The organism is Maricaulis sp. (assembly GCF_034670125.1).
Taxonomy (GTDB): domain Bacteria; phylum Pseudomonadota; class Alphaproteobacteria; order Caulobacterales; family Maricaulaceae; genus Maricaulis.
The window spans coordinates 1-41615 of sequence record NZ_JAXMOC010000012.1 but is presented as its reverse complement, the minus strand read 5'-3'; the positions used below and the strand labels follow the sequence as shown (position 1 = coordinate 41615).

At 62.1% G+C, this 41615-nt stretch carries 33 protein-coding genes and 4 tRNA genes; 32 read left to right on the top strand and 5 right to left on the bottom strand.

Annotated elements, in window-relative coordinates; translation table 11 throughout:
- Positions 1-478: 478 nt before the first annotated feature.
- Positions 479-1702 (top strand): peptidoglycan-binding domain-containing protein, encoded by a 1224-nt coding sequence (locus VOI18_RS15020; RefSeq protein WP_323763225.1) that lies wholly within the window; start codon positions 479-481, stop codon positions 1700-1702.
- 106 nt (positions 1703-1808) lie between these two features.
- Positions 1809-2243, top strand: a complete 435-nt coding sequence (locus VOI18_RS15015; protein WP_323763224.1) for a thioredoxin domain-containing protein — start codon at positions 1809-1811, stop codon at positions 2241-2243.
- 113 nt (positions 2244-2356) lie between these two features.
- On the opposite strand, the gene VOI18_RS15010 is transcribed toward VOI18_RS15015, so the two are convergent.
- A tRNA-Thr gene (locus VOI18_RS15010) sits at positions 2357-2432 on the bottom strand.
- Between the two features lie 85 nt (positions 2433-2517).
- A complete protein-coding gene (locus tag VOI18_RS15005; RefSeq protein WP_323763223.1) occupies positions 2518-2952 on the bottom strand; it encodes a DUF1761 domain-containing protein in 435 nt (144 codons plus the stop codon).
- 119 nt (positions 2953-3071) lie between these two features.
- On the opposite strand from VOI18_RS15005, the gene metG reads away from it, so the two are divergent.
- Genes metG through VOI18_RS14990 form a run of 3 tightly spaced genes read left to right on the top strand, consistent with a single transcriptional unit; the run spans position 3072 to position 6057 of the window.
- Positions 3072-4793: a methionine--tRNA ligase gene (gene metG / locus VOI18_RS15000; protein WP_323763222.1), complete on the top strand. Its 1722-nt coding sequence runs from the start codon at positions 3072-3074 to the stop codon at positions 4791-4793.
- A 15-nt stretch (positions 4794-4808) separates the two neighbouring features.
- Positions 4809-5765 carry a peptidylprolyl isomerase gene (locus tag VOI18_RS14995; protein WP_323763221.1) on the top strand — a complete coding sequence of 319 codons (957 nt, stop codon included), beginning with the start codon at positions 4809-4811 and terminating at the stop codon, positions 5763-5765.
- On the top strand, positions 5758-6057 hold the full coding sequence (locus VOI18_RS14990; protein ID WP_323763220.1) for a hypothetical protein: 300 nt from the start codon (positions 5758-5760) through the stop codon (positions 6055-6057). Before VOI18_RS14995 ends, VOI18_RS14990 begins: the two co-directional genes overlap by 8 nt.
- A gap of 20 nt (positions 6058-6077) precedes the next feature.
- Here the strand turns inward: VOI18_RS14990 and VOI18_RS14985 are convergent, their stop codons facing one another.
- Both VOI18_RS14985 and VOI18_RS14980 read right to left on the bottom strand, forming a co-directional pair.
- Positions 6078-6803, bottom strand: coding sequence for an ABC transporter permease (locus VOI18_RS14985; protein WP_323763219.1), 726 nt, complete (start codon positions 6801-6803; stop codon positions 6078-6080).
- Positions 6800-7729 carry an ABC transporter ATP-binding protein gene (locus VOI18_RS14980; RefSeq protein ID WP_323763218.1) on the bottom strand — a complete coding sequence of 310 codons (930 nt, stop codon included), beginning with the start codon at positions 7727-7729 and terminating at the stop codon, positions 6800-6802. Before VOI18_RS14980 ends, VOI18_RS14985 begins: the two co-directional genes overlap by 4 nt.
- A 167-nt stretch (positions 7730-7896) precedes the next feature.
- On the opposite strand from VOI18_RS14980, the gene VOI18_RS14975 reads away from it, so the two are divergent.
- The 5 genes from VOI18_RS14975 to VOI18_RS14955 all read left to right on the top strand — a co-directional run bounded on the left by VOI18_RS14975 (position 7897) and on the right by VOI18_RS14955 (position 12694).
- Positions 7897-9258, top strand: coding sequence for an amidohydrolase (locus VOI18_RS14975; protein WP_323763217.1), 1362 nt, complete (start codon positions 7897-7899; stop codon positions 9256-9258).
- A 4-nt stretch (positions 9259-9262) separates the two neighbouring features.
- Positions 9263-9661 (top strand): RidA family protein, encoded by a 399-nt coding sequence (locus VOI18_RS14970; protein WP_323763216.1) that lies wholly within the window; start codon positions 9263-9265, stop codon positions 9659-9661.
- Positions 9662-9694: 33 nt separating this feature from the next.
- Positions 9695-10300, top strand: a complete 606-nt coding sequence (locus tag VOI18_RS14965; protein WP_323763215.1) for a glutathione S-transferase family protein — start codon at positions 9695-9697, stop codon at positions 10298-10300.
- A 60-nt stretch (positions 10301-10360) separates the two neighbouring features.
- Complete coding sequence (locus VOI18_RS14960) at positions 10361-11542, top strand: DUF819 domain-containing protein (protein WP_323763214.1); 1182 nt, start codon at positions 10361-10363, stop codon at positions 11540-11542.
- 147 nt (positions 11543-11689) lie between these two features.
- Positions 11690-12694: a GIN domain-containing protein gene (locus VOI18_RS14955; RefSeq protein ID WP_323763213.1), complete on the top strand. Its 1005-nt coding sequence runs from the start codon at positions 11690-11692 to the stop codon at positions 12692-12694.
- Positions 12695-12746: 52 nt separating this feature from the next.
- On the opposite strand, the gene rlmB is transcribed toward VOI18_RS14955, so the two are convergent.
- Positions 12747-13562, bottom strand: coding sequence for a 23S rRNA (guanosine(2251)-2'-O)-methyltransferase RlmB (rlmB, locus tag VOI18_RS14950; protein ID WP_323763212.1), 816 nt, complete (start codon positions 13560-13562; stop codon positions 12747-12749).
- A gap of 129 nt (positions 13563-13691) precedes the next feature.
- Between rlmB and VOI18_RS14945 the strand changes: the two genes are divergently transcribed.
- The 22 genes from VOI18_RS14945 to VOI18_RS14840 all read left to right on the top strand — a co-directional run.
- A tRNA-Tyr gene (locus VOI18_RS14945) sits at positions 13692-13777 on the top strand.
- 319 nt (positions 13778-14096) lie between these two features.
- Positions 14097-15152: a GGDEF domain-containing protein gene (locus VOI18_RS14940; RefSeq protein WP_323763211.1), complete on the top strand. Its 1056-nt coding sequence runs from the start codon at positions 14097-14099 to the stop codon at positions 15150-15152.
- 111 nt (positions 15153-15263) lie between these two features.
- Positions 15264-15337, top strand: a tRNA-Gly gene (locus VOI18_RS14935).
- 243 nt (positions 15338-15580) lie between these two features.
- Entirely contained in the window at positions 15581-16771 is a 1191-nt protein-coding gene (gene tuf / locus VOI18_RS14930; RefSeq protein WP_323763210.1) for an elongation factor Tu, read from the top strand.
- A 232-nt stretch (positions 16772-17003) separates the two neighbouring features.
- Positions 17004-17768, top strand: a complete 765-nt coding sequence (locus VOI18_RS14925) for a 2OG-Fe(II) oxygenase (RefSeq protein WP_323763209.1) — start codon at positions 17004-17006, stop codon at positions 17766-17768.
- Complete coding sequence (locus VOI18_RS14920) at positions 17765-19906, top strand: sulfotransferase (RefSeq protein ID WP_323763208.1); 2142 nt, start codon at positions 17765-17767, stop codon at positions 19904-19906. The genes VOI18_RS14925 and VOI18_RS14920 overlap by 4 nt, the downstream gene beginning before the upstream one ends.
- Positions 19903-21693: a tetratricopeptide repeat protein gene (locus VOI18_RS14915; protein ID WP_323763207.1), complete on the top strand. Its 1791-nt coding sequence runs from the start codon at positions 19903-19905 to the stop codon at positions 21691-21693. The genes VOI18_RS14920 and VOI18_RS14915 overlap by 4 nt, the downstream gene beginning before the upstream one ends.
- A gap of 281 nt (positions 21694-21974) precedes the next feature.
- Positions 21975-24830 carry a TonB-dependent receptor domain-containing protein gene (locus tag VOI18_RS14910; protein ID WP_323763206.1) on the top strand — a complete coding sequence of 952 codons (2856 nt, stop codon included), beginning with the start codon at positions 21975-21977 and terminating at the stop codon, positions 24828-24830.
- A 178-nt stretch (positions 24831-25008) separates the two neighbouring features.
- Positions 25009-26004 carry a class I SAM-dependent methyltransferase gene (locus tag VOI18_RS14905; RefSeq protein WP_323763205.1) on the top strand — a complete coding sequence of 332 codons (996 nt, stop codon included), beginning with the start codon at positions 25009-25011 and terminating at the stop codon, positions 26002-26004.
- Positions 26005-26136: 132 nt separating this feature from the next.
- Positions 26137-26212 (top strand) — tRNA-Trp (locus VOI18_RS14900).
- Positions 26213-26293: 81 nt separating this feature from the next.
- Entirely contained in the window at positions 26294-26551 is a 258-nt protein-coding gene (gene secE / locus VOI18_RS14895; protein ID WP_323763204.1) for a preprotein translocase subunit SecE, read from the top strand.
- 11 nt (positions 26552-26562) lie between these two features.
- A complete protein-coding gene (gene nusG, locus VOI18_RS14890) occupies positions 26563-27096 on the top strand; it encodes a transcription termination/antitermination protein NusG (protein WP_011643745.1) in 534 nt (177 codons plus the stop codon).
- Positions 27097-27196: 100 nt separating this feature from the next.
- Positions 27197-27625 carry a 50S ribosomal protein L11 gene (gene rplK, locus VOI18_RS14885; RefSeq protein ID WP_323763203.1) on the top strand — a complete coding sequence of 143 codons (429 nt, stop codon included), beginning with the start codon at positions 27197-27199 and terminating at the stop codon, positions 27623-27625.
- Positions 27626-27629: 4 nt separating this feature from the next.
- Positions 27630-28328 carry a 50S ribosomal protein L1 gene (rplA, locus tag VOI18_RS14880; RefSeq protein ID WP_323763202.1) on the top strand — a complete coding sequence of 233 codons (699 nt, stop codon included), beginning with the start codon at positions 27630-27632 and terminating at the stop codon, positions 28326-28328.
- A 302-nt stretch (positions 28329-28630) separates the two neighbouring features.
- On the top strand, positions 28631-29146 hold the full coding sequence (gene rplJ, locus VOI18_RS14875) for a 50S ribosomal protein L10 (RefSeq protein ID WP_323763201.1): 516 nt from the start codon (positions 28631-28633) through the stop codon (positions 29144-29146).
- Between the two features lie 57 nt (positions 29147-29203).
- Positions 29204-29575: a 50S ribosomal protein L7/L12 gene (rplL, locus tag VOI18_RS14870; RefSeq protein ID WP_011643741.1), complete on the top strand. Its 372-nt coding sequence runs from the start codon at positions 29204-29206 to the stop codon at positions 29573-29575.
- Between the two features lie 210 nt (positions 29576-29785).
- Entirely contained in the window at positions 29786-33859 is a 4074-nt protein-coding gene (rpoB, locus tag VOI18_RS14865; RefSeq protein WP_323763200.1) for a DNA-directed RNA polymerase subunit beta, read from the top strand.
- 66 nt (positions 33860-33925) lie between these two features.
- Entirely contained in the window at positions 33926-38143 is a 4218-nt protein-coding gene (rpoC, locus tag VOI18_RS14860; protein ID WP_323763199.1) for a DNA-directed RNA polymerase subunit beta', read from the top strand.
- A 328-nt stretch (positions 38144-38471) separates the two neighbouring features.
- Complete coding sequence (rpsL, locus tag VOI18_RS14855; RefSeq protein WP_011643738.1) at positions 38472-38843, top strand: 30S ribosomal protein S12; 372 nt, start codon at positions 38472-38474, stop codon at positions 38841-38843.
- Positions 38844-38854: 11 nt separating this feature from the next.
- Positions 38855-39325 carry a 30S ribosomal protein S7 gene (gene rpsG, locus VOI18_RS14850; protein ID WP_011643737.1) on the top strand — a complete coding sequence of 157 codons (471 nt, stop codon included), beginning with the start codon at positions 38855-38857 and terminating at the stop codon, positions 39323-39325.
- Positions 39326-39364: 39 nt separating this feature from the next.
- Positions 39365-41440, top strand: a complete 2076-nt coding sequence (gene fusA, locus VOI18_RS14845) for an elongation factor G (RefSeq protein ID WP_323763198.1) — start codon at positions 39365-39367, stop codon at positions 41438-41440.
- Between the two features lie 53 nt (positions 41441-41493).
- Positions 41494-41615, top strand: a 122-nt coding sequence (locus VOI18_RS14840; protein ID WP_323763226.1) for a GTP-binding protein, incomplete at its 3' end; no start/stop codon positions are given.

The following is a 41615-nucleotide window of genomic DNA, read 5'->3' as shown; positions in this document are numbered from 1 at the left end:
ATCCCGAACACGACCGTTAAGACCCCGAGCGCCGATGGTACTGCATCTTAAGGTGTGGGAGAGTAGGTCGCTGCCCGGTCTGCACGACAGATCCAACAGGAAATCCCTCCACTCAGTTCAAATACAAGAACGCCCCCGTGACACTCACGGGGGCGTTCTTGCGTCCGGTCCCAGAAATGACAACCGCCAATCCGCAGCCCAAGACCAAGACATGCTTGCGGCCGGGCGACGTAAGTTGCGCAGGGCGGGTAAGGGCCATTTGAGGTTGCGGTGTGACAGTGTCCGGAAGTTGTGGTGCCACCAGAAGATACCCTTGAGGGGGAAATTCCGGTCCTTTTTTTGGGGTCGGGTGTTTTTTGTGGCTTCTCGCGACGATCTTAAATGTTAACAGTGTGTAGCTTTGTTCACTGGGGGAATTATGAAAAAGTTATTGTTGTCTGGAGCCGCGGCGTCGTGCGCGATGCTGGTGCTGGCTCCCATGTCTTTCGCTCAGTCGGACGCACAATTGCGCTCCGAGCTGCTTCGCGCTCAAGAGCGTATCCTGGAACTGGAAGGGCGCCTTGCGTCTGATCTGCCGCCGGCAAGCGCTGATGGACAGTGTTTTGCCCGCGTGCTGGTCGCCCCGCCGCCGTCTACCTACACCGAGACCATCGAGATCTCTGCCGCGCGGACCGAGACGATCATCATCCCGGCCGTCACCGAGACGGTGTCTGCTGAGGTCGTGGCCAGCCCGGAACGTATCGAGCGGCGGATCATCCCGGCCGTTTATGACACGGTCACCGAGCAGGTGATGGTGGCGCCAGAGCGTGTCGAGCGGACATTGATCCCGGCGACATACCGGACCATTACCGAGACCATCACGATCGAAGAGTCGCGGGTCGAGCCGGTTGTCATCCCGGCTCAGTACGAAACCTATACCGAGCAGGTCCTGGTTCGTGACGCGTATACGACCTGGCAGCCTTCCGAGCCGCTGTTTGCGTCTGCGAACACCGGGGACCCGGACGCCGAGACCTTCGCGCGCCGCAACTTCTCTGCGCGCGACCTGCGCGAACTGCCGACCGGTGAAATCCTCTGCCGGGTTGAAGTGCCCGCTGAATATCAGACCGTGACGCGGACGCGCCTGGTTGCGCCGGAACGCATTGTCTACCGGACCGCAACGGGCGGAACATCGGAAAGCCCGGTGACGCTGCCGGCCCGGACTGAGACGATTACCCGTCAGGAACTGATCACGCCCGAGCAGATCAATGAGCGTGTCATCCCGGCCGAGTACGAGACCGTTACGCGCGTCGTGCTGGTCCAGCCGGAGACGATCGAAGAGATCACCATCCCGGCTGTCTACGAATCGCGCATGGTCGAGCGTATCGTGACCCCGGCCCGCGAAGAGACGACGGTCATTCCGGCCGTTACCGAGACCTATACGCGGACGTCCTACAGCGGCGACGGCAACCTCGCCTGGCGTGAAGTTCTCTGTGAGATCAACACCACGCCGGACGCCATTCGCCAGATCCAGATCGGCCTGCGCGACGCGGGTTATAATCCGGGTCCTGTGGACGGGATTTTCGACGCGCTGACCTATGACGCCATGGTCCGCTACCAGGAAGCCAATGGCCTGGTGAGCGGTCAGTTGACGCGGGCATTCGTTGAGCATCTCGATGTTCCGTGGGCGCCCCTGACCGTCAATTTCTATCCGACGATTGAATAGGCATTTTATGCTTTGGAGGCGGAGGGCAAGCTTGCTTGCCCTCCGTTTTCTTGTTTGTGGAACTGTCGCGTTGACCGGCCTTGGTGCCTCGGCATCGGCGGGACCTGTGTCTGCTGCTGAGCCGCATCCACCGTTGATCGCCGTCTATTTCCGGGCTGACTGGTGCGGCAATTGCCGAGTCCTCGAGCCGGTCTACCACTCGGCACAGGGCCTGTTGCAGGCGTCTTCGGTCGAGGTGGAATTTCTCACGCTCGATCTGACCGCGAGCGCTGACGCCTATGATGCGGCGATGTTTTCGATGCTCGATCATCGAATGGGCGATATCTACAACCGCTATCTCGGCATCACCGGGATCGTGTTCATCGCCGCCAGTGATTCCGGCGAGCTCCTCGATTGTATTACCCGCCGGGATTCGGCGACGGTCATGCTGGCGCGCTTCGAGCGGGCGCTTGAACGGGTTCAGGCGGAGCAGTCCGGTGTCCGACACGATCCGGTCGGCGCTTCGTGCCCACCCGCCCTGAGGGCGCTTCCCGGGGAATAAGTCCGCCACACAGGTCGTTGCCCGCTCACGGGGTCGGGCGCGCCGCTCTGTGGTGCCGCGTCACCGTCGGCGAGCCGGGCCCGTCCGCACAAACTGCAGGAACCTGAAATACCTGGTGCCGGCTGAGGGACTCGAACCCCCGACCCCCTGATTACAAATCAGGTGCTCTACCAGCTGAGCTAAGCCGGCATCCAGAAACGGTCTGATACGCGGGCGGGCGCGTCGCGACAAGTGTTTGCTGCAACACGGCCCGCCTTGGTGACAGGTGGCGCGGTCAGTTCTTGGCGGCGACGCCGTCGAGAACGGTCAGGAGGGCGGCCATGACCACGAAACCGGTCAGCGTGTGGGCGCCGTCGAGCACCAGCAGCATGACCGGCTGCAGGGCGTAGATGATGTCATAGCTCATCGTGGTGACGACAAATCCCGCCCACAGGAAGACGGCCCATTTGATCGCGCTCATCATGCCGTCAGCCTTCAGCGCCTTCAGGGTGAAGCCGAGAAAGCCAGCGAAGATGACCGACAACAGGAATCCCAATCCCATTGTTATGCCCATTGAGCCTTCCATCCGGGCTTCATCGGCCGGGCCGAAACCCCACAAGCCCATCCACAGGTCCGCGAACAGCACGCCGTAGAACAGCGCCCCCACCATCCAGAATGCGGCCCCGGCGACCAGTGTCGCGATTATGTTCAATCCGAAAATTCGCGGCATTTCCTGTTTCCTCCCCAAGGCAGGGCTTGTATGTCTCGCCCTGCGAGGCGGTGCCTGTGACACTCGCCTTTCACGCGAACACATTACTCCGAAATCCGCGCAAGAGAAGAATTTCGATTATGGCCCGTATACTGATCACCAGCGCTCTGCCCTACATCAATGGCGTCAAGCATTTGGGGAATCTGGCCGGGTCGATGCTGCCAGCCGATGTCTATGCGCGTTTCCAGCGTTTGCGCGGCCATGACGTGCTCTATGTCTGTGCGACGGACGAGCATGGCACACCGGCTGAACTGGCGGCGGATGCTGCCGGCATGGATGTGCGCGCCTATTGCGACGAGCAGCACGATATCCAGAAGCGCTCGGGCGAAGGTTTCTCGTTGAGCTATGATTATTTCGGACGCACTTCGAATGCCCCAAATATCCGTCTGACCCAGCATTTCGCCGCGGTGCTCGAGGAAAAGGGGCTGATTGCCGAGCGCGTCGAGGAACAGGTCTACTCGATCGATGATGATCGTTTCCTGCCGGATCGATATGTCGAGGGGACGTGCCCGCATTGCGGCTTCGAGCGCGCGCGCGGTGACCAGTGCGACAGTTGCGGGCGCCTGCTCGAGCCGACCGATCTCAAGGAACCCTATTCCAAGATCTCCGGTTCGAAGAACCTCGAGGTCCGCGAGACCAAACACCTGCACCTGGTGCAGACGCAGATGGAAACGAAGATCCGTGATTGGGTTGATGCCTCGACCGAATGGCCCAGCCTCGCCAAGTCGATTGCCTATAAATGGCTGGACGAAGGCTTGCGTGACCGCTCGATCACGCGCGACCTGAAATGGGGTGTGCCGGTTGCGCAGGGCGGGACTGCGAGGCCCGGTTTCGAGGGCAAGGTCTTTTATGTCTGGTTCGATGCGCCGATCGGATACATCGCCGCGACCGCCGAGTGGGCCGAGGCGCGCGGAGGCGACTGGGAAAGCTGGTGGCGGACCGACAAGGGCGCGGATGACGTCACCTATGTCCAGTTCATGGGCAAGGACAATGTCGCCTTCCACACGGTTTCCTTTCCGGCGACCATCCTGGGGTCTCAAGAGCCGTGGAAGACGGTCGACAAGCTGAAAGCCTTCAACTGGCTGACCTGGTATGGCGGCAAGTTCTCGACCTCGGAACAGCGCGGCGTATTCATGGACCAGGCGCTGGACATCCTGCCGGGTGATTACTGGCGCTGGTATCTGACAGCCAATGCGCCGGAAGGTTCGGACGCGGCCTTCACCTGGGAGCATTTCCAGGGGCTGATCAATTCGGACCTGGCCAATGTGCTGGGCAATTTCGTCAACCGGATCACCAAATACACGGTCTCCAAGTTTGATGCGGCGCTGCCGTCCGCCGGGACACCGGGCGAGGACGAAGCCTGGATGGCCGCCGAGCTGGACCAGCGCCTTCCGGCGCTGGTCGCCCACATGGAGGCGATGGAGTTCCGCAAGGCGGCCGCCGAAGTGCGGGCCATCTGGGCTGCCGGCAACGAATATCTCACCAAGGCCGAGCCGTGGGTGAAGTACAAGTCGGACGTCGATGCCGCCGCAGTCGGCGTGCGCACCGGCCTCAATCTGGTCGCCCTGTTCGGCATCCTCGCCCAACCTTTCATTCCGGACGCTGCGGCCAAGATTCTTGACACACTGGGTGTGCCCGATGACAAGCGCAGCTGGGAGTTTGGCGACAAGCCGGGGGCCTCGCTGCTCGACGCCCTGCCGCACGGCATGGCGATCACGCCGCCACCGGTCCTGTTCGCCAAGATCGACGATGCGCAGGTCGCTGAATGGGCCGAGCGGTTTGGCGGGGCGCCGAGCGAGTAGGCAGGAGACAGGGGCATGCGGGCAGCAGCGATCGGTATGATCATCGGGTCAGGTTGGGTTATGGCGGCCTGCGACCCGGTCACGCCAGAACAGCGCGTGGGCATTGCTGACTATTTCGACGAGGCCGCGATATCGCCGGTGTCCGCCGTGGAGCCTGATTTCACCGGCATTCCCGATTGGCGCGCCGTCGCCGCAGAGGATCTTCTGTTGATCGAACTGGCTGATGGTTTGGTCGCCATCGAGCTGGCCGACTGGATCGCGCCCAACCATGCGGACCGCATGCGACAGGCGGCCCGCGACGGCTTCTTCGACGGCCGCAGCTTCTATCGTGTCATCGACGGGTTCGTGGCCCAGGGCGGTCGCGGCGAAGACGCGGACTCGATCGATTTGCCGCAGTATCCGACGCTGGCCGGCGAATTCACGGTCGCAGCCGCTGCGGTGACATTCACGCCAATGATGGATGACGATCTCTATGCCCCGCAGGTCGGTCATGTGGACGGCTTTCCCGCCGCCACGAACGCGACGCTCGACGAAGTCTGGCCGATCCATTGCCCCGGCACCGTCGCCATGGCCCGCGACAATGACCCTGATAGCGGCGATGTGGAATTCTACATCGTGATCGGACACGGGCCCCGCCATCTCGACCGGATCATGTCTGTCTTCGGACGGGTGATTGACGGCATGGAACATGTGCAGGCCCTGCACCGGGGTGACCCGTCGGTCGATTCCGGTGTGATCGCCGACGCGGGAGCTCGTGACATCATTGTGTCAGCAAGGATCGCTTCGGACCTTCCCGTGCCCGACAGACCGGCCTATGAGGTCATGCGCACGGATGGGCAGGCCTTTCACGACGCCAAGGACAGCCGCCGCAACCGCACGCATGACTTCTTTTTTGAAACGCCGCCGCCGGTGATCGAGGCTTGCCACATGCCCGGTCCTGTGCGGATCGCTCAGCCGCAACTGGATGACTGAATTGCCGACCCGCTTTGCCCCTGCCGACATCGTGAAAATCGCGATGGATTGTGATGATCTGGACGCGCTCACCGCGCCGCTCGAGTTCGCCTCGACAGCCGATGACCCGTGGATGGTCAATGCGGGCATCTTGGCGATCGGTCATGCTGCGCGGCGGTTCAAGGCCTACCCGGCGGCCTTGAAGGACACGTTGTGGGCCCGCATTCATGACTTTCCACAAGCCGAACAGCTGCGTCCCGCCTGTTTGGCCGCGCAGGACGATATCCGTCACTTCAAGGCCAAGCCGGTTTGACCGAGGCCAAGGCTGTCTGATCAGCCCCAGTCGCGGCGGCTGAGCCAGGCGATGGCGATCGCGAAGACAAGGACACCGCCAAGGCCTCCCATCAGGACGGCCAGATCCCCCCGACCGCTCTCCGACGCCAATACGTTGACGGGCATCAGCCACGGGAAATAGAGGCCCTTGTCGGCGCTGGTGGCTGCGACCGCAACGAAAGTCCCTCCGATGCCGATGGAGACCGGCGCGGCGAAGCTGCGAAAGCGCATGGCCATGGTCCACTGGATGGCCATCACCAACAGGCCGGCGATGAACATCTTGCCGTACAGCTTGAAGGCCATCGACGGGTCAAACCCGCCCTCCATGACGACCTCGTCGCCAAGCTGCAGGCCGAGCATGGCACTGGCATAGCCGGCTGCTGCGACAGCAACCGAGACCAAGGCCATCAGGCCGAGGCTGACCAGGGCCTTGGCCAGAAAGACCTGCCAGCGCGGCACCGGCAAGGCCAGTGTGTGGGACCAGGTGCCCGGGCCGTGTTCAAGTTGGGCGATCAGGGCGGTGACTCCAATGACGCTCATGGGCAGGAGAAAAAAGGCCCAGATCGCCGAGCCCGCCATGGTGTGCATGGTCCAGCTGTCAGGGGCATTGCCGCTGGCCACAACCAGCACGCCGAGGGCGAACACCATGACCGGGGGTGTCGCCGCCACCAACAGCACGAGTGAGCGGCGCATCTTGGTCGCCTCGGCGATCAGGACATTGATCATGGCTGCGCCTCCGCGTGGCCTGTGAGCGTCATGAAGGTGGTTTCGAGGTCGGCTCGGTCGAGTGTCAGTTCACTGATCTGGCATCCGGCATCGTGCAGCGCGGCATTGAGCGCTGCCGCCCGCTCGGGTGTGACCCGCTCCGGATCTGTCAGGGTGAAACGGTTGGTGTCGCGGATGATGCCGCTGAAGCCGGCCGCCTGCATCACCCGGTGAGCATCGTCGGCGGGAGTGGCGGTGACCAGCAGGCGCGGCGCCTGTTGTTCCGAGAGCGCGTCCAGCGTGCCATCAAAGATCACGCGGCCTTGCTGGAGAAGGCCGACATGGCTGGCCAGCTGCTCGACCTCGGACAAGAGGTGGCTGGACATGAATATGGTTGCGCCGGTGCGCTCGGGCAGGGCGCGGATCAGGGCCCGCATGTCACGAATGCCGGCGGGATCCAGCCCGTTGGTGGGCTCGTCCAGGATTAGCAGGCGCGGCTCGGCCAGAAGGGCCCGGGCCAGTCCCATCCTTTGCTTCATGCCGAGCGAGTAGTGTCCGACCCGTCGATCGGCGGCATCGCGCATGTCGACCAGCTCGAGGGCCCGGTCGACCAATGTGGGCGCGGCATCAAGCATTCGCCGGGTGATGTCCAGGTTTTCCCGGCCAGTCAGGTTGGGAAACAGGGCCGGGGTCTCGATGACAGCTCCGACACTGGCGAGCGCCTTGCGGCGGTGGCGGGACAGGTCGTGCCCATCGATCAAAACCCGGCCGGCCTGGGGTGTCAGCAGCCCCATGGCGCAGCGGATGGCTGTCGTCTTGCCCGCTCCGTTGGGGCCGAGAAAGCCATAGATGGCGCCGGCCGGAATCGCGAGGTCGACCGCGGCCAGAGCGGTCAGCTTGCCGTATTGCAGGGTCACACCCTGGAGGGAGAGGACGGTATCGGTCATGCCGGGCAGTAGGCGTTCCATGGCGAGGCAGTGGCAAGGCTGCGGTGCGGTCAGGCTTGCGGGATTGTGGATATCGCTGTCCCTCTCGGGTTGGTATCGCGGGTATCCATTGACCTTTGCGCGCGAGCTGGTTCGAATGGCACCAACTCAATGAGGGGAACTCCACCATGAAACGCCATTTGCTGACGGCCGTTGCCGCCCTTGCGCTCACCCTGTCTGCCCAGCCGGGCGCCCTGGCGCTCCAGGACGCGGCGGGTGATGATGCCCTGCGCACGGCGATTGTTGCCGATTACCAGTCGCATCTGGAAGATCTCTACCAGCATTTTCACGCCAATCCGGAACTGTCCTTCCGCGAGGTCGAAACCGCCGCCCGCTTGGCCGGTGAGTTGCGGGCGCTGGGCTTTGACGTCACGGAGGGCGTTGGCCAGACCGGCATCGTCGCAGTGATGGAAAATGGCGACGGTCCGACCCTCATGCTGCGGGCTGACATGGACGGCCTTCCGGTCCCGGAACAGACCGGGCTGGATTATGCGTCTACCATCACAGGCACGGATATCCGTGGCGTCGAAAGCCCGGTCATGCACGCTTGCGCGCACGATACCCACATGACGGCGCTGGTCGGCGCGGCGCGCCAGCTGGTCGAGCGGACCGATGAGTGGTCGGGCACGCTGGTGCTGATCGGTCAGCCGGCCGAGGAACTGGGCGAGGGAGCCGTGGCGATGATCGAGGACGGCCTGTTCGAACGATTCCCGCTACCCGATTTCAATGTCTCCTTCCATACATTCTCGGCGATCCCGACGGGCACCATCACCTATGTGCCGGGCTTTGCGATGGCCAATGTCGATTCGGTGGACATTTACGTCCAGGGACGTGGCGGGCACGGCGCCTATCCGCATACCACCAAGGACCCGATCTATCTGGCATCCCAGATTGTCGTGTCGCTGCAATCACTGGTCTCGCGGGAGGTTTCGCCGCTGGAGCCTGCCGTGGTTACCGTTGGCGCGTTCAATGCCGGCACCAAGCACAACATCATCTCCGACGGTGCGCACCTGCAATTGACGGTCCGCTCCTATACGGACGAGGTGCGCGAGCAGCTCCTGTCCGGCATCCAGCGTATCGCGGCGTCGCAGGCCGCGTCCTACGGCCTGACGCCGGAGGAATATCCGCGGGTCGAGATCGAAGAAACCTATACGCCGGCCCTGTTCAACAATCCCGATCTGGCCGCCCGGGCGGTCGAGACCATGCGGGCGCGCTTCGGCGCGGACGCGGTGGTCGAGGCGTCACCGGTCATGGGCGGCGAGGATTTCTCGCGCTATCACCGCACCGAGCACAACATTCCGACCTTCATGTTCTGGGTCGGTGGCACGACCCAGGCAACGCTGGACGATTATACAGCGCGTGGCCTGGTTCCGCCGTCCAACCATTCGCCCTTCTTCGCGCCGGACGATCCGCAGGGTTCGATCACCCAGGCGACTGAAGCGATGGCAGCGGTCGCACTCGACATCCTCGCGCCCAACGGCGCCGAGTAGGGCTGTGGCCACCGGCACACAACGCAGCTTCACCGGCGCCAGCTGGGAGAAGCAGGTCGGGTATTGCCGCGCCATCCGGCGCGGCAATCTGGTTTGGGTCACCGGCACGGTTTCGCTTGACGAGGACGGGCAGCCCTTTGCTGTCGGCGACCCGGAGGCCCAGGCCCGCCGTTGCCTCGACATTATTGCCAAGGCCCTGGACGGGGTCGGGGCCTCGATGAGTGACGTGATGCGGACGCGGATGTTCGTCACCGATATCGATCATTGGGAGGCGTTTGGCCGGGCCCATGGTGACGTGTTCCGTGCCCACCCGCCAGCAACCACGATGGTCGAGATATCGCGTTTCATCGGTCCCGAATTCCTGATCGAGATCGAGGCCGACGCCTGCGTGGAAGCTGGATGACACTCGCATTGCCTGACCGGAGGTAGGACAGACATGACCGATCTGACGCTTTATCACTGCCCGAAGACGCGCGGCTTTCATGCCTTGTGGATGCTGGAGGAGATCGGCGAACCGTTCGAGGTCCGTATCGTCAACATTCGTGACGAGATCCAGTCCGAGGCCTATGGCGCGGTCAATCCGATGCGCAAGGTTCCTGCGCTGGAGGTTGGCGGAGAGCTGATCACCGAAAGCGCGGCGATCTGCGCCTGGCTGGCCGATCGCTACCCGGAAAAGGGGCTGGCGCCCGCCTGTGATGCGCCCGGTCGCGGTGCCTATCTGCGCTGGCTGTTCTTCGCCGGATCAGTGATTGAGCCGGCTTTCATAGACAAGGCCATGTCGCGCGAAACGCCGCGCCAGATGGCGGGTTGGGGCGACCTGGTATCGGTCAAGGCAACCCTTGCCGAGGCCCTGGACGACCGCGAATTCCTGGTCGGTGACCGGTTCACGGCTGCCGATCTGATGGTCGGATCGACCCTGAACTTCATGATGAATTTCAACCTGCTCGAGCGGATCGAGCCGTTTGCCGGCTATGTCGGCCAGCTGGTCGAACGCCCGGCCTACAAGCGCGCCATGGCGCGTGAGGCCGCCTTTGCGGGGTGACGGGTTTGCGCGCCGGACAGCGCGCGGGTAGGTTTCTCCCCAAGATTTGAGGGGAATGCCATGTCATTGATTCCGGCTGATAATGCCGTTGCATCTGTTGCTGCGCTTTTTGGTGTGGCGGCAGCCGGTTTCCTGATGGAAAAGACCCGGATCGGTGCCCTGCTGACGGGAGCGGTCTGGGCGATCCTGTTCGCCATCCTGGCGTCGAATATCGGGCTGATACCGCAAGACTCCGAGGGCTATTCCTTTGTCTTCCGGTATTTCGTGCCGATCCTCATTCCGCTCTTCCTGATGAAGGCCGACCTCCGAAAGATATTCTTCGAGACGGGTCGCATGTTTGGAGCCTTCATGCTGGCGGCGGCCGGGACGGTGATTGGTGCTGTCGTGGCGTTCTCGCTGATCTCCCTGCCTGATTACGAGACCGGCGTGCGGACAGCCGACATGGTGTCCCGCGAATCGGGTGCCGTCGGTGCCTTTATCGCCACCTATATCGGCGGCTCGGTAAACTACGCCGCCCTGATCGACATTACCGGGCTCGCCCAGGCAGACCCGGACTTTGTGTCGAGCGCCACCGCGGTCGACAATCTTTTCTCCGGACTGTTCCTCGCCCTGCTGGCGGTTTTGCCGGGTGTCAGCTGGATCGCGTCGCGCTTTGTGAAACGCGATCATTCGCAAGGTGACGTCGCCGCTGAAGAGACGGGCAAGGTGACCGCAGCGACCTTGGCCTATTCGGTCACATTCGCGCTCGTCGTGGTAGCGCTTGGCGATCTGATCACGGCGGCGCTCGCCAATCAGTTCGGTCCGGGCGCCGACAATTGGCGTTATGCGATCATCACCGTGCTGGCCCTGATTCCAGCCACGGCCTTTCCTCAGGTAATGGCCCGCCTGCATGGTGGTTATGAGGTGGGTGTGGCGCTCAGCTTCGTCTTCTTTGCGGCGATCGCTGCCGGAGCCGATGTGGTCGGCCTGGTACAGACCGCACCGGTTCTCATCGCGATCATCGGCATCCTGTTGCTCGTGCACGGGGTTGTTGTTTTCGGCATCGGTTCGCTGCTGCGGTTTTCGCTGCCCGAACTGATCACGGCCTCAAACGCAGCGATCCTGGGCGCGACGACCGCACCGGCCCTGGCGGCCGCGAAAGGGTGGAAAGACCTCGTCACGCCCGGCGTGCTGGTTGGCGTTGTGGGCTATGCCCTGGGTACGATGGTTGCGACGGTGGTGTTCCAGATCTGGCCAGGTTGACGGGACGCCTGACAGGCCGCTGACTTACAGACCTGTCACAATCCGGACAGTGCCCGGCATGTCGGTCGCCGCTATCATGGGAACATGATTGCATCCGATCAGGCGTCGACCTGCATCAAGGGATGACCACACCAGGAGGGACGCCCCATGACCAAACCGATCTTGCTTGCCACCGGCGCCGCGATTGCCGGCATCGCACTGTTCTCGATTTCCGCAGGCGCCAGCCTGCAGGCCGGTCCGTCCGGCAGCTATGATGCCGACCGCCTGGAGATTGAGAATTTCGTCGGCCGGATCGAAATCCGGACCGGGACCTCCGACACGATCACCGTCGCCATGACCAATACCGGCGGTCATGTCGATGACCCGGCGATTTCGCAATCCGGTTCAACGGTGCGGATCGATGGCGGGCTGCGGCTGCGCAACACCAATTGCCGCACGCGCAACAACACCATGTCGATCGGTCTCAACCGGGGCAACCGTCACAGCATTGACGAATATCCCAGCCTGGTGATCACCGCGCCGGCCTCGCTGGCGCTTGAGCTGGACGACAGCGCCTATATGGGCACGGCAGGCGACCTGGGCAGCGCCGACCTTTCGATGAACAGCTGTGGGCGGCTTGATGTCGGTGACATTGCCGGCGAGGCGCGCGTGGCGATCAATGGGTCCGGCGATATTACCACCGGCTCGATCGGCGAGGCGGCGCAGATCAGTATCAATGGCTCTGGCGATATCGAAACCGGTCCGATCGCTCGCTCGGTGAGTGTCTCCATCAATGGCTCTGGCGACGTGCTGACCCATGATGTCGGCGGTGACGCAGACGTCTCCATCAATGGGTCCGGTGATGTTGAATTTGGCGGCGTGGCCGGGCTCGCGGTCCGCATTTCAGGTTCCGGAGATGTCGAGGCCGCCAGCCTGAACGGCGCGTTCTCGGCGCGGATCAACGGATCGGGCGACATCGCTGTTCACGGGGGCCGCGCCCAACCGTTCGAGGCCTATATCGGCGGCTCGGGCGATATCTCATTTGGCGGCACTGCCGTTGACCTGGTCGTGCGCGAGAATGGTGGCGGAGATGTCTCGATCTCGGAGATCGAAGGCAATGTGAACTGGACCCGCAACGGCCGGACGGTCCTGCGGGTCGGCGACGCCCACTAGCGCGGGCCGGCCGTAACCATCAAACGCCCGGTCGCCCGTCGGACGGGCAGGCTCAAACGGATGGCGTCCCGTCTTTGGCGGGGCGCCATTTTGCTGCCTCATAGAGAGCGATGGCGGCGGCGTTTGAAACATTCAGGCTTTCCACCGTGTCGGTCATCGGGATCCGGACGAGCTGGTCGCAGCACTCGGCCACGCGCTGGCGCAAGCCCTTGTCCTCCGATCCCATCACCAGAACCAGGCCGGGGCCCCAGCCCTTGCCGTCGGGGGCGGCGAGGGCGGTTGCCAGATCAAGCTCGGCCTCTCCGGCCAGCCCCAATACATGCCGGCCGGCCTTGCGAAACTCCAGCAGCGTGTCGGCGATATTGGTCACCCGCACATGGGCGACGCGTTCCGCCGCGCCGACGGCGCTCTTGCAGACCGTGCCGAACAGTGGCGGGGCCTTGCGGTCCTGCATGATGACGGCGCGAATCCCGAACGCTGCCGCCGAGCGCAGCACAGCGCCGACATTGTGAGGGTCGGTGATCTGGTCGAGCACCAGAAGGGCGCCATGGGTCGGATCGATCACGCCATTGACGGATTCGGACGGCAGCGCGCGGGACCGGGCGGCGAAGCCCTGGTGCACGGCACCCTCCGGCAGGGCGTTGTCGATGACCTTGGGTTCGACCTGCTGGTGGTCGGTGCCGTCCGGCAGGTCGCGCGCAGCATTGCGGGTGACCTTCAGTTCGAGAATTTCGCGGCGCTTGTTGGCCACTGCTGCGAGCACCGCGTGGCGGCCCCATATCCAACCCGAATCGCCAGTGCCAGCAGGCTTGGAGCGGCGGCTGTAATCAGGGCGTTTGGAGGTGTTGCGCATGGGAGTCTTCGTCACTATAGTCCGCGCTCCTGTTTTGGGGCGGTCGCTTGATTTGCCGAGGCATAACATGCCTCTCCGCAAGCTGAGACTGTTTCTTGCAGGATACCGAAAGGCCGGTTAAGTCGCGGCCTGAAGGCACCCTGTGGAGGGGTGGTCGAGTGGTTAAAGGCACCAGACTGTAAATCTGGCCGCGAGAGCGTACGTTGGTTCGAATCCAACCCCCTCCACCATTTCCTTGATCTCGCTGCAATTTGCTTCGCAATTGCCACTGATGGGGCGGGCTGACGTCCGGCGCGCCGTCCCGCGGGCGGGCCCTTCCGGTTCGACTTTGGTTCGTCCCGCCGTACCAAATTCATGCCTTGATCGCTCAGAGCATTGGGCTGATCGTGTCGATCCGCCGCGCCTTCAGACGCTTTAAACAATTTTGCGCTAGGCTTTCCGTTCGAGTTTGGAGGGGTTCCCGTCATGCTGCGACGGTACTGGCCGGCAGATAGCACCGATCAGCACATGGACATCGCGTCACGTCGATCATTATCGGCGTTTTGCGTGTTGCCCGGAATCGCAGGTGTGGTGCTCACCCTGGTCAGCCTGAAATTTCTGGACGACGAGCCCGGCCTGTTGGTGACGGGAATGATCGCGTCGTTGATCTGTCTTGTGGCACCGATCTGGGTCAATGCCGGCAATGATTATCAGAACCGGGCCCGTCTGCTCGGAGCGCTCTTGCTGGCCATGCTGGCCGGCATGGCAGTCATGGGCAAGGCTCTGATATCGCCCGCCAATATCATGATGCTGCCAGGCATCATGACGTTTACGCTGGCGGTTGGGTGGCGGACCGGTCTTGCTTTTATGCTGGCGGCGCTGTCGATCTATGTGGGGTGTGTCGTCCAATCACCCGAACCCGTCGGCTATTCGGTCACGAGCAGTAATATGACCTTGCTCACGGCGTTGGGCGGGGCGGCCGTTTTCATTTTCATCGGGGCGACGATTTTTCGACGCGAAATGGTCAACGCGGCCTTGCGCCTTGAGACTGCCAAGAAGGCGGCCGAGGTTTCAATGGCGCATTTCCGCGAACGGGCCGCGACGGATGCCCTGACCGGTGCCGCCAATCGTGCGGCCATTGACCAAATCCTGGCCGCGGAAAGCGACCGCAATCGGGAAACCGGGAAACCGTTCGCTGTGGTGGTCTTCGATCTCGATCATTTCAAGCGGGTCAATGACACGTTCGGCCACCTCGCCGGCGACCGGGTCTTAATCGAAACCGTGCGGGTGGTGAAGCAGGCGTTGCGGACGTCAGACACACTCGGCCGTATCGGCGGTGAAGAGTTTGTCGTTATCCTGCCCGACGTGTCGGGTCAGCAGGCGCGGCTGATGGCGGAACGCATGCGCAAGATGATCGCGGCGATTTCCATTCAAGTGGAAGGGCGCGGATCGGTCTCGCCGACAGCCAGTTTCGGCGTGACCGAGAGCGATGTGAACGCGAGCGCGACAGACCTTCTCGCGCGCGCAGACGAGTACCTTTACCGCGCCAAGCGCGGTGGCCGGAATCGTGTCGAACCGGAACTTTGGTCATCTGACGAGAGAGTGTCGGCCAGCCGTGTCGGTTGATCAGCCCGCCTGTTGGTGCCGCCGGATAGCCCGCTTGCAGGCTTCGGTGTATCCGCCCCCTCGACGCGCCGAAACGAATTCGCTAAACACATCGTCCGTCCCTTGGGACATGCGGGTATAGCACAATGGTAGTGCAGCAGCCTTCCAAGCTGAGGATGCCGGTTCGATCCCGACTACCCGCTCCAAAATTCCCTGGTTCCAACATTCCCTCATTGAAATCGTGAACGGGCGGCATTGGCGCCGACCGCCGACCGTCAAGGGCTCTGCCACCCAAAACAGCAATCCGCGCTTCGGACTTGCCTTCTTTGGCGAGCGACGCTATCCCGCGCCGGTCTCACGGGTATGGTCTGTCCGTATCCAATGAAATCAACACATCCAAGTCTATAGCCCATCTTCACGATCAAGATCGGCGTTCAAGAGGTAAGATCATGGCGAAGGAAAAGTTTGAGCGCACCAAGCCGCATGCGAACATCGGCACGATTGGTCACGTTGACCACGGCAAGACGACGCTGACGGCTGCGATCACGATGGTACTGGCGGAAGCGTCCGGCGGTACCGCGAAGGGTTATGACGAGATTGACTCGGCGCCTGAAGAAAAGGCACGGGGCATCACCATCTCGACGGCCCACGTTGAGTATGAGACGGCGAACCGTCACTACGCGCACGTTGATTGCCCGGGCCACGCTGACTATGTGAAGAACATGATCACGGGTGCGGCGCAGATGGACGGCGCGATCCTGGTTGTGAACGCCGCTGACGGCCCGATGCCGCAGACGCGCGAGCACATCCTTCTGGCGCGCCAGGTTGGCGTTCCGGCACTGGTGGTCTTCCTCAACAAGGTTGACCAGGTTGACGACGAAGAGCTGCTCGAGCTGGTCGAGATGGAAGTTCGCGAACTTCTGTCCTCCTACGAGTTCCCGGGCGACGATCTGCCGATCGTGGCCGGTTCGGCCCTGGCGGCTGTTGAAGGCCGTGACGACAATATCGGCAAGGACAAGATCCTTGAGCTGATGGCGGCTGTGGATGAATACATCCCGACGCCTGAGCGTCCGATCGACCAGCCTTTCCTGATGCCGATCGAGGACGTGTTCTCGATCTCGGGTCGCGGCACGGTTGTGACCGGGCGTATCGAGCGCGGTGTCGTCAAGGTTGGCGAAGAGATCGAAATCGTCGGTGTCCGTGACACCTCGAAGACGACCTGCACCGGCGTTGAAATGTTCCGCAAGCTGCTCGATCAGGGCCAGGCTGGCGACAATGTCGGCGTTCTGCTTCGCGGCGTGGACCGTGAAGGTGTCGAGCGTGGCCAGGTTCTGGCCAAGCCGGGCTCCATCACGCCGCACCACAAGTTCGTGGCAGAAGCCTACATCCTGACCAAGGAAGAGGGTGGCCGTCACACGCCATTCTTCACCAACTACCGTCCGCAGTTCTACTTCCGCACCACCGACGTTACCGGTGTTGTGACGCTGAACGAAGGTACGGAAATGGTGATGCCGGGCGACAACATTGAAATGAATGTCGAGCTGATCGTGCCGATCGCCATGGAAGAGAAGCTCCGCTTCGCAATCCGTGAAGGTGGCCGCACGGTTGGGGCAGGTGTTGTTTCGAAGATTATTGAATAGTCTTTGAGGCAAACCGGCCGGCCCAACCGTCAATGAAAACTTGCGGCGCCGGCGTCGTCTCGAAAATCATCGAGTAGACTACCCATACCGACACATGAATGCGGCGCGCTCCACCCGGGGCGCGCCGTTTTCTTTGGCGCCGGCCCGGGCGCGGCGCTGACCGCTCATCTGGACAGGGTGGGGTGGTCTGGATAGGTGTTTTCGGTCTGTTTCTAGCCGCTGGTGCCTGCTTATGTCCGAAACCCTCAACCTTCGACTCAATCCGGCTCTTGACCCGGAGTACTGGGCGGGCCTTTACGCACAAGACCAGCTGGTCCGGATTCCGGACGTGTTCGAGCCTGAACTGGCCGCGCAGATCAGTGCCATTCTGCGCGATACGCTCAATTGGCGTCTGGTCTTCCCCGAGCCGACCCCGGACGGTGCCGGCGAGATCGTGGTTCAGCTGACGCAACTCGATGTCCAGAGGATGGGGCGCGAAGCGGTCGGGGCCCAGATCGGCGCTGTCATGCAGCGCGCCCAGAAGAATTACGGCTATCTCTACGACTCCTACCCGATGATCCAGGCCTACACCTCCCATTGGGATCCGGGGCATCCCATCCATCGCATCACCGAATTTCTGAACTCGCCCGAATTCCTGGCCTTCGGCCGCCAGGTCACCGGGGCCCCGGTGGTCACCAAGGCGGACGCCCAGGCGACCCGTTATGCACGCGGACATTTTCTCACCCGGCATGTTGATGAAGGGCATGACCAGGAGCGGGTGGCCGCCTACACGCTGGGTTTCACCCGCAACTGGCAGACCGATTGGGGCGGATTGCTGATGTTGGTGGAAGAGGGGCTGGACGTGTCGCGCGCCTTCCTGCCGCGCTTCAACATGCTGTCGATTTTTGATGGCCGGCGCATGCATGCGGTCAGCCCGGTGGCACCGTTTGCGGGCGATGGCCGATACCAGATCACCGGTTGGTTCCGGAATGACGCGCCGGCAGGAGCGACCGGATGACCCTTGACCCACGTCTGGCCCAGGCGCGCGACCTGCGCCTGCAGGACGCATTCGACCAGGCCCGCGCGCTGTGCCACGCGGTGCTGGAAGCCCGGCCGGATGATGCCGAGGCCATGGGCCTGTTGGGGATATGTGACATCGAATGCGGCAATGTCGCGGGCGGCCGGGCCTGGCTTGACCGGGCAGAGGCTGCTGACGCCGACAATGCCTCGGTCCACCTTTACCGGTCAATCCAGCTGGAAGCCGAGGGCAATGCCGCTGCAGCGCTGGATGCGGCACGCCGCGCAAGCGAGTGCGATACTGGTCGTTTCGATATCTGGGGCCGCCTTGGCGACCTCGCCGGGATTGGCGGCAATCTGCCGTTTGCCGCGTCCTGTTTCGACAAGGCGCTGAAGGCCGAGGACCGGCATCCGGCCCGGGCCAGCGTGGCGATGCGCCTGGCCGGACTTGAAATGCAACTGGGTCGGACGGAGGCGGCCGAAGCCGCCCTCGGGATCGCGCAAGCGGCGTTGGGAGGGTCGATGCCTCCGGAAGGCTATCCGATCAAGGCGGCGATAGCGCGAAACCGCGCCGATTGGGCGCTGCTTCGTGACGTGGCCCAGGCCTGGCTGGATGTTGTTCCCAATGACAATGACGCGCGCGGGGCGCTGGCCCAGGCGCTCTCCCAACTGGGATATTACCGGCGCGCGATCGAGATTTTCCGGCCCGTGGTGGCCGAGCGGGGGCGTGACGCGGGATCGCTGGCAGCGCTGGGGCGCCTGTATCTTGGTGCGCGAGACACCGAAACAGCCAGACAGACCTTCGACGCCGCTCTGGAGATCGATCCGAATTCGGCGGACGCCCTGTTCGGCCTGGCGAGGATCGGGAATTTCGCGGGCCGAGTGGAGGAGGTGGAGACCTATTGCCGCCGGATCCTGGCGACCCATCCAGATCATCTGGATGCCTGCGCCTTCCTCGCAGAGACGACCGGCGGACGGGTCGAGGACGGCGAACTGGCCGTACTTGAATCCGCCCGCGATGCCACCGACCTGCCGGCCGACCGGCAGTCGGTATCGCTGTTTGCCCTGGGCGACACCTATCACCGGCGCAAACGCCGGGCCGAGGCTTTTGCGACCTGGCAGCGCGCCAATGAGGTCAAATGGCTTCAGCATAATGGCAAGCTGGAATCGGGTTACGATCGCGATGCCCAGCACCTGCGGGTTGACCGCCTGATTGACCAGTTTGACGGACACGAAGCGGCCGGGCGGGCCGTATCCGGTCCGGTTCCGGTTTTCATTGTCGGCATGCCGCGGTCCGGGACAACCCTTCTGGAGGCGGCGGTGTCCGCCCATGCCGATGTCGAACCGTCGGGTGAATTGCCGGCCCTGCCCTATATTTTCGAGCAGTTTGAACGCTGGGCGGCCATCAATCAGTGGAAGGGCGGACCCATCCCGGATGGCACGCTGGCCGAGTGGCGGGAGATCTATTTCCGGCAACTCCGTGAATACGGGCTCGATGGTGCGAAGTGGGTGACTGACAAGCAGCCGAGCAATTTCCAGGCGGTCGGCCTTGTCCGTCAGCTGTTCCCGCAATCACCGGTGATCCATATCCGGCGTCGGCCGCTGGAAACGGCGTTTTCCATCTTCCGGCGCAATTTCACGCGGCAATGGCCTTTCGCCCACTCGCTCGATGATATCCGACACTATTATGCCGAACAGGCGCGGCTGTGCGATCACTGGTACCAGGCCTATCCGCAAACGGTCACGCCGGTGCAGTACGAAACCCTCGTCGTGGAGTTCGAGGCGACCTTGCGGGCCCTGCTCGAGCGCATGGGGCTGTCCTGGGATGAAAATTGCCTCGAATTCTACAAGCTGGAGCGCCAGATCATGACGTTCAGCGCCATGCAGGTCCGCCGCCCGCCCTCTGCAGACCATCTCGACTCGACGACGCCCTATCTGGAGTGGCTCGGCGATTTTGACGCGAAGATCGCGGCTTGTGGTGTTGACCCCAAGACCGGTGAATGGGTGGGCGCCGGTGATCATGGATCCGGCGCGGCAGCCGAGACGGGCCGTGGTCCTCGCGAGACGCGGACGGTTACGACGGAACCCCGGGGGGTCTGGCAACGCTTGTTTGGCAGCCGAGGCAAGGCCGGATCATGATGGCGACCCTGCAGCGCGCCGCCGGCCTGCTGCAGGCCGGACGCTTTGACGAGGCGCTGGCGCTTCTCGACCAGGTCCTGCCCGAGACGACAGACCAGCCCGACGCATTGATGCTTCGTGCCATGGCTCGCAGCCGCAATGGTGATGACGCGGGTGCTGTCGGTGATTTCGAAGCGGCGACCCGCCATCACTCCCAGCCGCAGGCCGTACAGAACAATCTCGGCAATCACCATCAGCGTGCCGGCCGACTGGATGCAGCGGTCACAGCGTACCGCGAGGCCCTGCGGATCGCGCCCGACTTCGCCGATGCCCGTCTGAACCTGGCGTTGACCCTGTCGCAGGGCGAGGATCTTGCGGCTGCACGGTCAGCCATCCAGGACGTTCTGGACCGCGATGCCGGCCACACGCTTGTGCTCAACGCGCTCGGCAATCTCGAGCGACGGGCCGGAAATCCGGCCGCCGCGGAGCGGGCTTTCGATGCGGCCCTCAACGCGGACCCGCAAGCGGTGTTGCCGCGTATCAATCGCGGGGCCTTGCGGCGCGAGACAGGGGAGCTGGAGGCGTCCTGCGCCGATTTGCGGCGGGCGTTGGAGCTCGCCCCGGACCTCGCCGAAGCCCACGCGCAACTGGGCCACAGCCTGCGCACCTGTCTCGATATTGCCGGTGCTGAACGCGCCTATCGTCAGGCGCTGGCGCTGGCGCCCGATGATCCGGGCTATCACACGGACCTCGCGGGGCTCCTGACCGAAGCCGGGCAGGGCGAAGCGGCGTTCGTGACGTTGGAGAGCCGGATCGCCGTGACCGGCGACCCGAGGCTCAATGAAGTCCTGGCCCGCTTGTTGATGCGCTCGGGGCGTCCGGACGCAGCCAGGGCCGCGGCCGACGCGGCGTTGGCGCGGGACACTGGCGCCATGCGCGCGGCCATGGTCCGCAGCGAGCTGGGCCTTCGGTCCGGTGATCCGCGTGGCGCGCTTGAGGACGCCCGGCGGGCGTTCCAGATCTGCCGGGGCGAGGACTGGGCTGCCCGTCACGCCCTGGCGGAGGCACTGCTGGTCAATGAGGACTGGGCCGGCGCGTCCGATGTCCTTGATCGTGACGCGCCGGCCGCTCATCTCCAAAAACACCTGGCCCTGCAATCCGTCGCCTGGCGTCAGTTGGCAGACCCGCGCTATGCGTGGCTGTGCGATTACGATCGCTTTGCCCGCAAGCTGAAGATCGAGACCCCGCCCGGCTTTGACTCGCTGGCGTCATTCAATGCGGCGCTGGCGTCCAGCATTGAGCGGCTTCACGCCGACGGCGCAGCGCCGCTTGAGCAGACGCTGTTTGGCGGTACCCAATCGGCCGGTCGGCTGTGGAATTCTGACGATCCGGTGATTCGCGCGCTGGCCACCGCGCTGGAAGGCCTGGCGGCCAGATACCTCGCCGAGCTGCCCGTCGACCCTTCACACCCCTATCTTGCCCGCAATACCGGTCGGGCAAGGCTTGCGGGGGCCTGGTCGGTACGGCTCCGGTCGGGCGGTGGGCATGTCGATCATGTCCATCCAGCCGGCTGGGTCAGCGCCAGTTATTACGTCTGCGTCCCGGAATCGGTGATGTCAGGCGAGCGGGCAGGGTGGTTGCGACTTGGAGTTCCGGGCTTGCCAGGGTTGGCGATTCCGGCCGAGCGCTATATCCGGCCCGAACCGGGATCTGCGATCGTGTTTCCGTCTTTCCTGTGGCATGGCGTGGAGCCGTTCGAGAGCGAAGAGGTGCGGGTGACCGCGCCGTTTGATCTGCTGCCGGCCTGATCCGGCCATTTTGCAGCGGTACGAATGGTGCGGATGCGCAACTGGCCGGGGGCATTCGTCTGCGACAAACCTGCAACAGTGTATCGCAAACACCGTTTGTGACGGTGAGATGTCATTGACCCGTGCGAAATCGCAGACGTACCTTGCAAATATGGAAAGCTTTCGGGCGATCCGATCTGAGGGGGGGCTCGCCAGCTCATCGAGATGAGTGGGCCGTTCCGTTCCGTATACCTTACTCGGAGGGATTAAGAGTGAGATCCAAGTCCTTGAAGACTTGCCTGATGGCAAGCACGCTTATCAGCGGTATGGCCTTTGCGGCTCCTGCTGTGGCGCAAGACGAAGACGTCGTCGTCGTAACCGGTTCGCGTATTCAGCGCACCGATACGGTGGCGCCAAGCCCGATCACGAACGTGTCTGCTGAGCAGCTCGCGGTTGTGAACACGGTCAACACCGAAGACTTCATCAACACGCTGCCGCAAGTTGTTCCGGCGTTCGACTCGACCTCGAACAACCCGGGTAACGGTACGGCAACGGTCAGCCTTCGCGGCCTCGGCACGACCCGTACGCTCGTCCTCGTTGACGGCATGCGCTTCGTCGGTTCCGGTCCGGCTCAGATCGTCGACCTCAACAGCATCCCGTCCGCGCTTGTCGAGTCTGTCGACATCGTGACCGGTGGTGCATCGGCCGTTTACGGCTCGGACGCTGTTGCCGGCGTCGTCAACTTCATGATGAAGGACGACTTCGAAGGCGTCGAGATCAACGCATCGCACGAGACCACGCTGGGCGAGCTCGATGGTGAGATCACCACGATGTCCATCACGATGGGCGGCAACTTCGACGATGGTCGCGGTAACGCTGTCATCTCGATGGGTTACACCGACCGTCAGGCCGTCTTCCAGGGCGACCGTGACTTCTCGTCCCTGAGCAACTGGGATCCGGGCCCCGGCAATGCCGCCAACGGCTTCATCTCCGGTGGTTCGTCGAACATTCCGGGCACCCGCTTCCGCGGTGCGACGTCGTCGAACTTCGGCGCCTATGGTGCCGGCATCGTCGCCGCTGACCCGAATTGTGCGAGCAACGTCTGCTCCGGTTTCTTCAACACCGGCAGCACGATCAACCCGATGCGCTTTGGTTCGCCGAACGACACGTATAACTACGCGCCGTCGAACTACCTGCAGCTCCCGCAAGAGCGTTACAACATCGCGGCATTCGCCACGTATGAAGTGAACGAGCACCTTGAGCTGTACGGTCGCGGCATCTACGCGAACAACGTGGTCGACTCCCAGCTGGCTCCGACGCCGGCCGGTGTGACGCTCACGGTCAACCTGGACAACCCGACCCTTCCGTCGGACCTGCTTGACCTGTTCACCAACGACCCGGGTTCCAACAATGGCGACGGCACGGCTACGATCCGTACCTCCCGTCGTTATCAGGAAATCGGCACACGTAACTCGCTCCGCGACACGAGCTCCTTCCAGCTCGTCTTCGGTGCCCGTGGCGACATCAATGAAAATTGGTCGTACGACGTGTTCTCGAACTTCTCGCGTTCGTCGATCTCGCAGATCCAGACTGGTAACATCTCCGTTTCCGCCCTGCAGGCCGGTGTGCTCTGCGACGGTGGTCCGACGGCGATCGCCAGCGGTTGCTCGGTGCCTTACGTTGACATCTTCAACGGCCCGAACTCCATGTCTGCTGCTGGTGCGGCCTCTATCGCCCGTACCGGTGCTCAGATCGACAATGTCGAGATGTTCCAGACGGTTGCGACTGTGAACGGCGAACTGCCTGCCTTCCAGCTGCCGACCGCTGAATACGCGCCGGCCCTGGTTCTCGGTGTCGAGTATCGTGAAGCTTCGGCTGAATCGATCCCTGACTCCGTGCTTGGCCCGGACGTTCGTGGCTTCAACTCTTCTCTGCCGGTTTCCGGCGTGGTTGACGTCTACGAGTTCTTCGCTGAAGCCGAAGTTCCGCTCATCACCGGCAAGGACATGGTTGAGTCGCTCAGCCTGAACCTCGCCTTCCGTACGTCCGAGTACAACACGGTCGGCAACACCGAGACCTTCGCTGTGGGTCTTGGCTGGCAGATCAACGATCAGATCCGTCTGCGTGGTAACTTCAACCGCGCTGTTCGGGCTCCGAACGTCAACGATCTGTTCGCTCCGTTCACCAACGGCTTCCCGGGCGCAGGCGATCCTTGCTCCGGCGGCGCCAATGGTAGCTACTCGGCTGCCACGATCGATGCCACCTGTCTGGCCGCCGGCGTTCCGGCTGCTCAGCTTGGTGCTCCGTTCCAGGGCAATGCCCAGATGGAAGCCCTGTTCGGTGGTAACACCGGCCTGGGTGCGGAAACGGCTGACACCTACACCATCGGTGCAGTGTTCGAGCCGAGCATGATCGAAGGTCTGACCATCCAGCTCGATTACTACAACATCGAGATTGCCGATGCGATTTCCACGGTTCCGCTTCAGACGCTGCTGAACGAATGTCACCTGACCGGCATTCAGGCATCGTGTGACACGCTGTATCCGGCTGGTGCCACGACCCCGTCTCGTAACCCGGCTACGGGTGAGATGGGTGCCAATGGCTTCCTGCCGAACCTGTCGCCGATCAACGTTGCTACGCTGACGGCTGTTGGTGTTGACCTTCGCGTCGACTACGGCTTCTCGGCTGACGTCATCGGTCTGCCAGGCGACATGGCCATCACCTACTACGGTGGTTACGTCTCTGAAGCTGACTTCACCACGTCGGCTTCGTCGCCGGTCATCCAGTGTGCAGGCCTCTATGGTCTCGATTGCGGTGAGCCGACGCCGGAGTACAAGCACTCCATGCAGACGTCTTGGTACACGGGGCCGTTCACGACCTCGCTGCGCTGGCGTCACATTGGTGCGCTGGACGCGGACGCAACCACGGCTGCTACGGTTTCCGACCTGTCAGACGACATCACGGCGAAGAACTACTTCGACGTGACGTTCGCCTACGACGTGAACGAATCCTTCACGGCGACCGTTGGTGTGACCAACGTCACCGACACGGCCGTTCCGGAACTCGGTTCGACCGCTTCGGAGCAGGCCAACACCTGGCCGGCAACGTACGACACGCTCGGCCGTCGCCTCTTCGTGGGTGGCCGCCTGCGCTTCTAAGCGTTGCGCAAATAGCAAACGGGAAAGGGCGGACCTCGCGGTCCGCCCTTTTTCCTTGTGAGCATGTTGCGGGATGCTGCGATCGCGTGGCGGTCTGCAGAACCCACACTTGGGGCGGAGCGGTCGGAGCCGGGCCAGCTGGTGCGCTGGATGCTTTGCCGCAAGGCGGCCTTCGAGCATGATGCCCGGCATGTCAAAGCAAGCTAAAACCGGTCGCGACGCCAACGCGTGGGCACGCTTCTGGGACGATGAAGGCAGCGCGGCCCATGTCGTCAAGACAGAGGCCGATGCGGCGGCATTGCGAGACGCCTGGCAAGCATTCCTGGAACCGGCTCTGGCGAGACGTCAATCATGCCGTCTGTTGGACATCGCGTGTGGCAATGCCGTTGTCGCTACTCATGCTCTGGAAGTTGCGACGAGCTGCGGCGTTGCCATAACGCCCGTCTGTCATGACTATTCCGCGTCGGCCCTGTCCGCCGCCCGCGAGCAGACGCCAGCACTCAACGGCCTGCTGGCCGCCTCCGACGCAGCCAGTCTGCCGTTTGCCGACCGGTCACTGGACGTGGTCGTCAGCCAGTATGGCGTAGAGTATGCGGGTCCGGCTGCATTTGAGGAGGCGGCGAGAGTCTTGCGGTCCGGAGGTCTTTTCCAGGCAATTGTTCACAAGGTTGACGGCGTCATCTACAAGCGCTGCGAGGCCGATGCGGCCTTGCTGGCAACAACGCTGTCGTCCGGCCTGTTTCGATCTTTCCTGACGTTGTTGAAACTGCTTCATAAATCGGGGGGGGCACAACAAGTCCCTCGCTCGGTCCAGGCCGCGGAGCGCCGGTTTCGGCAGAGTTTCAGTCAGTGTGCCGAAGCGCTAAAGGGCTCCGAACCCGGTGCCGCTCATGACCATGTTTCGCGATTGCTTGCTGACATTTCCCGAGTCATCGGGAATTGGCGGGCTTACGCGCTCTCCGACATGACCAACTGGGGGGATGGTCAAAGGCTGGCCATTGACGGTTTTTCGAGGCGAATGACCTCAATGACGAAGGCTGCGCTCGACGAAACCGCAATCGAGACTATTGCGGCCGCCTTCCGTGAGGCCGGGTTGAAAGAGGTTTCGTTCAGGCAGTTCGAGCCAGCGCAACACACCCTGCCGGCTGGTTGGATCATCAATGGAAGGCGGTAATGGGCGCCGACGATCCGCCTGATCGGGTAGAATCTGCGTTTAGCCTGTTTTCTTATCACGCTGCGCATTGTAGACAGCTGCGCTCTGGATATGGCGGTGGCAGGGTCACCGTGATATCCCGCGCGTGGTCCTAGGGGTGTAGCTCAGTTGGTAGAGCATCGGTCTCCAAAACCGAGGGTCGGGGGTTCGAGTCCCTCCGCCCCTGCCAGGCCATAAGGAATTTCGGGTGAATGCGCATCATGCCGTTCACCTCTTGAATAGAGGGCCCATGCGGGCCAGATGGACTTGAATGACGCGGAACGTGAAGAATACGACGCCATCAACGGCCAAGGCTGACGCGCCCGCACCCAAGAAAAAGGGTGTGGGACCGTTCAAATACCTGTCGCAGGTTCGCCAGGAGGCCCGCAAGGTGACCTGGACGACGCGCCAGGAGACCTTGGTGTCGACCGTGCTCGTGCTGATCCTGACCGTCATTGCCATGCTCTTCTTCTGGGGAGTCGACAGCCTCATCAGCATGACCATCCAATTCATTCTGTCCCAAGCCTGAGGAGCGGCTGTATGTCTGCCAAATGGTATATCGTGCACGCCTATTCGAACTTCGAGAAGAAGGTCGCCGACGCGATCCGTATCGAAGCGTCGATCAAGGGGCTTGAGGACAAGTTCGAGGAAATCCTCGTTCCGACCGAAGATGTCGTGGAAGTTCGCAAGGGTCGGAAGATCAATGCCGAGCGCAAATATTTCCCGGGCTATGTCCTGGTGAAGATGGACATGACAGACCAAGCCTATCACCTCGTCACCTCGACCCCGAAAGTCACCGGCTTTCTCGGTTCGGGAAAGAAGCCGATCCCGGTTTCCGAGAATGAGGTCAAGCGGATCCTCGGCCAGATGGAAGAGGATGCGGAACGTCCGCGCCCGACTGTCAGCTACGAGATCGGCGAGACCGTCAATGTCATCGACGGTCACTTCCAGAGCTTCAACGGTGTTGTCGAGGAAGTGGACGACGAGAATGGCCGCCTGAAGGTTGCCATCAATATTTTCGGCCGGGCGACCCCGGTCGAGCTCGAATACGCTCAGGTCGAGAAGATCGCCTAGCGTTTTTTTGTTGCGGGAGGTGCCGGCGCCAAGTCCATGCCGGGCCGTACCGCAAACCCCTGAAGGTGCGAGTGGCGCGCCTTTATAATGGAGTGGGAACATGGCGAAGAAAATTGCCGGCTATATCAAGCTGCAAGTGCCTGCGGGCGCAGCTAACCCGTCCCCGCCGATCGGCCCGGCCCTGGGTCAGCGCGGCGTGAACATCATGGAATTCTGCAAGGCCTTCAACGCGAAGACCCAGGAGATGGAAAAAGGGATGCCGATCCCGACGACCATCACCGTCTTCTCGGACAAATCCTTCACCTTTGCCATCGCGACCCCGCCGGCCAGCTTTTTCCTGAAGAAGGCTGCGAAGATCGCGAAGGGCTCCAGCACGCCGAGCCAGACATCGGCCGGAACGGTCTCTATGGCCCAGTGCCGCGAGATTGCTGAAGCAAAGTTCAATGACCTCAATGCGAACGACCTCGACCAGGCGACCAAGATCATCGCCGGATCCGCGCGTTCCATGGGCCTGCAGGTGACGGAGTAAGATCATGGCGAATATCGGAAAACGCCTCTCGGCGGCACGCGAGACCTTTGATCGCGACACGCTGTACACGATCGACGACGCCGTCGCTCATGTGAAAACCAATGCCAAGGCCAAGTTCGATGAAACCATCGAGCTGGCCATCAATCTGGGTGTCGACCCGCGTCATGCCGACCAGATGGTCCGTGGCGTCTGCAACCTGCCGAACGGCACCGGCCGCTCGGTCCGTGTTGCTGTCTTCGCCAAGGGCCCGAAGGCCGAAGAGGCCACCAAGGCCGGCGCCGACGTTGTCGGTGCGGAAGACCTGATGGAGCAGATCCTCGGCGGCAACATCAATTTCGACAAGGTCATCGCGACCCCGGACATGATGCCGCTGGTCGGTCGTCTCGGTAAGGTGCTCGGCCCGCGCGGCATGATGCCGAACCCGAAGGTCGGCACGGTCACCATGGATGTCACCAAGGCGGTGAATGATTCCAAGGGCGGTGCTGTCGAATTCCGTGTCGAGAAAGCCGGCATCATCCACGCCGGTGTCGGCAAGGCCAGCTTCACCGAGAAGGCCCTGGCTGAAAACGTTCGCGCGCTCGTCGATGCGATCGTCAAGGCAAAGCCGTCGGGCGCCAAAGGCCTGTATGTACGCCGGATTGCGCTGTCTTCGACGATGGGCCCGGGCGTCAAAATCGATACGTCTGCCGCCATTTCGGCGTAAAAGACTTGAGTTTCAGCCCGGACCGGATTATCCGGCCGGGCTGATCCGGTCTGATTCACGTGTTTTGTGGATCCGGCCGACCTGTCCGAGATCACAGGGGGTGGCCCGCAAGGTGTCACCTTAATCCAATCTGGGCCCTGCGTGAGACAGAGCGAGATCGACCCGGCCTTGTTAGAGGTCTGTCGGTTCGAGCCCTGGGACAGGACGCGTCATGATGGCGTCCGACCCGCGAGGGGAAGGTGCCGTGATGGCGTTTTCACCGAGCCGTCCACGGTGGACGGCTCAAACAGGGAGTCCGCAAAATGGATCGCATTCAAAAAGAAGCGTCCGTTGAAGAGCTGAATGGCATCTTCTCGGAAGCTGGATCCGTGGTCATGGCCCACTACAATGGCATGACTGTTGCGGAAATGACGGAACTGCGCACCAAGCTCCGCGAGCTGGGTGGCACGTTCAAGGTGGTGCGTAACCGCCTCGCCAAAATCGCACTGCAAGGCAAGCCGGGTGAGGGTGCTGCCGACCTGTTCACAGGTCCGGTCGCAATCGCTTACTCGGAAGACTTTGTGGCCGCGCCGAAGGTGCTGGTCGAGTACGCCAAGGACAACGGCAAGCTCGTTATCCTTGGCGGCTTCATGGAAGAAGACGTGTTCGATGCCGCCGGCATTGACGCGCTTTCCAAGATGCCGTCCCGCGAAGAGCTTATTGCCACCATCTCTGCCCGCCTCATGGGGCAGGCATCGCAGGTGGCCCAACGGCTCATGGCTCCGGCTCAAGGTCTTGCGGGGGCGATCGACGTCATCCGCGAGAAGGCCGACGCCTGATCCCGTCATTCTCCGCTTTCGAACTGACACATTGAACACCGACAAGGAATTGAACAAATGGCTGATGTAGCTAAACTCTGCGACGAACTTCTCGCCCTCACCATCCTTGAAGCCAAGGAACTGAACGATCTTCTGGAAGAAAAAGGCATCAAGGCTGCTGCAGCCGTTGCCGTTGCTGGCCCGGCCGGCGGTGGCGATGCCCCGGCTGCTGAAGAGAAAGACGAGTTTGACGTCGTTCTCACCGGCGCTGGTGACAAGAAGATCAACGTCATCAAGGAAGTCCGTGCCATCACCGGTCTTGGCCTGAAAGAAGCCAAGGACCTGGTCGAAGGCGCGCCGAAGGCCGTCAAGGAAGCTGCTTCGAAGACCGAAGCAGAAGAAATCAAAGCCAAGCTGGAAGCCGCAGGCGCCAGCGTTGAGCTGAAATAGTCTCGCTTCGGCGTGACTGACGCGGTGCTACGGGCGCGCGGGGTGATCCTGCGCGTCCGTTAGCCCGTCTTTGGAATACCTGATCCCGCCGCTGTCGTTCCAGGCGGGATTGCTGATCGGTCCCGGGCTTGCCCGAAGACCAACCGGAGCGGCGCCGCGGGGGCGATCCCCGCATATAATTGCGCAGTGCTGTCTGCGAAGGGAGCCGACATGGGTCTGTCGTTCACCGGCAAAAAGCGGATTCGCAAGTCTTTCGGGCGTATTCCGGAAACCGTTGCGATGCCGAATCTCATCGAAGTCCAGAAGAGCTCGTACGAGCACTTCCTGATGAAAGAGGTGCCAGCCGCCGAGCGCGACGACACCGGCATGCAGGCGGTCTTCAAGTCCGTCTTCCCGGTCAAGGATTTCGCCGAGCGGGCCGTTCTCGACTTCGTGTCCTACGAATTCGAACCGCCCAAGTTCGACGTTGAAGAGTGCCAGCAGCGCGACATGACGTTCGCCGCGCCACTCAAGGTCAAAATGCGTCTCATCGTGTTTGATGTGGACGAGGAAACCGGCGCGCGTTCGGTCAAGGACATCAAGGAGCAGGACGTCTACATGGGCGATATCCCGCTCATGACGGACAAGGGCACCTTTGTCGTCAACGGTACCGAGCGTGTGATCGTTTCCCAGATGCACCGCTCGCCCGGCGTTTTCTTCGATCATGACCGCGGCAAGACCCATGCCTCGGGCAAGTATCTGTTTGCCGCCCGTATCATTCCCTACCGTGGTTCCTGGCTCGACTTCGAGTTTGATGCCAAGGACGTGGTCCACATGCGTCTCGACCGTCGCCGCAAGCTGCCGGCGACGACACTCCTGTACGCGCTGGGCTTGGACAAGGAAGAGATCCTCTCGACCTTCTACGATACGGTCACCTACAAGGCGTCCAAGAAGGGCTGGACCGTTCCTTACGTGAAGGAACGCTGGCGCGGTGTGAAGCCGGCGCGTGATCTGGTTGACGCCAAGACCGGCGACATCATCGCCCCGGCCGGCAAGAAGATCTCCGCCCGTGCCGCCAACAAGTTTGCCGATGATGGCCTGGCCGCTCTGCTGGTCTCCGACGAGCACCTGCTCGGCGGTTACCTGGCAGACGACATGGTCAATCTGGAAACCGGCGAGATTTTCGCCGAGGCCGGCGACGAGATGAGCGAAGAGATCCTCGAGACGCTGAAGGATACCGGCGTCAAGGAACTCAACCTGCTCGACATCGATCCGGCGACCGGCGTCGGTCCGTACATCCGTGCGACCCTTGCTGCCGACAAGAATGACAGCCGTGAACAGGCGCTGGTGGACATCTACCGCGTCATGCGTCCCGGCGAGCCGCCGACCCCGGAAACCGCGGAAGCGATGTTCCAGGGCCTGTTCTTCGATTCAGAGCGCTATGATCTCTCGGCCGTTGGTCGCGTGAAAATGAACATGCGTCTGGATCTGGATGCCCCGGACGACATGCGCACCCTGCGCAAGGAAGACATCCTGGCGGTCCTCAAGACCCTGGTCGGCCTGCGTGATGGTCGCGGCGAAATCGACGACATCGACAATCTCGGCAACCGCCGGGTCCGTTCGGTCGGCGAGCTGATGGAAAACCAGTACCGCATCGGCCTTCTGCGCATGGAACGTGCGATCAAGGAGCGGATGTCTTCGGTCGATATCGAGACCGTGATGCCGCACGACCTGGTCAACGCCAAGCCTGCCGCCGCTGCCGTGCGCGAATTCTTCGGCTCCTCGCAGCTGTCGCAGTTCATGGACCAGACCAACCCGCTGTCGGAAGTCACCCACAAACGTCGTCTCTCGGCGCTTGGCCCGGGCGGCCTGACCCGCGAGCGTGCCGGCTTTGAGGTCCGCGACGTGCACCCGACCCATTACGGCCGGATCTGCCCGATTGAGACGCCGGAAGGCCCGAATATCGGCCTGATCAACTCGCTGTCGACCTTCGCGCGCGTCAACAAGTACGGCTTCATCGAGAGCCCTTACCGCAAGGTCGAGAACGGCAAGCTGACCGACCAGGTCGACTACCTCTCGGCGATGCAGGAATCGCGTTACGCGATCGCGCAGGCAAACGCCCATGTCACCGAAAGCGGTGAGCTGGACAACGAGTTCGTCAATTGCCGGGTTGCCGGTGACGTGACGCTCGTGCCGCGCGAAGACGTGGAATATATCGACGTGTCGCCGAAGCAGGTTGTTTCGGTCGCCGCGGCGCTCATTCCCTTCCTGGAAAACGACGACGCCAACCGCGCCCTGATGGGCTCGAACATGCAACGTCAGGCCGTTCCGCTGGTGAAGGCGGAAGCGCCGCTCGTTGGCACCGGCATGGAAAGCATTGTGGCCCGCGATTCCGGTGCGGCGATCGCCGCCCGCCGGACCGGTGTGATCGAACAGGTCGATGCGACCCGTATCGTCATCCGGGCGACGGAAGATCTCGACGCGGCCAAGTCAGGCGTCGACATTTACCGCCTGTCGAAATTCCAGCGGTCGAACCAGTCGACCTGTATCAACCAGCGCCCGATCGTGCGTGTGGGTGACCAGGTCCATGCCGGTGACATCATTGCTGACGGCCCGTCCACCGATCTCGGCGAGCTCGCGCTCGGCCGCAACGTGGTCGTCGCCTTCATGCCGTGGAATGGCTACAACTTCGAAGACTCGATCCTGATTTCCGAGCGCATCGTGCGTGACGATGTTTTCACTTCGATCCACCTTGAAGAGTTCGAGATCGCGGCCCGCGACACCAAGCTGGGACCGGAAGAGATCACCCGCGACATCCCGAATGTCGGCGAGGAAGCCCTGCGCAATCTCGACGAAGCCGGTATTGTCGCGGTCGGTGCCGAAGTCGCTGCCGGCGACATCCTCGTTGGCAAAGTCACGCCGAAGGGCGAGAGCCCGATGACGCCGGAAGAAAAACTTCTGCGCGCCATCTTCGGTGAAAAGGCCTCCGACGTTCGTGACACCTCGCTTCGCATGCCGTCCGGTGCCACCGGTACGGTCGTCGAAGTCCGCGTCTTCAACCGTCACGGTGTCGACAAGGACGAGCGCGCGATCTCGATCGAGCGTGAAGAGATCGAACGTCTCGGCAAGGACCGGGATGACGAGCTCGCCATCCTCGAGCGCAACATCTACCAGCGTCTCGGCGATCTCCTGCTCGGCAAGACCGCGGTCTCCGGCCCGCGTGGCTTTGCCAAGGGGGAAGTCACCCAGGACGCCCTCGACGAAACCCCGCGCAGCGGTTGGTGGCGGATCGGCCTCGACGACGAGAAGGCCATGGCCGAAGTCGAAGCCCTGCAAAAGCAGTATGACGACTCAAAAGCCCGCCTCGACCGTCGTTTCGAGGACAAGGTCGACAAGCTCCAGCGTGGCGATGAAATGCCGCCGGGCGTGATGAAGATGGTCAAGGTCTTCGTGGCCGTGAAGCGCAAGCTTCAGCCGGGCGACAAGATGGCCGGCCGTCACGGCAACAAGGGTGTCATCTCCAAGATCAACCCGACCGAAGACATGCCCTTCCTGGCCAATGGCGAAGCGGTGGACATCGTCCTCAACCCGCTTGGCGTGCCGTCGCGGATGAATGTCGGTCAGATCCTGGAAACCCACCTGGGTTGGGCCTGCCGCGGTCTCGGCAAGCAGCTGGGCGAGGCCTATGAAGCCTACAAGCGTGATGGCAGCACGGCGACGCTGCGGTCCGAGCTGGACCGCGTCTATGAAGGTGACGAGCTTCCGGAAACGGATAGTGATATCGCCGAGCTGGGCCTGAACCTGTCCAACGGCGTGCCGATCGCGACCCCGGTCTTCGACGGTGCCCGTGAGCCGGATGTGGCGCATTGGCTGACCAAGGCGGGCTTCGATCCGTCCGGCCAGTCGACGCTCTATGACGGTCAGACCGGTGAGCCCTTCCGCCGCAAGGTGACGGTCGGTGTGAAGCACCTGCTCAAACTGCATCACCTGGTGGACGACAAGATCCACGCCCGTTCGATCGGCCCGTACAGCCTTGTGACCCAGCAGCCGCTGGGTGGTAAGGCCCAGTTCGGTGGTCAGCGCTTCGGCGAGATGGAAGTGTGGGCACTGGAAGCTTACGGTGCGGCCTACACGCTGCAGGAAATGCTGACGGTGAAGTCGGATGACGTGGCTGGCCGGACCAAGGTCTATGAGGCCATTGTCCGCGGTGACGACACCTTCGAAGCCGGCGTTCCGGAAAGCTTCAACGTGCTGGTCAAGGAAATGCGTTCTCTCGGCCTCAACGTCGAACTGAAGAACGGCTAAGGCTGAACCATATTTTGCGGGGCAGGGCTAACCCTGTCCCGCTTGCCCCTTTTGGGAGACGGCGACATGAATCACGACGTCATGAACATCTTCAATCCGGCTGCCGAAGGCCCGTCCTTCGACCGGATCCGCATTGCTTTGGCCAGCCCGGAGAAAATCCACTCCTGGTCCTTCGGCGAAGTGAAAAAGCCCGAGACGATCAACTACCGGACCTTCAAGCCCGAGCGCGACGGCCTGTTCTGCGCCCGCATCTTCGGACCGGTGAAGGATTACGAGTGCCTGTGCGGCAAGTACAAGCGCATCAAGTACAAGGGTATCGTCTGCGAGAAGTGCGGCGTTGAGGTCACCCTGGCCCGCGTCCGTCGCGAGCGCATGGGTCACATCGAGCTGGCTGCTCCGGTCGCCCACATCTGGTTCCTGAAGTCGCTGCCGTCGCGGATCGCGATGATCCTCGACATGGCGCTGAAGGATGTCGAGCGCGTGCTTTACTTCGAGCACTACGTCGTCATCGAGCCGGGCCTGACACCGCTCCAGCCGTTCCAGCTGCTCTCCGAAGAAGAGTATATGGAAGCGCAGGAAGAGTACGGCGAAGACGCTTTCACGGCCGGCATCGGTGCTGAAGCGGTCCGCGAAATCCTCATCAACATGGATCTGGAAGCCGAGTGCGCCAAGGTCCGTGAGGACATGAAGGAAACCGGTTCCGAGCTGAAGCTGAAGAAGTACGCCAAGCGTCTCAAGCTGATGGAAAACTTCCTCACCTCGGGCAACCGCCCGGAGTGGATGATCATGACGGTCATCCCGGTCATTCCGCCGGAACTGCGTCCGCTCGTGCCGCTCGATGGCGGCCGGTTCGCGACGTCGGATCTCAACGACCTCTACCGCCGCGTGATCAACCGCAACAACCGCCTCAAGCGCCTGATCGAACTGCGTGCGCCGGACATCATCATCCGCAATGAAAAGCGGATGCTGCAGGAATCCGTCGACGCCCTGTTCGACAATGGCCGTCGCGGCCGCGTCATCACCGGTGCCAACAAGCGCCCGCTGAAGTCGCTGTCCGACATGCTCAAGGGCAAGCAGGGTCGCTTCCGCCAGAACCTGCTCGGCAAGCGCGTCGACTATTCCGGCCGTTCGGTCATCGTGGTCGGGCCGGATCTCAAGCTGCACGAGTGCGGCCTGCCCAAGAAGATGGCGCTCGAGCTGTTCAAGCCCTTCATCTACGCGCGTCTCGACGCCAAGGGGCTGTCCGGAACGGTCAAGCAATCGAAAAAGCTGGTCGAGAAAGAACGTCCGGAAGTCTGGGATGTGCTCGACGAGGTCATCCGCGAACATCCGGTCATGCTGAACCGGGCGCCGACGCTGCACCGCCTCGGCATCCAGGCGTTCGAGCCGAAGCTGATCGAGGGCAAGGCCATCCAGCTGCATCCGCTGGTCTGTGCCGCCTTCAATGCCGACTTCGACGGTGACCAGATGGCTGTTCACGTCCCGCTCTCGCTGGAAGCCCAGCTGGAAGCGCGGACGCTGATGATGTCGACCAACAACATCCTCTCGCCGGCCAATGGCAAGCCGATCATCGTGCCGTCGCAAGATATCGTGCTGGGCCTCTATTACTTGTCGATCGAGAAGGACAACGAGCCGGGCGAGGGCATGGCCTTCGGCAGCCGTGCCGAACTGGAAGCGGCGCTCGAGTCGGATGTCATTACCCTGCACACCAAGATCAAGGCGCGCTGGGAAGGCATTGATGTCGACGGCAACAAGATAACCAAGGTGATCGAGACCACGCCGGGTCGCAAAATGCTGGTCGACCTCCTGCCCAAGCATCCCAAGATGCAGCCGGAGCTGATCGGCGAGCTGCTGACCAAGAAAGCCATTGGCGCCCTGATCGATCAGGTCTATCGCCACTGCGGTCAGAAGGCGACGGTCATCTTCTGTGACCAGATCATGGGTCTCGGCTTCAAGGAAGCGGCCAAGGCCGGCATTTCCTTCGGCAAGGACGACATGTTGATCCCGGACGCCAAGGCCGACCTGGTCGGTGCGACCCGCGACATGGTGTCGGACTACGAGCAGCAATATGTCGACGGGCTGATCACCAAGGGTGAGAAGTACAACAAGGTCGTCGACGCCTGGGCCAAGTGTACCGACAACGTCGCCGACGCCATGATGGACGAGATCTCCAAGACCTCGGTCGGCGAAGACGGCCGCACGTCGGAAGTGAACTCGGTCTACATGATGGCCCACTCCGGTGCTCGTGGTTCGAAGAACCAGATGAAGCAGCTGGCCGGCATGCGCGGCCTGATGGCCAAGCCGTCGGGCGAGATCATCGAGACGCCGATCATCTCGAACTTCAAGGAAGGCCTGACCGTCCTTGAATACTTCAACTCCACCCACGGCGCCCGTAAGGGTCTGGCCGATACCGCCCTGAAGACGGCCAACTCCGGTTACCTGACGCGACGTCTGGTCGATGTCGCCCAGGACTGCATCATCACCGAAGAAGATTGCGGCACGTCGGAAGGCTTTGAGATCCAGGCGGTTGTCGATGGCGGTGACGTCGTCGTCTCGCTGGAGCAGCGCATCCTCGGCCGTACCCTGGCCGCGGAAGTGAAGGATCCGGCGTCCGGCGAAGTGATCTGTCCGGCCGACACCTATGTCGACGAAGACCTCGCCATGGCGATCGAAATGGCCGGCGTCCAGAGCGTCATCGCGCGCTCGCCGCTGACCTGTGAGACCCGTGTCGGCGTCTGTGCAACCTGTTACGGTCGTGACCTGGCGCGCGGTACGCGCGTCAATATCGGTGAGGCCGTCGGCGTCATTGCGGCGCAGTCGATCGGTGAGCCGGGTACACAGCTGACCATGCGGACCTTCCACATTGGCGGTACCGCCCAGGTCTCCGAGCAGTCCTTCATCGAGGCTGGTTCGGAAGGTCATGTGACCTTCAAGAACCCGTCGACGGTGACCAATTCCGACGGCGACCTGATCGCCCTGTCGCGCAACATGCAGCTCGTCATCGTCGATGCCGAGGGCAAGGAGCGCGAGAGCTACAAGCTGGGCTACGGCACCAAGCTGAAGGTCAAGGAAGGCGACAAGACCAGCCGCGGCCAGCGCCTCGGCGAGTGGGACCCGTATACGGCTCCGGTCGTGTCCGAAGTCGGCGGCAAGGTGAAATTCGTCGACATCGCCGAAGGCGTGTCGGTGAAGGAAGAGACCGACGAAGCCACGGGTATCGCCTCCAAGGTGGTCATCGACTGGCGCGGATCGGCCAAGGCCAATGCGCTGCAGCCGACCATTGTTGTCCAGGACGAGAATGGTGAGCCGATCAAGCTCTCCTCCGGTTCCACCGCCAGCTACATGCTGGCCGTTGGCGCCATTCTCTCGGTTGCCGATGGGGACACGGTCCGCCCGGGTGACATCGTCGCCCGTATCCCGACTGAAGGCGCCAAGACACGCGACATCACCGGTGGTCTGCCGCGTGTTGCCGAGCTGTTCGAGGCCCGTCGTCCGAAGGATCACGCGGTCATCGCCGAGATCACCGGTCGTGTCGAGTTCGGCCGTGACTACAAGAACAAGCGCCGTATCGCGATTGTTCCGGAAGGCGACGAGGCCGAGAAGGTCGAATACCTGGTGCCCAAGGGCAAGCACCTGACCTGTCAGGAAGGCGATGTGATCCAGAAGGGCGAATACCTGCTCGACGGTCACCCGGCGCCGCACGATATCCTGGCGATCCTGGGTGTCCCGGCCCTGGCCAATTACCTGATCGACGAGATCCAGGAGGTCTACCGACTGCAGGGCGTGCCGATCAACGACAAGCATATCGAAACGATCGTCCGCCAGATGCTGCAGAAGATCGAGGTCAAGGATCCGGGCGACAGCACGTATCTGGCCGCCGAACAGGTCGACAAGATCGAGTTTATCGAGAACAACGAACGTCTCGAGGCGGAAGGCAAGCGCATGGCGACGGGTGACCCGGTCCTGCTGGGCATCACCAAGGCGTCGCTGCAGACGCGCTCCTTCATCTCGGCAGCCTCCTTCCAGGAGACCACCCGCGTCCTCACAGAGGCGGCGGTCCAGGGCAAGGAAGACACGCTCGAGGGTCTCAAGGAAAACGTCATCGTGGGTCGACTGATTCCCGCCGGTACGGGCGCCATCATGCGCCAGTACCAGGTGATCGCCGACGATCTGGATGCGGACATGCTTGCTGAGCGCGAAGCGGCTGTTGAGGCGGAAGGACTTCCGACCGAGATTGCCGAGGCAGCTGCAGAGGAATTGGCCGCTGAAGAGGGCGCCAACTAGGCCAATTCCGGGGCGATATCCCTGTAATACCTAAGAAAAGGCCGTCGGGTAACCGGCGGCCTTTTTGTATCGGCTGTTACCGGGCCGGGGCGTGTCAGAAAACCTCTGAACAAGCGCTTGACGAATGCGAGTCGCGTGCGTAGTTTCCGCGCTCGTTTGAAGGACGGGCCGTAACCCACGCGGTTAGACGTCGTCCACGGTAACGGAAAAACCCCAGATGCCGCCGTGCGGGCCTCAGGCTCGAGCGTCGGGATCTTTCTTTGCGTCCATCAGCATTTCATCGTGCTGGGGGGCGTGGTTGTTGAGATTAGGAACGGATTAGAGCGGGATGCCAACAATCAACCAGCTCATTCGCAAGCCGCGAAAAGACAAGCCGAAGCGCAACAAGGTGCCGGCCCTTCAGGCTTGCCCGCAGCGCCGAGGCGTTTGCACGCGCGTCTATACCACGACCCCGAAAAAGCCGAACTCGGCCTTGCGGAAAGTCGCCAAAGTGCGTCTGACCAACGGGCATGAGGTTGTGAGCTACATTCCGGGTGAGGGGCACAATCTGCAGGAACACTCTGTTGTCCTTATCCGCGGTGGCCGCGTGAAGGACCTTCCGGGTGTCCGCTATCACATTCTTCGCGGCGTTCTGGATACCCAGGGCGTCAAGGACCGTAAGCAACGCCGTTCCAAGTACGGCGCCAAGCGTCCTAAGTAAGGGAGACGTCCATGTCGCGTCGTCACCGCGCAGAGAAACGCGAGATTTTTCCGGACCCCAAGTTCGGAGATCGCGATCTCACAAAGTTCATGAACTACATCATGCTCGACGGCAAAAAATCCGTCGCCGAGCGTATTGTCTATGGCGCTCTCGAAATTGTCGAAGAGAAGCTGAAGCGCGAGCCGATCCGCGTCTTCCATGATGCCCTGGACAATGTGGCCCCTGAGGTCGAGGTCCGCTCCCGCCGCGTTGGTGGTGCGACCTATCAGGTGCCGGTTGAAGTCCGCGCCGAGCGCAAGAAAGCCCTGGCCATTCGTTGGCTGACGGGCGCTGCGCGCGGTCGCAATGAAAATACCATGCGCGAACGTCTCGCCGCTGAGATGATGGATGCGTCTGCCAATCGCGGAACCGCCGTCAAGAAGCGCGAAGACACGCACCGGATGGCGGAAGCCAACCGGGCTTTCTCGCACTACCGCTGGTAACCCCTTACAGGCACTGACCCGTACCAAGGACCCTGACAAATGGCCCGCGACTACAAAATCGAGGACTACCGCAACTTCGGCATCATGGCTCACATTGACGCCGGCAAGACGACGACGACCGAGCGGATCCTCTATTATACCGGCAAGTCCCACAAGATTGGTGAAGTGCACGATGGTGCCGCCACCATGGACTGGATGGAGCAGGAGCAGGAGCGTGGCATCACGATCACCTCGGCTGCAACGACCTGTTTCTGGAATGGCAAGCGCCTGAACATCATCGACACGCCCGGCCACGTTGACTTCACCATTGAAGTCGAGCGTTCGCTGCGTGTGCTCGACGGTGCCGTGTGCTGCCTGGACGCCAATGCCGGTGTCGAGCCGCAGACCGAAACGGTCTGGCGTCAGGCCGACCGCTACAAGGTTCCGCGCATGGTGTTCATCAACAAGATGGACAAGCTGGGCGCTGACTTCTTCAACTGTGTCAAAATGATCGAAGACCGCCTCGGCTCCAAGCCGCTGTGCGTTCAGCTGCCGATCGGCTCGGAAACCGAGTTCGAGGGCGTGATCGACCTGATCAAGATGAAGGAACTCGTCTGGAAGGGTGAGGGGCTGGGCGCCGAGTGGGAAGAGCGTGACATTCGCGCCGAGCTCGCTGACAAGGCTGCCGAGTACCGTGAAATGCTGGTCGAAACTGCCGTCGAGCAGGACGAAGTGGCGATGGAAGCCTATCTGGAGGGCGAGGAGCCGACCCAGGAGCTTCTCAAGACGCTGATCCGCAAGGGCTGCATCGCGCTGACCTTCAATCCGATCCTGTGCGGCACCGCCTTCAAGAACAAGGGTGTCCAGCCTCTGCTCGACGCTGTTGTCGATTTCCTGCCGAACCCGACCGAGGTTCCGGCGATCAAGGGTATCGATTTCAAGACCGAGGAAGAGGTTGTCCGCCGCGCCAGCGATGACGAGCCGACCTCCTTGCTCGCCTTCAAGATCATGAACGACCCGTTCGTCGGCTCGCTCACCTTCGCGCGCATGTATTCCGGTCACCTCGAGACGGGTATTTCCCTGCTCAACACGGTGAAGGACAAGAAAGAGCGTATCGGCCGCATGTTGCTGATGCACTCCAACTCGCGCGAAGACATCAAGGAATGCTTTGCTGGCGACATCGTTGCCATTGCGGGCCTCAAGGACACGACCACGGGCGACACGCTGTGTGACCCGATGAAGCCGGTCATCCTGGAGCGCATGGAATTCCCGGATCCGGTCATCGAGCTGGCCATCGAGCCGAAGTCGAAAGCCGATCAGGAGAAGCTCGGCGTTGCCCTGCAGCGCCTGGCGGCCGAGGATCCGTCCTTCCGCATGAAGACCGACGAAGAATCCGGTCAGACCATCATTGCCGGCATGGGCGAGCTTCATCTCGACATTCTCGTCGACCGCATGAAGCGCGAATTCAAGGTTGAAGCGAATGTCGGTGCGCCGCAGGTGGCTTACCGTGAATCGCTGAGCCAGAAGGGTCTCGTCGACTACACGCACAAGAAACAGTCCGGCGGTTCGGGTCAGTTCGCCCGCGTCAAGATCGAATTCGGTCCTGGCGAGCCGGGTTCGGGCTTCGTCTTCGAGTCGAAGATCGTCGGCGGTAACGTGCCGAAGGAATACATTCCGGGCGTTGAGAAGGGCCTCAAGTCGGTCATGGATGGCGGTCTGATTGCCGGTTTCCCGGTGATCGACGTGCACGCCATGCTGGTGGACGGCGCCTATCACGACGTTGACTCCAGCGTTCTCGCTTTCGAGATCGCGGCTCGCGCCGCATTCCGCGAAGCCAAGGCGCATTGCGCGCCGAAGCTTCTGGAGCCGATCATGAAGGTCGAAGTCGTGACGCCGGATGAATATACCGGTGGTGTCATTGGTGACCTGAACTCCCGTCGGGGTCAGATCGCCGGTCAGGAAATGCGCGGCAACGCAACCGTCGTGAATGCGATGGTGCCGCTGGCGAACATGTTCGGTTACGTGAACAACCTGCGGTCTGCGACCCAGGGCCGGGCACAGTTCACCATGCTTTTCGACCACTACGAGGCGGTCCCCAAGGCCGTCGAACAAGAAGTCATCGCCAAGTCCGCCTAAGCGGACCTCTGGTCACAGTATAACAACGAACACACGGATTTCGGAGCGAGATCATGGCGAAGGAAAAGTTTGAGCGCACCAAGCCGCATGCGAACATCGGCACGATTGGTCACGTTGACCACGGCAAGACGACGCTGACGGCTGCGATCACGATGGTACTGGCGGAAGCGTCCGG

What these genes read in the sequence shown, in the direction of transcription:
- rplA (WP_323763202.1), top strand. Translation starts at nt 27,630, where the DNA reads ATGGCGAATATCGGAAAACGCCTCTCGGCGGCACGCGAGACCTTTGAT.
- VOI18_RS14980 (WP_323763218.1), bottom strand. Translation starts at nt 7,729, where the DNA reads ATGACCGATACCGTCCTCTCCCTCCAGGGTGTGACCCTGCAATACGGC.
- VOI18_RS14995 (WP_323763221.1), top strand. Translation starts at nt 4,809, where the DNA reads ATGCGGGCAGCAGCGATCGGTATGATCATCGGGTCAGGTTGGGTTATG.
- VOI18_RS14965 (WP_323763215.1), top strand. Translation starts at nt 9,695, where the DNA reads ATGACCGATCTGACGCTTTATCACTGCCCGAAGACGCGCGGCTTTCAT.
- rpoC (WP_323763199.1), top strand. Translation starts at nt 33,926, where the DNA reads ATGAATCACGACGTCATGAACATCTTCAATCCGGCTGCCGAAGGCCCG.
- metG (WP_323763222.1), top strand. Translation starts at nt 3,072, where the DNA reads ATGGCCCGTATACTGATCACCAGCGCTCTGCCCTACATCAATGGCGTC.
- VOI18_RS14925 (WP_323763209.1), top strand. Translation starts at nt 17,004, where the DNA reads ATGTCCGAAACCCTCAACCTTCGACTCAATCCGGCTCTTGACCCGGAG.
- rplJ (WP_323763201.1), top strand. Translation starts at nt 28,631, where the DNA reads ATGGATCGCATTCAAAAAGAAGCGTCCGTTGAAGAGCTGAATGGCATC.
- VOI18_RS14910 (WP_323763206.1), top strand. Translation starts at nt 21,975, where the DNA reads ATGGCAAGCACGCTTATCAGCGGTATGGCCTTTGCGGCTCCTGCTGTG.
- rpsG (WP_011643737.1), top strand. Translation starts at nt 38,855, where the DNA reads ATGTCGCGTCGTCACCGCGCAGAGAAACGCGAGATTTTTCCGGACCCC.
- VOI18_RS15020 (WP_323763225.1), top strand. Translation starts at nt 479, where the DNA reads ATGTCTTTCGCTCAGTCGGACGCACAATTGCGCTCCGAGCTGCTTCGC.
- secE (WP_323763204.1), top strand. Translation starts at nt 26,294, where the DNA reads ATGACGCGGAACGTGAAGAATACGACGCCATCAACGGCCAAGGCTGAC.
- VOI18_RS14920 (WP_323763208.1), top strand. Translation starts at nt 17,765, where the DNA reads ATGACCCTTGACCCACGTCTGGCCCAGGCGCGCGACCTGCGCCTGCAG.
- fusA (WP_323763198.1), top strand. Translation starts at nt 39,365, where the DNA reads ATGGCCCGCGACTACAAAATCGAGGACTACCGCAACTTCGGCATCATG.
- VOI18_RS15005 (WP_323763223.1), bottom strand. Translation starts at nt 2,952, where the DNA reads ATGCCGCGAATTTTCGGATTGAACATAATCGCGACACTGGTCGCCGGG.
- tuf (WP_323763210.1), top strand. Translation starts at nt 15,581, where the DNA reads ATGGCGAAGGAAAAGTTTGAGCGCACCAAGCCGCATGCGAACATCGGC.
- VOI18_RS14985 (WP_323763219.1), bottom strand. Translation starts at nt 6,803, where the DNA reads ATGATCAATGTCCTGATCGCCGAGGCGACCAAGATGCGCCGCTCACTC.
- VOI18_RS14955 (WP_323763213.1), top strand. Translation starts at nt 11,690, where the DNA reads ATGACCAAACCGATCTTGCTTGCCACCGGCGCCGCGATTGCCGGCATC.
- rpoB (WP_323763200.1), top strand. Translation starts at nt 29,786, where the DNA reads ATGGGTCTGTCGTTCACCGGCAAAAAGCGGATTCGCAAGTCTTTCGGG.
- rplK (WP_323763203.1), top strand. Translation starts at nt 27,197, where the DNA reads ATGGCGAAGAAAATTGCCGGCTATATCAAGCTGCAAGTGCCTGCGGGC.
- rplL (WP_011643741.1), top strand. Translation starts at nt 29,204, where the DNA reads ATGGCTGATGTAGCTAAACTCTGCGACGAACTTCTCGCCCTCACCATC.
- VOI18_RS14960 (WP_323763214.1), top strand. Translation starts at nt 10,361, where the DNA reads ATGTCATTGATTCCGGCTGATAATGCCGTTGCATCTGTTGCTGCGCTT.
- nusG (WP_011643745.1), top strand. Translation starts at nt 26,563, where the DNA reads ATGTCTGCCAAATGGTATATCGTGCACGCCTATTCGAACTTCGAGAAG.
- rpsL (WP_011643738.1), top strand. Translation starts at nt 38,472, where the DNA reads ATGCCAACAATCAACCAGCTCATTCGCAAGCCGCGAAAAGACAAGCCG.
- VOI18_RS14990 (WP_323763220.1), top strand. Translation starts at nt 5,758, where the DNA reads ATGACTGAATTGCCGACCCGCTTTGCCCCTGCCGACATCGTGAAAATC.
- VOI18_RS14975 (WP_323763217.1), top strand. Translation starts at nt 7,897, where the DNA reads ATGAAACGCCATTTGCTGACGGCCGTTGCCGCCCTTGCGCTCACCCTG.
- VOI18_RS14905 (WP_323763205.1), top strand. Translation starts at nt 25,009, where the DNA reads ATGATGCCCGGCATGTCAAAGCAAGCTAAAACCGGTCGCGACGCCAAC.
- VOI18_RS14915 (WP_323763207.1), top strand. Translation starts at nt 19,903, where the DNA reads ATGATGGCGACCCTGCAGCGCGCCGCCGGCCTGCTGCAGGCCGGACGC.